Source organism: Micromonospora sp. BRA006-A (assembly GCF_033433935.1).
Taxonomy (GTDB): domain Bacteria; phylum Actinomycetota; class Actinomycetes; order Mycobacteriales; family Micromonosporaceae; genus Micromonospora; species Micromonospora aurantiaca.
Map to the genome: position 1 here is coordinate 1,160,563 of NZ_JANCLW010000001.1, position 55,238 is coordinate 1,215,800.

The 55,238-nt window shown below is 72.9% G+C and carries 55 protein-coding genes, 1 tRNA gene and 1 other RNA gene; 37 read left to right on the top strand and 20 right to left on the bottom strand.

All coding sequences use genetic code 11. The annotated features are described in order from the left end of the window. Positions 1-250: 250 nt before the first annotated feature. Both NMK34_RS05720 and NMK34_RS05725 read right to left on the bottom strand, forming a co-directional pair. Entirely contained in the window at positions 251-829 is a 579-nt protein-coding gene (locus tag NMK34_RS05720) for an Rv3235 family protein (protein WP_318332509.1), read from the bottom strand. A 95-nt stretch (positions 830-924) separates the two neighbouring features. Next, positions 925-1,152: a helix-turn-helix domain-containing protein gene (locus NMK34_RS05725; RefSeq protein ID WP_013474124.1), complete on the bottom strand. Its 228-nt coding sequence runs from the start codon at positions 1,150-1,152 to the stop codon at positions 925-927. A 197-nt stretch (positions 1,153-1,349) separates the two neighbouring features. On the opposite strand from NMK34_RS05725, the gene NMK34_RS05730 reads away from it, so the two are divergent. Then, positions 1,350-1,859 carry a DUF6912 family protein gene (locus tag NMK34_RS05730; RefSeq protein ID WP_318332510.1) on the top strand — a complete coding sequence of 170 codons (510 nt, stop codon included), beginning with the start codon at positions 1,350-1,352 and terminating at the stop codon, positions 1,857-1,859. Between the two features lie 10 nt (positions 1,860-1,869). On the opposite strand, the gene NMK34_RS05735 is transcribed toward NMK34_RS05730, so the two are convergent. After that, a complete protein-coding gene (locus NMK34_RS05735) occupies positions 1,870-3,030 on the bottom strand; it encodes a hypothetical protein (protein ID WP_318336281.1) in 1,161 nt (386 codons plus the stop codon). A 993-nt stretch (positions 3,031-4,023) separates the two neighbouring features. Between NMK34_RS05735 and pruA the strand changes: the two genes are divergently transcribed. From pruA to NMK34_RS05780, 9 genes are all read left to right on the top strand, one after another. Beyond that, a complete protein-coding gene (gene pruA / locus NMK34_RS05740; RefSeq protein ID WP_318332511.1) occupies positions 4,024-5,652 on the top strand; it encodes an L-glutamate gamma-semialdehyde dehydrogenase in 1,629 nt (542 codons plus the stop codon). A 135-nt stretch (positions 5,653-5,787) separates the two neighbouring features. Next, a complete protein-coding gene (locus tag NMK34_RS05745; protein WP_013284223.1) occupies positions 5,788-6,303 on the top strand; it encodes a PadR family transcriptional regulator in 516 nt (171 codons plus the stop codon). Between the two features lie 45 nt (positions 6,304-6,348). Beyond that, positions 6,349-7,470 carry a peptide chain release factor 2 gene (prfB, locus tag NMK34_RS05750; RefSeq protein ID WP_013284224.1) on the top strand — a complete coding sequence of 374 codons (1,122 nt, stop codon included), beginning with the start codon at positions 6,349-6,351 and terminating at the stop codon, positions 7,468-7,470. Between the two features lie 118 nt (positions 7,471-7,588). Further along, positions 7,589-8,269: a cell division ATP-binding protein FtsE gene (gene ftsE, locus NMK34_RS05755; RefSeq protein WP_013284225.1), complete on the top strand. Its 681-nt coding sequence runs from the start codon at positions 7,589-7,591 to the stop codon at positions 8,267-8,269. Positions 8,270-8,334: 65 nt separating this feature from the next. Further along, on the top strand, positions 8,335-9,210 hold the full coding sequence (gene ftsX, locus NMK34_RS05760; RefSeq protein ID WP_318332512.1) for a permease-like cell division protein FtsX: 876 nt from the start codon (positions 8,335-8,337) through the stop codon (positions 9,208-9,210). 133 nt (positions 9,211-9,343) lie between these two features. Next, positions 9,344-9,823 carry an SsrA-binding protein SmpB gene (smpB, locus tag NMK34_RS05765; RefSeq protein WP_116511188.1) on the top strand — a complete coding sequence of 160 codons (480 nt, stop codon included), beginning with the start codon at positions 9,344-9,346 and terminating at the stop codon, positions 9,821-9,823. A 103-nt stretch (positions 9,824-9,926) separates the two neighbouring features. After that, positions 9,927-10,302: a transfer-messenger RNA gene (ssrA, locus tag NMK34_RS05770) on the top strand. Positions 10,303-10,495: 193 nt separating this feature from the next. Beyond that, on the top strand, positions 10,496-10,924 hold the full coding sequence (locus NMK34_RS05775; protein ID WP_318332513.1) for a hypothetical protein: 429 nt from the start codon (positions 10,496-10,498) through the stop codon (positions 10,922-10,924). A 40-nt stretch (positions 10,925-10,964) separates the two neighbouring features. Beyond that, on the top strand, positions 10,965-11,909 hold the full coding sequence (locus tag NMK34_RS05780) for a hypothetical protein (RefSeq protein WP_318332514.1): 945 nt from the start codon (positions 10,965-10,967) through the stop codon (positions 11,907-11,909). Between the two features lie 3 nt (positions 11,910-11,912). Here the strand turns inward: NMK34_RS05780 and mdlC are convergent, their stop codons facing one another. After that, on the bottom strand, positions 11,913-13,505 hold the full coding sequence (gene mdlC, locus NMK34_RS05785) for a benzoylformate decarboxylase (RefSeq protein ID WP_318332515.1): 1,593 nt from the start codon (positions 13,503-13,505) through the stop codon (positions 11,913-11,915). Positions 13,506-13,614: 109 nt separating this feature from the next. Next, positions 13,615-14,415 carry an S-methyl-5'-thioadenosine phosphorylase gene (locus NMK34_RS05790; RefSeq protein WP_318332516.1) on the bottom strand — a complete coding sequence of 267 codons (801 nt, stop codon included), beginning with the start codon at positions 14,413-14,415 and terminating at the stop codon, positions 13,615-13,617. Between the two features lie 148 nt (positions 14,416-14,563). On the opposite strand from NMK34_RS05790, the gene NMK34_RS05795 reads away from it, so the two are divergent. After that, positions 14,564-15,154: a YqgE/AlgH family protein gene (locus tag NMK34_RS05795; RefSeq protein ID WP_135243469.1), complete on the top strand. Its 591-nt coding sequence runs from the start codon at positions 14,564-14,566 to the stop codon at positions 15,152-15,154. Between the two features lie 89 nt (positions 15,155-15,243). Beyond that, positions 15,244-15,316, top strand: a tRNA-Ala gene (locus tag NMK34_RS05800). Between the two features lie 96 nt (positions 15,317-15,412). On the opposite strand, the gene NMK34_RS05805 is transcribed toward NMK34_RS05800, so the two are convergent. Both NMK34_RS05805 and NMK34_RS05810 read right to left on the bottom strand, forming a co-directional pair. Beyond that, positions 15,413-15,544 (bottom strand): hypothetical protein, encoded by a 132-nt coding sequence (locus NMK34_RS05805; protein ID WP_047893726.1) that lies wholly within the window; start codon positions 15,542-15,544, stop codon positions 15,413-15,415. 74 nt (positions 15,545-15,618) lie between these two features. Beyond that, on the bottom strand, positions 15,619-16,233 hold the full coding sequence (locus NMK34_RS05810) for a TetR family transcriptional regulator (RefSeq protein WP_047893725.1): 615 nt from the start codon (positions 16,231-16,233) through the stop codon (positions 15,619-15,621). Between the two features lie 73 nt (positions 16,234-16,306). Between NMK34_RS05810 and NMK34_RS05815 the strand changes: the two genes are divergently transcribed. Further along, positions 16,307-16,705: a VOC family protein gene (locus NMK34_RS05815; protein ID WP_013284234.1), complete on the top strand. Its 399-nt coding sequence runs from the start codon at positions 16,307-16,309 to the stop codon at positions 16,703-16,705. Between the two features lie 21 nt (positions 16,706-16,726). Here the strand turns inward: NMK34_RS05815 and NMK34_RS05820 are convergent, their stop codons facing one another. Further along, on the bottom strand, positions 16,727-17,212 hold the full coding sequence (locus NMK34_RS05820) for a DUF1772 domain-containing protein (protein ID WP_318332517.1): 486 nt from the start codon (positions 17,210-17,212) through the stop codon (positions 16,727-16,729). A gap of 70 nt (positions 17,213-17,282) precedes the next feature. On the opposite strand from NMK34_RS05820, the gene NMK34_RS05825 reads away from it, so the two are divergent. After that, positions 17,283-18,227, top strand: coding sequence for an AraC family transcriptional regulator (locus tag NMK34_RS05825; RefSeq protein WP_318332518.1), 945 nt, complete (start codon positions 17,283-17,285; stop codon positions 18,225-18,227). Next, on the top strand, positions 18,224-18,565 hold the full coding sequence (locus NMK34_RS05830; RefSeq protein WP_282312906.1) for a VOC family protein: 342 nt from the start codon (positions 18,224-18,226) through the stop codon (positions 18,563-18,565). The genes NMK34_RS05825 and NMK34_RS05830 overlap by 4 nt, the downstream gene beginning before the upstream one ends. An 18-nt stretch (positions 18,566-18,583) precedes the next feature. On the opposite strand, the gene NMK34_RS05835 is transcribed toward NMK34_RS05830, so the two are convergent. Further along, positions 18,584-19,651, bottom strand: coding sequence for a glycerophosphodiester phosphodiesterase family protein (locus NMK34_RS05835; RefSeq protein WP_013284238.1), 1,068 nt, complete (start codon positions 19,649-19,651; stop codon positions 18,584-18,586). 153 nt (positions 19,652-19,804) lie between these two features. Then, entirely contained in the window at positions 19,805-22,105 is a 2,301-nt protein-coding gene (locus NMK34_RS05840) for a DUF4173 domain-containing protein (RefSeq protein ID WP_318332519.1), read from the bottom strand. Between the two features lie 155 nt (positions 22,106-22,260). Between NMK34_RS05840 and NMK34_RS05845 the strand changes: the two genes are divergently transcribed. Continuing rightward, entirely contained in the window at positions 22,261-23,157 is an 897-nt protein-coding gene (locus NMK34_RS05845) for a lytic polysaccharide monooxygenase (protein WP_318332520.1), read from the top strand. Position 23,158: 1 nt separating this feature from the next. Here NMK34_RS05845 and mgrA read toward each other — a convergent pair whose 3' ends face one another. After that, positions 23,159-24,148 (bottom strand): L-glyceraldehyde 3-phosphate reductase, encoded by a 990-nt coding sequence (gene mgrA, locus NMK34_RS05850; protein WP_318332521.1) that lies wholly within the window; start codon positions 24,146-24,148, stop codon positions 23,159-23,161. Between the two features lie 57 nt (positions 24,149-24,205). Here mgrA and NMK34_RS05855 point away from each other — a divergent pair, with 57 nt between their 5' ends. From NMK34_RS05855 to NMK34_RS05880, 6 genes are all read left to right on the top strand, one after another. Further along, entirely contained in the window at positions 24,206-25,174 is a 969-nt protein-coding gene (locus NMK34_RS05855) for an aldo/keto reductase (RefSeq protein ID WP_047894557.1), read from the top strand. A gap of 58 nt (positions 25,175-25,232) precedes the next feature. Further along, positions 25,233-26,723: a magnesium chelatase gene (locus tag NMK34_RS05860; RefSeq protein WP_318332522.1), complete on the top strand. Its 1,491-nt coding sequence runs from the start codon at positions 25,233-25,235 to the stop codon at positions 26,721-26,723. A 2-nt stretch (positions 26,724-26,725) separates the two neighbouring features. Beyond that, positions 26,726-28,681, top strand: a complete 1,956-nt coding sequence (locus tag NMK34_RS05865) for a VWA domain-containing protein (RefSeq protein ID WP_318332523.1) — start codon at positions 26,726-26,728, stop codon at positions 28,679-28,681. Between the two features lie 255 nt (positions 28,682-28,936). Further along, positions 28,937-29,311: a hypothetical protein gene (locus NMK34_RS05870; protein WP_318332524.1), complete on the top strand. Its 375-nt coding sequence runs from the start codon at positions 28,937-28,939 to the stop codon at positions 29,309-29,311. Positions 29,312-29,509: 198 nt separating this feature from the next. Next, positions 29,510-30,085 (top strand): hypothetical protein, encoded by a 576-nt coding sequence (locus NMK34_RS05875; RefSeq protein WP_013475362.1) that lies wholly within the window; start codon positions 29,510-29,512, stop codon positions 30,083-30,085. Positions 30,086-30,204: 119 nt separating this feature from the next. Next, positions 30,205-30,699: a hypothetical protein gene (locus NMK34_RS05880; RefSeq protein WP_013284249.1), complete on the top strand. Its 495-nt coding sequence runs from the start codon at positions 30,205-30,207 to the stop codon at positions 30,697-30,699. 15 nt (positions 30,700-30,714) lie between these two features. On the opposite strand, the gene NMK34_RS05885 is transcribed toward NMK34_RS05880, so the two are convergent. Further along, complete coding sequence (locus tag NMK34_RS05885) at positions 30,715-31,836, bottom strand: GlxA family transcriptional regulator (RefSeq protein ID WP_318332525.1); 1,122 nt, start codon at positions 31,834-31,836, stop codon at positions 30,715-30,717. 70 nt (positions 31,837-31,906) lie between these two features. Here NMK34_RS05885 and NMK34_RS05890 point away from each other — a divergent pair, with 70 nt between their 5' ends. Further along, on the top strand, positions 31,907-33,205 hold the full coding sequence (locus NMK34_RS05890) for an MFS transporter (RefSeq protein WP_318332526.1): 1,299 nt from the start codon (positions 31,907-31,909) through the stop codon (positions 33,203-33,205). Positions 33,206-33,277: 72 nt separating this feature from the next. On the opposite strand, the gene NMK34_RS05895 is transcribed toward NMK34_RS05890, so the two are convergent. Genes NMK34_RS05895 through NMK34_RS05905 form a run of 3 tightly spaced genes read right to left on the bottom strand, consistent with a single transcriptional unit; the run spans position 33,278 to position 34,863 of the window. After that, positions 33,278-34,009, bottom strand: a complete 732-nt coding sequence (locus tag NMK34_RS05895) for an RICIN domain-containing protein (RefSeq protein ID WP_318332527.1) — start codon at positions 34,007-34,009, stop codon at positions 33,278-33,280. A gap of 58 nt (positions 34,010-34,067) precedes the next feature. Then, positions 34,068-34,352, bottom strand: coding sequence for a DUF427 domain-containing protein (locus NMK34_RS05900; protein ID WP_318332528.1), 285 nt, complete (start codon positions 34,350-34,352; stop codon positions 34,068-34,070). A gap of 40 nt (positions 34,353-34,392) precedes the next feature. Continuing rightward, complete coding sequence (locus NMK34_RS05905; protein ID WP_318332529.1) at positions 34,393-34,863, bottom strand: YbaK/EbsC family protein; 471 nt, start codon at positions 34,861-34,863, stop codon at positions 34,393-34,395. Between the two features lie 93 nt (positions 34,864-34,956). Between NMK34_RS05905 and NMK34_RS05910 the strand changes: the two genes are divergently transcribed. The 7 genes from NMK34_RS05910 to NMK34_RS05940 all read left to right on the top strand — a co-directional run bounded on the left by NMK34_RS05910 (position 34,957) and on the right by NMK34_RS05940 (position 42,298). Further along, a complete protein-coding gene (locus NMK34_RS05910) occupies positions 34,957-36,342 on the top strand; it encodes an FAD-binding oxidoreductase (protein WP_318332530.1) in 1,386 nt (461 codons plus the stop codon). Next, positions 36,339-37,682, top strand: a complete 1,344-nt coding sequence (locus tag NMK34_RS05915) for a class I SAM-dependent methyltransferase (RefSeq protein ID WP_318332531.1) — start codon at positions 36,339-36,341, stop codon at positions 37,680-37,682. The genes NMK34_RS05910 and NMK34_RS05915 overlap by 4 nt, the downstream gene beginning before the upstream one ends. Before the next feature lie 91 nt (positions 37,683-37,773). After that, entirely contained in the window at positions 37,774-38,334 is a 561-nt protein-coding gene (locus NMK34_RS05920) for a helix-turn-helix domain-containing protein (RefSeq protein WP_318332532.1), read from the top strand. Further along, the gene (locus NMK34_RS05925) at positions 38,327-39,154 is read left to right on the top strand and encodes an SRPBCC family protein (RefSeq protein ID WP_318332533.1); all 828 of its coding nucleotides are present in this window, start codon (positions 38,327-38,329) and stop codon (positions 39,152-39,154) included. Before NMK34_RS05920 ends, NMK34_RS05925 begins: the two co-directional genes overlap by 8 nt. A gap of 78 nt (positions 39,155-39,232) precedes the next feature. Continuing rightward, complete coding sequence (locus NMK34_RS05930; protein ID WP_318332534.1) at positions 39,233-39,466, top strand: zinc-ribbon domain-containing protein; 234 nt, start codon at positions 39,233-39,235, stop codon at positions 39,464-39,466. Positions 39,467-39,725: 259 nt separating this feature from the next. Next, complete coding sequence (locus NMK34_RS05935) at positions 39,726-40,796, top strand: hypothetical protein (protein ID WP_318332535.1); 1,071 nt, start codon at positions 39,726-39,728, stop codon at positions 40,794-40,796. Next, positions 40,793-42,298, top strand: a complete 1,506-nt coding sequence (locus NMK34_RS05940; RefSeq protein ID WP_318332536.1) for a hypothetical protein — start codon at positions 40,793-40,795, stop codon at positions 42,296-42,298. Before NMK34_RS05935 ends, NMK34_RS05940 begins: the two co-directional genes overlap by 4 nt. A 10-nt stretch (positions 42,299-42,308) precedes the next feature. On the opposite strand, the gene NMK34_RS05945 is transcribed toward NMK34_RS05940, so the two are convergent. Beyond that, positions 42,309-43,262, bottom strand: a complete 954-nt coding sequence (locus NMK34_RS05945; RefSeq protein ID WP_318332537.1) for a S41 family peptidase — start codon at positions 43,260-43,262, stop codon at positions 42,309-42,311. A 77-nt stretch (positions 43,263-43,339) separates the two neighbouring features. On the opposite strand from NMK34_RS05945, the gene NMK34_RS05950 reads away from it, so the two are divergent. From NMK34_RS05950 to NMK34_RS05970, 5 genes are all read left to right on the top strand, one after another. Continuing rightward, positions 43,340-43,837: an ArsR/SmtB family transcription factor gene (locus NMK34_RS05950; RefSeq protein ID WP_318332538.1), complete on the top strand. Its 498-nt coding sequence runs from the start codon at positions 43,340-43,342 to the stop codon at positions 43,835-43,837. A gap of 129 nt (positions 43,838-43,966) precedes the next feature. Beyond that, entirely contained in the window at positions 43,967-46,246 is a 2,280-nt protein-coding gene (locus NMK34_RS05955) for a bifunctional diguanylate cyclase/phosphodiesterase (RefSeq protein WP_318332539.1), read from the top strand. 133 nt (positions 46,247-46,379) lie between these two features. Further along, entirely contained in the window at positions 46,380-47,012 is a 633-nt protein-coding gene (locus tag NMK34_RS05960) for a hypothetical protein (RefSeq protein ID WP_318332540.1), read from the top strand. Between the two features lie 109 nt (positions 47,013-47,121). Continuing rightward, positions 47,122-47,880 carry a MerR family transcriptional regulator gene (locus NMK34_RS05965; protein ID WP_318332541.1) on the top strand — a complete coding sequence of 253 codons (759 nt, stop codon included), beginning with the start codon at positions 47,122-47,124 and terminating at the stop codon, positions 47,878-47,880. A 27-nt stretch (positions 47,881-47,907) separates the two neighbouring features. Then, complete coding sequence (locus NMK34_RS05970) at positions 47,908-48,192, top strand: antibiotic biosynthesis monooxygenase family protein (protein ID WP_318332542.1); 285 nt, start codon at positions 47,908-47,910, stop codon at positions 48,190-48,192. Between the two features lie 7 nt (positions 48,193-48,199). Here the strand turns inward: NMK34_RS05970 and NMK34_RS05975 are convergent, their stop codons facing one another. Further along, positions 48,200-49,711 carry an SLC13 family permease gene (locus tag NMK34_RS05975; protein WP_318332543.1) on the bottom strand — a complete coding sequence of 504 codons (1,512 nt, stop codon included), beginning with the start codon at positions 49,709-49,711 and terminating at the stop codon, positions 48,200-48,202. A gap of 22 nt (positions 49,712-49,733) precedes the next feature. Beyond that, on the bottom strand, positions 49,734-51,275 hold the full coding sequence (locus NMK34_RS05980) for a gluconokinase (RefSeq protein WP_318332544.1): 1,542 nt from the start codon (positions 51,273-51,275) through the stop codon (positions 49,734-49,736). A gap of 266 nt (positions 51,276-51,541) precedes the next feature. On the opposite strand from NMK34_RS05980, the gene NMK34_RS05985 reads away from it, so the two are divergent. Continuing rightward, positions 51,542-52,696, top strand: coding sequence for a hypothetical protein (locus NMK34_RS05985; RefSeq protein WP_318332545.1), 1,155 nt, complete (start codon positions 51,542-51,544; stop codon positions 52,694-52,696). 6 nt (positions 52,697-52,702) lie between these two features. Here the strand turns inward: NMK34_RS05985 and NMK34_RS05990 are convergent, their stop codons facing one another. After that, positions 52,703-52,933 (bottom strand): hypothetical protein, encoded by a 231-nt coding sequence (locus tag NMK34_RS05990; RefSeq protein ID WP_318332546.1) that lies wholly within the window; start codon positions 52,931-52,933, stop codon positions 52,703-52,705. A 164-nt stretch (positions 52,934-53,097) separates the two neighbouring features. Here NMK34_RS05990 and NMK34_RS05995 point away from each other — a divergent pair, with 164 nt between their 5' ends. Next, positions 53,098-54,297, top strand: coding sequence for an aminoglycoside phosphotransferase family protein (locus tag NMK34_RS05995; protein ID WP_318332547.1), 1,200 nt, complete (start codon positions 53,098-53,100; stop codon positions 54,295-54,297). On the opposite strand, the gene NMK34_RS06000 is transcribed toward NMK34_RS05995, so the two are convergent. Next, on the bottom strand, positions 54,294-55,154 hold the full coding sequence (locus NMK34_RS06000) for an AraC family transcriptional regulator (RefSeq protein WP_318332548.1): 861 nt from the start codon (positions 55,152-55,154) through the stop codon (positions 54,294-54,296). The genes NMK34_RS05995 and NMK34_RS06000 overlap by 4 nt on opposite strands. Between the last annotated feature and the right edge of the window lie 84 nt (positions 55,155-55,238).

Here is a 55,238-nt window from a genome sequence, read left to right on the forward strand (position 1 = left end):
CCCCACCCCCACGATCCACAACCCCTGACACATCTATCGGGACTTCCCGTTGACACATGTCCCGGGACATGACACCCCCATGGGGGCCGTTTCGTACCAAGATCTCGCCGGGAGCCGGGAGCCGGGAGCCGGGAGCCGGGAGCCGGGAGCCGGGAGCCGGGAGCCGGGAGCCGGGAGCCCGCTCACGGATCGGCGCGGGTGACCGCGGCGCGTCGACGTCGAGCCAGGTCGGGGGGGGCGACGACCGGGCTCAGAGGACGTCGAGGACGAGGCACAGCCAGGTGCCTCGGCGGCGTTCCAGGCGTATCGCCACCGCCCAGCTCGCGCCTCCGGCGCCCGCGAACACGGCAGTGGCCTCGACCGCGCCCGCACGCGGCTCGCACACCCGCAGGCGCCGCAGCAGCAGCGCCGGCCGGGCGGTACGGCGGCGGACCGGTGTCACCCGGCGGGCCGCGCGGGTCAGCTCGGCGGCCACCGGGCCGGCCGACTCGGGCAGGCAGAGCGGCCGGAGCTGGCCGGGCGGCCGGAAGCCGTTGACGATCTCCAGGAAGGTGCGCACGAACAAATGCGCGGCCCGCGCCCCCTCGGGTGTGGCGGAGGCGAGGGCTGACGCCTGCGCACCGGACCAGCGGGGCCAGGCGGGTGCCGGGTCGGGGGCGCGGCCGGCGGGGCGTGGGGCGGCACGGCGGCGCGGGTCGGCCAGGTCGAGCGTGAGCTGACCGACGGGACTCCAGAGCGGTTCCTCGTCGGTGCACGGCGGGTCGAGCGGCGGGGCGGGCCGGAGACGGACCGGCGGGCGGGGTGCGCGGGGACGGCGGGTGTCGACCATCTCGAATCCTTGCGTTTGCCTTCGTTTGCCTCCGACAGGCTCTCATCTTCCCGGATGCGGACGACCGTCGTCAATGGCAGGCGGTCCCCGGCCGGTCACTCCTCGTCGCGCTCGCCGAGCGGGTTGCCGCGCACCCATTCGGCCGTCTCGGCGTACTTGCGCTCGATGTATTCCTCCAGCCGGGCGCGCTCGACCCGCCACTGACCCCGGCCACCGATCTTGATCGCGGGCAGTTCGCCGCTGCGGACCATGTGGTAGACCTGCGAGTCCGACACGTTCAGCTCGGCGGCGACGTCGGACAGCAGCAGGAACCTCGACTCCACGGTGTGACTCCCGGGGTTGGTTGCGTTTGCTTCAGTTTGCCATCAGCAGGTGACATCGCTACGCGCCCGTTCGGGAGACACACCGGCGGGAGACTTCACCCGCGCGGGTGCCGGGTGTATGACGGTCTCGGCGTACGGCATGATCGGCGCCCGGAGTCGGCGTCCGCCGGCGATCGGCCTGAGTGTGGGAGTGACCGGTGACCGACGAGCTTGTCCGGGTGTACCTGCCGGCGACCGTTCCCATGCTCGCCCGGCTGCGCGAGGAGGGGCTGAGCGCCGAGGCGGCGCACGCCGTGACCCCGGAACTGCGTGAGTGGTACGCCGAGGGCGACGAGGAGGAGCTGGAGTACGTGGCCTTCACCCGGGCCGCCCAGGACGCGCTGCTCCTGCTCCGGCACGATCCCGCCGCGCCCCGGCGACGGGTGGTGGTCTCGGCCGACCTGCCGGCCCGTGCGGTCGAGCGGGTCGGCGGCGAGCTGGGGTCGAGCGTGGTCCGGCCGGCCGGGCCGGTGCCGGTGAAGTCGGTCGCCGCGCTGCACGTGGACGGCGCGGACGCGGTCGAGGACGTGGCCGCCGCCGTCGACGTGGTGGTGGAGGCCCAGGCCGGCGACCCGGACGCCCAGTTCACCGTCGACGGCGCAGAGGACCACGAACTGGAGTGGTACGACGTGACCGAGCTGGACCTGCTGCTGCGCGAGGCGGGCTGACCGGGCCGCTTCAGGCCGCCGGCTCGTCCTCGTCGTCGTCCACCGGACGCGGCCCGAGCGTGCGCCCGAAGACGATGAGCGTGGTCAGCGCGCCCACGAAGAGCACCCAGATCCCGTTGTCGACCCGCGAGGTGCCCAGCGCGGTCTGTGCCACCTCGTCGGCCTCGCTGAGCGCGGCGGCCAGGTCGAGCAGCCCACGGCCGCCGATCCGGATGATCACCTCGGTGAGTAGCAGGAGCAGGCCGGCGCCCGCCCCGGCGACCAGGTAGGCCGGCCAGCGCAGCGGCGACGCGGCGCCGTCGCGGCGCTCCGCCCGGCGCCGGGACCAGGTCAGATAGAGGTACGCGGCCAGTCCGGCGAGCAGCCCGGCGAGCAGCGACTCGGTACGCGAGACCCACTTCGCGGCGTCGAGCACCGACTGCTGGGTCTCCCCGGCACCGAACAGGTCGGAGAGCGGGTCGCGGGCGCGGCTGAACAGCACCACGAAGATCTGCGCGGTGAGCGTGGCGAGCGTGATCGCCCCCACCACCCGGGCCTGGCGCGCGCCGGCCATCGCCCCGCCGATGATCGCTGCCGCCGCCGCGGTTCCGGCGATGGTGTTCGTGGTGGCGTTGTCCGCGTACGTCAGGTTGATCGCCACCGCGGTGACGAGCCCGACCAGGAGGCCGGTGCCCACGGTGGCCAGGAAGCGCAGCGTGGCGCGGCCCAGCCGGTTGGTCGCGAGCAGGGCCATTGTGGCGCCGGTGACCAGCGCGGCGGTGATGACGCCTGGTAGCGCGTACGCGGAGAGGCTGATCGCGGTGACGCCGGCCGCCGTGGAGTGGATCGCCTCGCGGGTGGACCAGAGCATGGCGGCCAGCCACCCGACCGAGAGCAGTGCGAGCACGATCGCGCCCGGCGCGAACTCCGGCCGCCCGCCGGTGACAGTGCCCTCGTCCCCATGCGCGGGGCCGACTGCGTCCTCGCCCGTCGGAGCCTCGCTCGCCGGTGCCTCGCCCGACGCTGCTTCGGCCGACGGTGTCTCTCCCGCCGGTGCCTCGGCCAACGGTGCCTCTCCGGAGGACGCCTTGACGGAGGACGTCTCGACGGTGGCCCCGTCGCCCGTGGTCGGCCCGACGGCCTCGGGCTGATCCGTCTCCGCGGCCGTGGAGCTGCCGGGCTGGTTGCTCATCGTCTTCCCTTCGACGGTCACCGGATGTCCCCGCGCCGGGCCGGGCAGGTCACCGGTCATCCAGCGTACGCGGCGCATCACCACTCCTCGGGCGGGCCGTGTGCCGTCTGCGCCTTGATCGACTGCAGTACGCCGATGTGGTGGCATCCGGAGGGCTCGGATACCGCCGTTTCCCCGAGGTGGAGTGGATCAGTGTCCGATAACCGCGAGGCGCGGTGCCCGGGAACCTGAGGCGGGGCTGGGTGGAAGGTCAGGCGGCGCGGCCTGCGGATGGTTGCCTTCCTGCTCCATCGGCGGCACGGGGTCGTGTGGCGGGCACTGCTCGCGCGGTCGTTTTGTGGGTGCCGCTCGCACGGCTGTTCCTGCCGATCTTCGGGGCGGTCAATTGTGCGGTCGCCGTTCGGGTGGGCTGGCGCTGACCGATCCTCGGGCTGGTCCTGTGCGCCCGCTGTTCGAGCGGGCAGGTGCCGGCCGATCCTTGGACGGTCCTGTGCAGGCGCGGCTCGGCAGGCTGGCTACCGGCCGATCCTCGGGCAGGCTGGCATCGGCCGATGCGCAGGCGAGGTGCGCTTACCCTCGTCCGCCTACCGCGCACAGATGGCCGCCTCGGCAGCCTGCTGGGCGGCGATCGCGCTCCCGACGTGTCGCCCGAGCGTTGATCGACTGCAGTACGCCGATGTGGTGGTATCCCGTGGGCTCGGATACGGCCGCTTCCCCGAGATGGAGTGGATCGACGGTTGAGTAAGCGCCGAAGAATCGTCGACGAGCGGGGTGGCGATCCGACGTTTCGTCGGATGTGGGTGAGTTGAGCCGACGGTCCCGAGATGATCTGGCTGTCCGGTGTAGCGGGGAGGCGCGGTCCGCGGGGGCGTCTCGTGACAGAATCGGGCCAGGTCCCGCCGCCGCTGACCCCGCGGTGTCCGGCGTCCGGCCGCCGGCCGGCGCCCGCGGGTCCGGTTTCGCCGTCGCCGTCGAGATCGCCAGGAGCCTGTGATGGACGCCGTGTTCTCCGTACCCGAGCCGCTCAACGAGCCGGTACACACCTACGAGCCCGGCAGCGCCGACCGGGAACGGCTCCAGCGGCGGCTGGCCGAACTGGCCGCCGAGCGGATCGAGCTGCCGATGACCATCGCCGGCGAGCGCCGGATGGCCGGCGGCGCGTCGATCGACGTGGTGCAGCCGCACAAGCACGCGCACGTCCTCGGCGTCACCGGGCACGCCACCCACGACGACGCCCGCGCCGCGGTGAAGGCCGCCAAGGACGCCGCTCCGATGTGGCGGGCGCTGCCGTTCGAGGAGCGGGCCGCGATCTTCCTGCGCGCCGCCGACCTGCTCGCCGGCCCCTGGCGGGACACGCTCAACGCGGCCACCATGCTCGGCCAGTCCAAGACCGCCGTCCAGGCCGAGATCGACTCGGCCTGCGAGCTGATCGACTTCCTCCGGTTCAACGTGCACTTCGCCCGGCGGCTCCTGGCCGAGCAGCCGCTGTCCTCGCCCGGGGTCTGGAACCGCCTCGACCACCGGCCGCTGGAGGGGTTCGTCTACGCGATCACCCCGTTCAACTTCACCGCGATCGCCGGCAACCTGCCGTCCGCGCCGGCCATGCTCGGCAACACGGTGGTCTGGAAGCCGTCCCCGACGCAGCAGTTCGCGGCGCACTTCACCATGCGCCTGTTCGAGGCCGCCGGCCTGCCGCCCGGTGTGATCAACATGGTCACCGGGCGCGGCGAGGAGGTCTCCGAGGTGGCGCTGGCCGACCCGGACCTCGCCGGCATCCACTTCACCGGCTCGACGAAGGTGTTCCAGCACCTGTGGAAGACCGTCGGCGACAACATCGCCCGCTACCGGGGCTACCCCCGGCTGGTCGGCGAGACCGGCGGCAAGGACTTCGTGGTCGCGCACTCCAGCGCCGACGTGGACGCGCTGCACACCGCGCTGATCCGGGGCGCCTACGAGTACCAGGGCCAGAAGTGCTCGGCCGCCTCGCGGGCGTACGTCCCGCGGTCGATCTGGGAGGGTGGGCTGCGCGACCGGCTCGCCGCCACCGCCGACTCGCTGACCTACGGCGACGTGACCGACTTCAGCAACTTCGGCGGCGCGGTGATCGACGACAAGGCGTTCGGTCGGCACACCGCCGCGCTGGAGCTGATCAAGGGCGACGACTCCTGCCGGATCCTGGCCGGCGGCACCGCCGACGACTCGGTCGGCTACTTCGTCCGGCCGACGCTGTTCGAGTGCTCCGATGCCGCGCACGAGACGTTCACCACCGAGTACTTCGGGCCGATCCTCGGCGTGCACGTCTTCGACGACGCCCGCTTCGACGAGGTGGTCACCCAGGCCGAGTCGATCGCGCCGTACGCGCTGACCGGGTCGATCTTCGCGACCGACCGCCGGGTGGTCGACCAGGTGGCGGAGAAGATGCGGTACGCCGCCGGCAACTTCTACATCAACGACAAGCCGACCGGCGCGGTGGTCGGGCAGCAGCCGTTCGGCGGCGCCCGGGCCAGCGGCACCAACGACAAGGCGGGCTCCTGGCACAACCTGGTCCGCTGGATGTCGCCGCGGACGATCAAGGAGACCTTCGTCCCGCCGACCGATCACGCCTACCCGCACATGGGCTGAGACGCTCGCCGGAGGGCCCGTCCCGGCCGGGGCGGGCCCTCTTCCTCATCCGACAGTGCACATCGGACCCGTCATCGGGTGCCGAAATGAGCAAATCCTGGACGCCAGAGCCGACAAAGTGGCAGCTTAGAGGGCATGGCGGAATCCGGAGTCAACCCGACGGCAGCAGCTCTGCTCGGTCTGCTGCACGACGGCCCGATGACTGGCGGCCAGTTGATGGCCGCCGCTGAGCGCCGGCTGGCGCCGTACTGGTCGATGACCCGCAGTCAGGTCTACCGGGAGCTGCCGGTCCTGGCCGAGAAGGGTCTGGTGCGTCTCGGCAAGCCCGGGCCGCGGATGAGCCAGCCGTATGCGCTGACGGCGGCCGGGAAACGGACATTCTCCCGCTGGCTTGCGGAGAATCCCGGCAAGGACACCATCCGTAACCCGATAGCGCTACGGATCGCGTTCGGTGACCTGCACTCGTCGAGCCAGCTCAAGAACCTGTACGCCACGGCGAACGAGTACCACACCGAGGCCCTGGCGGCGGTGCGGGAGCAGGTCAAGAACGCCAAGAAGGAAGGCGACAGCTACGACGCCAGCGCGCTGGAGTTCGCCGTCGCCTACCACAAGGCGGCGCTGTCCTGGCTGAAGACCGCGCCCGTCGGCTGACCACCTGCGTCGACCAGGCCAGGATAGGCAGTAGTCTTGTCTGTCGTGACCGCTGCCGATTACGCCGAACAGCTCAAGGACCTCGACGCCACGCTGCGCAACATCGAGGCTGTGCTCGACCTCGACAAGCTGCGCGAGCAGAAGGCCCGGCTGGAGCAGGAGGCCTCCGCGCCCGACCTCTGGGACGACCAGGCCAAGGCGCAGCAGGTGACGTCGCAGCTGTCGTACGTCAACGGCGAGATCACCAAGCTCGGTGACCTGCGCTCCCGGCTCGACGACGCCGGGGTGCTGCTGGAACTCGCCCAGGCCGAGGACGACCCGGGCGCGCTGACCGAGGTCGAGTCGGAGATCACCGGGCTGACCAAGGCCATCCAGGAGATGGAGGTCCGCACGCTGCTCTCCGGCGAGTACGACTCGCGGGAGGCGCTCGTCGCGATCCGGGCCGGCGCCGGTGGCGTGGACGCCGCCGACTTCGCCGAGATGCTGCTGCGGATGTACCTGCGCTGGGCCGAGCGGCACGGCTACCCGACCGAGGTCTACGAGACCTCGTACGCCGAGGAGGCGGGCCTGAAGTCGGCCACCTTCACGGTGAAGGTGCCGTACGCCTACGGCACGCTCAGCGTGGAGTCCGGCACGCACCGGCTGGTGCGGATCAGCCCGTTCGACAACCAGGGCCGCCGGCAGACCAGCTTCGCCGGGGTCGAGGTGCTGCCGGTCACCGAGCAGACCGACCACATCGACATCCCGGAGAACGAGGTCCGGGTGGACGTCTACCGGTCGTCCGGGCCGGGCGGGCAGAGCGTCAACACCACCGACTCGGCGGTGCGGCTGACCCACATCCCCACCGGCATCGTGGTGACTTGCCAGAACGAGAAGTCCCAGCTGCAGAACAAGGCCTCCGCGATGCGGGTGCTCCAGGCCCGGCTGCTGGAGCGCAAGCGGCAGGAGGAGGAGGAGAAGCTGGCCGGCCTGAAGACCGGCAGCACCAGCTCCTGGGGCGACCAGATGCGGTCGTACGTCCTGCACCCGTATCAAATGGTGAAGGATCTGCGTACCGAACAGGAGACGGGCAATCCGTCCTCGGTCTTCGACGGTGACCTGGACAGCTTCATCGAGGCGGGAATCCGCTGGCGGAAGCAGCAGCAGCTCAGCGCTGACAGTGCGTGATCACGGTTGGACGCAGCGCGTCATCGATCTCGGTCTGACCGGGTAAATCGATGACGCGCACCGCTTCGGCGGGGCGTGGGGCTTGGCTCTGCGGTTACACCGCGTAGACTACCGACCCGTGATTCAGCTTGAGCAAGTGACGAAGACGTACCCGAAGGCGTCCCGGCCTTCGCTCGACAACGTGTCCGTCTCGATCGAGAAGGGCGAGTTCGTCTTCTTCATCGGTCCATCCGGCTCCGGCAAGTCCACCATCATCAAGTTGCTGCTGCACGAGGTCACGCCCAACAAGGGCCGGGTCGTCGTCAACGGCAAGGACGTCACGTCGATGCGTTCCTGGAAGCGACCCCACTTCCGGCGTTCCATCGGCTGCGTCTTCCAGGACTTCCGGTTGCTGCCGAACCGCACCGCGTACGAGAACGTGGCGTTCGCGCTGGAGGTGATCGGTAAGACGAAGGCGGTCGCCCGCCGGGTCGTGCCGGAGGTGCTGGAGCTGGTCGGTCTCGGCGGCAAGGAGCACCGCTACCCGCACGAGCTCTCCGGTGGTGAGCAGCAGCGTGTCGCGGTGGCCCGGGCGTTCGTCAACCGGCCGCTGATCCTGCTGGCCGACGAGCCGACCGGAAACCTGGACCCGGACACCTCGATCGAGATCATGCGCCTGCTGGACCGGATCAACCGCACCGGTACGACCGTCGTGATGGTCACGCACGACTCCAACATCGTGAACCAGATGCGGCGCCGGGTCATCGAGATCGAGAGCGGCCGCATCGTGCGCGACCAGGCCCGGGGCGTCTACGGCTGAGCCGGGCGACGTTCCGTAGACCCTGACGACGAAACCTCACGCCGGAGAGCCGGAGGAATATCCCGATGCGGATGAAGTACGTCCTGTCCGAAGTACTGGTCGGGCTGTGGCGCAACGTCACCATGACCATCGCCATGATCATCACAATGGCGGTGTCGCTGTTCATGCTGGGCGGCAGCGGCCTTCTCTACCAGAAGGTCGGCGACATGAAGGACCTCTACTACGAGAACGTCGAGGTCTCGATCTTCCTGAAGACCGATGCCACCAAGGAACAGGTCGACGCGCTGGGCCAGCAGCTCGACCAGGACCCCCTGGTCAAGGACTCGACGTACGTCAACAAGGAGCAGGCGTACGAGCGCTTCCAGCAGATGTACGCCGACGCCCCGGACCTGGTCAGCGCCGTCAAGCCGGACCAGCTTCCCGAGTCGTACCGGGTGAAGCTGAACGACCCGGAGCAGTACAAGGCGATCTACGACAAGTACAAGGCCACCGAGGGCATCGACACGATCGTCGACCAGAGCAAGCTGCTCGACAAGGTCTTCGGCGTGCTGAGCGGCTTCCAGAACGGAGCGCTCGCGATCGCCACCGTGATGGCCATCGCCGCCCTGCTGCTCGTCGCGAACACCATCCAGGTCGCCGCGTACAGCAAGCGGCGTGAGGTGGCGGTCATGAAGCTCGTCGGCGCGTCGAACTGGTTCATCCAGGCGCCGTTCGTGCTGGAGGCGGTGGTGGCCGGTCTGTTCGGCTCCATCCTGGGCCTGCTCGCGTTGGTCGCGGTGAAGCTGCTGTCGGCCGGCAGCTCGATGGCGGCCCTGGAGGGCCTCATCACCCCGATCTCCTGGTCCGAGATCTTCCTGACCTTCCCGCTGATGGCCGCCGTCGGTGGCGTGGTCAGCGCGGTCACCGCCTGGGTCACGCTCCGCTTCTACCTGCGGGTCTAGTCACCTCGTACGGCTCACCGAGGGCCCTTCCGCGCCGGAATAAACGGCGCGGGAGGGCCCTTGTGGTTCCGGTAGCATGATCTCCGCTCGCCGGCCGGTGGCCGGCGAGTCGATCAGGAAGGGGGTGGCGCCGATGCCACGGGAGAAGGGTCGCAAGGTGGTCGCCTCCAACAAGAAGGCACGCCACGACTACGCCATCCTCGACACGTACGAGGCGGGCATGGCTCTCACAGGCACCGAGGTCAAGTCGCTGCGGGCCGGGCGGGCGTCGCTCGTGGACGCGTTCGCCCAGGAGCGTGACGGCGAGATCTACCTGCACGCCATGCACATCCCGGAGTACGCCCAGGGCACCTGGACGAACCACGAGCCCCGGCGTACCCGGAAGCTGCTGCTGAACCGGCTGGAGATCGACCGGCTGCTGGGCAAGCTCAAGGAGAGCGGCCTGACGCTGGTGCCGTTGCAGGTCTACTTCTCCGACGGCTGGGCCAAGGTGGAGATCGGCCTGGCGCGGGGTAAGAAGTCGTACGACAAGCGCCAGGACCTCGCCAAGCGGGACGCCGCCAAGGAGATCGCCCGGGCGGTCGGCCGGCGCGGCAAGGGCATGGCTGAGTGATTCGTCCGGTTCGTCCGGTGGCCCGCGTCGGGCGGGCCTCGGGATGAAACCGGTTGCGCCAGGCGTTAGGCTTGGTGTGCTGCCGACAGGGGCAGCGCTTCGAGGGGGTGACTGGTTTCGACTTCGTACGCAGCGACAGGGGAAGCGAGCCGAGGAAGCCGACGTCGTCTCGAGAATCGGTCGTCGGAAACCAATAAGCGCCAAGAACAATCGCGCTGACTTCGCTCTCGCCGCCTGAGGCGAGTAGCAAGTCTGTCGGCCTGGGAGCGCCTTCGACCCAGTTAGCCGGCATCAGCTAGAAGGCTGGCCAATCGGACCCGGTCGCGGGGTCCGTGCGGCGAGATCAATCAGCGACTGGGCCCGTCACACCAACTTGCTCGCGTGAGCGGTGGGGCCGAGTAGAGGCATAGCGAGCTGCGCTCGGAGAAGCCCTGACAAACCGGCGAAGGACCCGGGTTCGATTCCCGGCACCTCCACCACACAGACTGTGCGCCCCGTCCACCCGGACCGGGGCGCACAGTCGTCTCAGGGGCCACCGTCTCTGGGGCCTGCGGGGCGGCTGGGGCCGGTGATGCCCGAGAGGCAGATGAGGCGACGCTGACCGCTGGACAGCGCCCGCAACCGGGTCCACCATCGCCATACGGGTTCGCACCCAGCAGCGGGAGGTGTCCCATGGTCACCAGTCCGATCCAGCAGCCGACCGCCGTGCTCCCGAGCGCCTCCGGTGACCTGCGCGCCCTCGGGCGGGCGCTGGCCGCCGCCGGGCCGCGCTGGCGGGAGCGCCTTCTCACCGATCTGGACCCCGTCCGGCGGGGTTTCACCGAGCACGTCCGCGTCACCGAGGGAACGGGCGGGCACTACGCCGACCTGGTGCGCGCCGCACCCCGGCTGGACCGGGGCGTACGCCTGCTGGTCGGCGAGCACGCCGCGATCAGCGCGGCGCTCGCGGCGCTCCAGCACTCCGTACGCCTGACGGGGGTGTCCGCCGCGGAGGTGCGGGCGCGCACCCGCGACCTGTTGCGCGCGCTCGACCGGCACCGGCGGCACGGCGCCGACCTGCTCTGGGAGGCGTACCAGACCGACCTCGGCGGCGAGGACTGAGCCCGGGAACCGGCCGGGACGGGCACGCGTCCAACCCCGTATGCGTCGCGTGCTCGCCCTGCTCGGGATCCCGTTGCTGGCCCTCTCCGCCTGCGCCACGCCCGGCGCCGATCCGGGGGTGGCCCCGCCCGCCGGCCCGGACCAGCGGCCCGCGTTCACCGAGCGGGCCGAGGAGGTGGCAGCGGGCTGGCAGCCCGGGCCGGGCTGGCGCGACGGGTACGTGCCGCTCCAGGATCCGACGGTGCTCACCGGCGACCCGGGCTTCACCGAGGAGACGAAGACGGCGTTCGGCGCCGGCTGGTACCGGGACCAGATCCCGATCCCGGCCGACGTGCCGAAGGACGGCACGATCCGGTTCCCCGACGGCACGCTGCGGGTGCCGCTGGTCAGCGCCGCCGACGCGTACGCCGAACTCCACCAGGGCGACCCGCCGCCCTGCGACGGGCGTCCGGCCGCACCGGACCCGGCACCGACCGGGCGGCCCGGCCCGAACCACCCGGTGTCGACCTCGGCGCCGGGCGCGTGCGTGGCGCTCACCGTGACCGGGGTACGGCTGGGCACCGCGCCGGTGCTGACCAGCCGAGGGCGTGCCGAGGTGCCCGCCTGGCTGTTCACCGTGGACGAGCTGGCCGTACCGGTGGCGCGGATCGCCGTCGCGCCGCGCGTGACCGGCCGGGCTCCCGGCGGTGCGGTGCCCGCCCGGCCGCTCCCGGCGGGCCTGGTGTCCGCGCAGCAGTTGCGGGCGGTCGAGGGCGACCGCATCGACTACCTGCTGGGTGTCGGCGCCTGCGACGGCCCGCCCACGCCGCTGGTGCTGGAACGGCCGGACGTGGTGGTGATCGGCGGCGCCGTGGTCTCGCCCACCGGCCCCTGCACCGCCCAGCTCGTGATGAAGCCGGTGAGCGTCACGCTCAGCGCGCCGCTCGGCGGCCGGGCCGTGCTGGATGCCGCCAGCGGCGCGCCGCTGACCGTCCGGCCCGGCTGAAGCTCACAGGATCCGCGGCACGTCGGTGCTGATCGGCACCGGCAGCACCGTCGGCCGGTCCGCGTCGAGCGCTGTGGTCAGCGCCGCGCCGAGCCCGTCCAGCGTGGTCACCGCACCGGCGCAGCCGTAGCCGTGCGCCACCGCCGTCACGTCCAACCCGGGCAGGTCCAGCGCGGGCACACCAGGGGTGTGCTTCAGCTCGGCGAACGCCTTCAGGATCGCGTACTGCTGATTCACCGGGACCACGACGGCGAGCGGCAGGCGCAGCCGCGCCGCCGTCCACAACGCCTGGACCGAGTAGTGGAACGAGCCGTCGCCGACCACCGCGACGACCGGGCGGCCACGCCCGGTGTCGCGTTCGGCGAGCGCCATGCCGACCGCCGCCGGCAGCCCGAAGCCGAGGCCGCCGCTGGCCATCGTCAGGTACGAGCGCGGCCGCTCGATCGGCAGCCGGCGGCGCAGCGCGGCCAGGTTGGACGGCGACTCCTGCACCAGCACCCCGTCCGCCGGCCACGCGTCCGCCAGCGCGGCGAACAGCGCGTCGGCGCTCGGCGGGTCGGCCGGCTCGGGCGGGGCCGGCTGCGGGCGCGGTGACGGCGCCGCCCGATCGGTCGGCGGCAGCAGCTCACACAGCGCGGCCATGGTCAGCCCGGCATCACCGAGCAGGCTCTCCCCGACCGGAGCGCGGGCCGCCTCGTCCGGGTCGTCGGTGACGTGCAGCAGCCGCGCGTCACCGGGCAGGTAGTCACCGGGCACGTGTGGGTAGTAGCGGAACACCGGCGCGCCCACCACCAGCACCACGTCGTGGCCGCGCAGCGCCTCCGACAACGGCCCGATCGCGTACGGCAGCACGCCCCGGAAGTGCGGGTGGCGCTCCGGGAACACGGCGCGCTCCGGCGCCGGGGCGGCCCAGACCGGGGCGGCCAGGCGTTCGGCCAGCGCCACCGCGTCCGCCCAGGCGTCCGACCGGTCCACCGCCGCGCCGAGCACCAGTGCCGGGGCGCGGGCGGCGGCCAGCGCGCCGGCGAAGCCCCGCAGCCGGTCCGGGTCCGGCGCGATCCGGGTGGCGACGGTACGCACCTGCGGCGGCGGGTCGGCCGGACGGTCCCAGTCGTCCATCGGCAGGGAGAGGAAGACCGGTCCGGCGGGGGGCTGCACCGCCGAGGCGTACGCCCGCATGAAGGCCGCCGGGATGTCCTGCGCGCGGGCCGGCTCGTGGGCCCACTTGACGTACGGCTGGGCCAGCTCGACCGCCCGGGGGCTGGCCAGGCGCGGCTCGATCAGCAGCATCTCGCGGGTCTGCTGGCCGGCGCTGACGATCAGCGGGGTCCGGTTGTGCCAGGCGGTGACCAGGTTGCCCATGCCGTTGCCGGTGCCCGGCGCGGTGTGCAGGTTGACGTGCGCGGGCCGGCCGGTGCCCTGGGCGTAGCCGTCGGCCATCGCGACCGCCGACGCCTCCTGGAGCGCGTGCACGTAGTGGAAGTCGTCCGGGAAGTGCTGGAGGAACGGCTCCTCGGTCGAGCCCGGGTTGCCGAAGACGGTGGTCAGGCCGAGCGCGCGCAGCAGGTCGTAGGTCGCCTCCCGCACCGTCGCCATCGCCGGCTGCCTCCGTTCCGCACGCGGATGCCGGAGCCGGCCCGGTGCCCAGTCTCCCGACCAGCCGAATCTATCGGGCCGAAGGCGACTTTTCGGGCACTTCCCGCGCTCAGGGCAGCGGGAACGGCAGCTTGATCCCGTCCAGGGCACTCCCGCACTCGCACTCCCGCTCGGCGGGCAGCGCCGCCACGGCGTCCAGCAGCAGCCCGCGCAGCCGGTCGGTGTTCTCCGCGAAGACCCGGAACACCTCCTCGTGGGTGACCGACTCGCCCGCCTCCACGCCCGCGTCCAGGTCCGTGACCAGCGCGATCGACGTGTAACAGAGGGCCAGCTCACGGGCCAGCACCGCCTCCGGGTGGCCGGTCATGTTGACGATCGTGCCGCCCATCGAGGCGAACCAGCGCGACTCCGCCCGGGTCGAAAAGCGCGGACCCTCGACCACGACCACAGTCCCGCCGTCCACCGCCGGCACGCCACGCCCCGCCGCCGTGTCCAGCAGCGTGCGCCGCCCGGCCGGGCAGTACGGGTCGGCGAACGACACGTGCACCGCGCCCTTGTCGTAGTACGTCTGCGTGCGCCCGCTCGTGCGGTCGATCAACTGATCCGGCACCACGAACGTCCCCGGGCCCAGCTCCGGTCGCAGGCCACCCACCGCGCACGGCGCCAGCACCTGGCGTACGCCCAGCGACCGCAGCGCCCACAGGTTCGCCCGGTACGGGATCAGGTGCGGCGGATAGCGGTGATCGCGCCCGTGGCGGGGCAGGAACGCCACCCGGCGACCGCCCACCTCGGCGACGGTGATCGGGCCCGACGGCTCGCCGTACGGGGTGTCCACCACGTGCTCCACCCCGTCGAGCAGGGCGTAGAGCCCCGACCCGCCGATCACCGCCAGTTCGGCCTGCGCCGCCATCCGGCCCTCCCTCGATCCGTCGCGATCACCCGCCGTCAGACCTTAACCAGCGGGCCGGGTGCAGGCTATGGTGCGTGACATGGCGTTGACAGGGTGGACGGTCGACGGCCTCGGGCCCGTACGGGCGCACGGCTGACGGGTGTCGGACATGCAGGGTGAGGGGCAGGCGATCGGTGGCCGAGCCATGGAGTCGATGACCGGACGACTGCTGGTCGCGACACCGGGGCTCAAGGATCCGAACTTCGACCGTACGGTCGTGCTGCTCGTCGCCCACGAACCCGGCGGCGCCCTCGGGGTGGTGCTGAACCGGGCCACCGAGGTCTCGGTGGCCGACGTGCTCGGCGACTGGAGCGACCTGGCCCGCGACCCGGCGGTGCTGTTCGAGGGCGGCCCGGTGCAGCCCGACTCCGCCATCTGCCTGGCCCGGATGCGGCACCCCGTCCGGCCGGTCAAGGGCTTCCACCGCGTCTCCGGTGCGGTCGGCACCATCGACCTCTCGGTCGACCCGGAGAAGCTGCGCGAGGCGGTCGGCGGGATCCGGGTGTTCGCCGGCTACTCCGGCTGGGGTGCAGGGCAGGTCGAGCGCGAGATCGAGGAGGGCTCCTGGTTCGTGTTCGACGCGCTGCCCGGTGACGCCTTCGTCGACCGGCCGGATGATCTGTGGCCGATGGTGCTGCGCCGGCAGGGCGGCATGATGGCGGCGGTGGCCCACTTCCCGCCGGACGTGGCGCTGAACTGAGCCGGGTGCGGGGGACCCCCGCGAGATGACCATGCCGGGCGGCGTGTGTATAGTTCTCTCCGTGCCCGGGCGACCGGGGACGACCGCAAGGGGCCGTGGCGCAGCTGGTAGCGCACCACACTGGCAGTGTGGGGGTCAGGGGTTCGAGTCCCCTCGGCTCCACCCAAGCGAAAAGCCCTGGTGAGAGACAATGCCTCCCACCAGGGCTTTTGTCATTCGTCGATCTCTCGGGTCGCAATGTGCCAGACCCGTGCCAGATCAGGCGCTGAGCTTGCCTCGCGCCTCTTCGATCAGGGCGTCCAACGCGGCGGCGATGGCGTGATCGCGGTCACGGGTCGCGTGCTGGTAGATCATCGCTGCCCGGGTGCTCGAATGGCCGATGCGCGCCATCAGTTCTTTGAGCGTCGCGCCGCTCTGTGCTGACCATGTGCTGCCGGTGTCACCTTCGAAGGCCGCACCACCAGCTAACCGTGCCGGACGGGTGCGGTGCGCGGCCCGCGGAGACCCTGAAGCAGGCGCAGCAGATCGGGCCACGTCTCGACCAATGCGGCGTCCCGGTCCGGGGCTTCGGCGATCCGTAGCACTGCCTCGTTCATCGCGCCGGAGAGCAAGGTGGCAGTTGCCTCGGGCGAGTTGACCTCAAGGTGCCCGGCTGCTGCCAGCGTGGCCACCGCCTCGGCCAGGTGGTGCCCGGAAGCGGCCGCGTCCTGGCTGCGCCACGTGCGCCAACCCATCACCGCGGGCGCGTCGACCAGCAGGATCCGCCGGTGTGTGTCGTCGACACTGGCGGTGAGGAACGCCCGGCAGCCGGCGACCAGGCCGTCCCATGGATCGGCGACCGCTTCGGCAGCGCTGGCGACCGCAGCGGCGACCCGCTGTTGCGCGGCGGCTGCGACGGCTTCGAACAGGTGCTGCTTGTTGCGGTAGTGATGGTAGACCGCACCCCTGGTGACCTGGGCTGCGGCGGCCACCTCCTCCAGGCGGACGGCCGTGTAGCCGCGTTCGGCGAACAGGGCAGTCGCGACGTCCCGGATGCGCCGGCCGGTGATCTCGCTCTGCTCCTTGGTGGCTCGCGCCATGCCGCACTCTTCCTTTACATGCTCCGTGTATGTATATTCCTTTACCTGCACAGTGTATGTAAAGGAGTTCGCCATGACACTCGCCAGCTCGTACCCGGTCCTCATGACGACCGACGTGACCTCGGCTGCGGCCTTCTACCGCGAGCACTTCGGGTTCCAGCCGACCTTCGAGACGGAGTGGTACGTGAGCCTGCGCCGCGACAACTGGGAACTGGCGGTGCTGGACAGCAGCCACGAGACGATCCCGGCGGCCTACCGCGGGCCGGTCGCCAGCGGGATGCTGCTCAACCTGGAGGTGGACGATGTCGACGCCGAGTGGGAGCGCCTGCGGCACCTGGAGGTCGTGCTTCCCGTGCGGACCGAAGAGTTCGGACAGCGGCACTTCATCCTCGCCGGCCCGGACGGTGTCCTGATCGACGTCATCACCAACGTGGAACCTGCGGAGGAGTACGCGGACAGGTTCATCTCCTAGCATCTCGCAGGCAAACGGCGCTCAAGCGGCGCGGCCCGCGAGCACCAGCGCCCAGCACAGCGCGCCGAACCCGGCCGTGCTCACCAGCGTCCGGACCACGTTCCAGGTGACCCAGGCGGACTCGAAGCGCTCCCGAGCCGCAGCGAGATCGGCGGAACCAGCCGCCGCGAGCGCGTCGTTCAGCGGCACGTTCACCGCCACGGTGACGACGAACATCACCAGGTACAGGGCGAGCCCGGCGACGATCCACGGCAGCGCCGGCCGGGTGGTCCCGCGCCAGGCCAGCACCGCCGCGAGCGCGGCCAGCACCGGCGTACCCAGGAACGCCAGCAGGAACCAGCCGTTGACGATGGTGACGTTGATGCGCTGCATCGCGTCCACGAACGTGCGGTCCTCAGCGCCGCGCAGCGCCGGCATCACGGCGTACGCGAACGCGGCGAACAGGCCCGCCATCAGACCGGCCCCGACTGTGGCGCCGACCAGCGTCAGTTGTTGTACGAGTCGCATGTCCTCATCGAACCGCCGCGCGGTGAGACGGCCCATGGTCAGGACGCGCGATCCTGTGTTCAATCGTCTCGTGGACGCCGTCTCCGGCCTGCTCGACGGTCCCCGGGCGCGGGGCGCCTTCCTGCTGCGCTCGATCCTCACCCCGCCCTGGTCGATGCTGATCCGGGACGAGGCGCCGCTCACGCTCGTCGCCGTGGTGCGGGGCGACGGCTGGATCGTGCCGGAAGAGGGCGGGGCCGCGCGGCTGACCGGCGGTGACGTGGCGATCGTGCGCGGGCCGGCCCCGTACACGGTGGCGGACGACCCGGCCACGGCGCCGCAGGTGGTCGTGCACCCGGGCCAACGCTGCACCACACCCGACGGGCGCGAGCTGTTCGCGATGACGCGGTGGGGCGTACGCACCTGGGGCAACGGGCCGGACGGCCGGACCGTGCTGCTCACCGGCACGTACCCGGTGCGGGGCACGGTCGGACGGCGGCTGCTGGACGCGCTGCCGCCGCTCGCGGTGGTGCGCCGCGAGTCCTGGGACACGCCGCTCGTACCGCTGCTGGCCGCCGAGATCGTCAAGGACGACCCCGGCCAGGAGGCGGTGCTCGACCGCCTGCTCGACCTGCTGCTCATCGCCGCGCTGCGGGAGTGGTTCGCCCGGCCGGGTGCCGCCGCGCCCGCCTGGTACCGGGCGTACGCCGATCCGGTGGTCGGCCGCGCGCTGCGGATGCTGCACCACGACCCGGCCCGGCCGTGGACGGTGGCGTCGCTCGCCGCCGAGGTGGGGATGTCCCGGGCGGCGCTGGCGCGGCGCTTCACCGCGCTGGTCGGTGAGCCGCCCATGGCGTACCTGACGGGCTGGCGGCTGGCGCTCGCGGCCGACCTGCTCCGCGAGCCCGGCGCCACCGTCGGCGCGGTCGCCCGCCGGGTCGGCTACGGCAGCTCGTTCGCCCTGAGTGCGGCGTTCAAACGCCGGTACGGCGTGAGCCCGCGCGGCCACGTCGACCCGGATAGATTGGCCGGATGACTGTCGACCTGTTCGCCGGCGTCCCGGTGCGCGATCTCGCGGTGGCGACGGACTGGTACGAGCGGCTGCTCGGCGCACCGCCGCAGTTCCGGCCCGACGACAGCGAGGCGGTGTGGGAGCTGGCCGAGCACCGTTACCTCTACGTCGATGTGCGGCCCGAGCACGCCGGTCACGCCATGCAGACGGTCTTCGTCGACGACCTCGACTCCCGCGTCGCGGCGATCGCCGCCCGTGGTCTGACGCCGACAGCGCAGGAGACCTACGACAACGGGGTCCGGAAGGTGATCTTCCACGACCCGGACGGCAACGAGATCGGCTTCGGCGGCGGCCCGGCCTGACCGGGCCGCCGCCGGACCTCAGCGCGCCCGGTACGCCTTCGGCAACCGCATCCCGCGCTCGGCCATGAGCTGCCGCACCCGGTTCGGGTAGTCGGTGATGATCCCGTCGACGCCCATGTCCATGAGCGCCGCCACTGTGGGCATGTCGTCGCAGGTCCAGGGGATGACCTTGAGCCCTCGCGCGTGCGCGTCGGCGATCATCCGGCGGTCCGGGTAGAAGCGGAAGTTCGGGTCGGCGATCGTGCCGTTCTGCGGGAACCCGTAGTTCGGGGACAGTGCGGTCACGCCGGGGGTCGCGGCGGCGGCCCGGACGAAGTCGCCACCGAAGTCGTCCACGTCCAGCCCGCCCAGCCACGGCGACGCGCCCGGCTTGCCGACCTGGAGGAAGTCGTAGTTCGTCAGCGCCACGAGCGGCCAGCGCGGCGCGAGCCGGTGCATCTCCCGCAGCGCGCCCCAGTCGAAGGACTGGATGGTGACCTGCCGCTCGATGCCCGAGCGCCGGATCTCCTCGAAGACCCGCCTGACGAACAGCTCACGCGGCGCGGTCTGCTCGGGCGCGCCCGCCTCCACCTTGGTCTCGATGTTGAGCGTGATCCCGTGCGCGCGGTAGCGCTTCACCAGGTCGAGCACGTCGCGCAGCTCGGCCATCCGGACACCGGCGATCTGCTCCTGCTCGGGGAAGCCGGGCAACTGCTGGTAGCCGCAGTCCATGGTCTTGATCTGCGCGAGCGTGAGGTCCTTGATGTACTTCCCGACGTACGGGTAGGCCGGGTCGCCGGGCCGCACCGGGGCGGTGTCGCGGCACTTCTGCGCGCTGACCTGCCGGTCGTGCGTGACTACCACCTTCTCGTCCCGGGTGACCTGGGTGTCCAGCTCCAACGTGGTGACGCCGAGGCGCATCGCCTTGGCGAACCCGGCGAGCGTCTCCTCGGTGGTCATCCCGATGCCGCCGCGGTGGGCCTGAAGGTCGAAGTGGGTCCGCTGCGGCGGTACGCCGGGACGGTCGGCCGGACCCGCGTGGGCGACGCCCGGCACGGCGAGCACCGCGCCGGCGACGAGTGCCGTCACGAGCTGACGGGTGGACATGGAGAAACCTCCGCTACCTCGGTTGTCGTTCGCGCAGCCGAAGCTAGGTGCGGAGTCGGTGCCCGCCGTGGCATCGAGGTGAGGAGCGGATGAACGGTCGCCGGACGGCTGCCGGTGGCCGGGCCGCGGTGGTCCGCGGCCCGGCCTGCGACATCAGCGGGGACGCCGCGTCTTCGGCAGGTCGAACTGGTCAGCCCGTCGGCAGTCCTTCGGACCGCCGATCGCCTGCGGGCCGACCTCGTCGAGGGCCTTACGGGCGCGCTGGCGGCCCAGGTTCCAGGCGTACCAGGGGTCGGGCTCGGCGAGGTCGTCGGCGATCCAGCTCAGCGTGCACCGGCGTACCGGGTCGGGGAGCTTGGCGAGCGCCGGGGTGGCGTCGGCGGACAGCGCCCGCAGGTACCAGGCGTCGATCTTGCCGGTCTGCTCGTACCGCAGCGTGTTGCGGCGGGCGACGTAGTCCTCCGGGTTGAGCACGGCCAGGCCGAGCAGCATCGCCACGGCCAGCGCGAGCGTGGTGCCGGGAATCCACCGGCCCCGCCACTTGACACCGGCCGCGATGATCATCAGGAAGACCGTGCCGAGCAGCATCTCGAACGCCATCACGAAGATTCGCTCGCCGGTGAAGCTGTAGACCTTCTGGTACGTCCACATCCGGGACAGCGCCGACGCCACGATCACCACGCTCAGCGCGCTGATCAGCCCGAGCAGCACGCGCAGCATGATCCGCTCGACCGGCCGCTCCCGGCGTGCCCAGCGGCTCACCCCGCCGAGCACCGCCACGGTCAGCAGCGTGACGAAGAGCAGCTGCCAGAAGCCGCTGCGCGCGTACTCGGCGTAGCTGAGCCCGGCGACCCGCTGCACGTGCTGCTGCCCGCCGAAGAGCGTGGTGAACTGCACCACCACGAACCCGGCGAACAGCAGCGTGAGCGCGCCGATGGCCGGGGCCCACTCCAGCAGGCCGAGACGGCGCTCACCCTCGCGATCCACTGTGGACAGGTCGGGCGGCGCGGCGAGCGTGTAGAGCGCGGCGACAGCGATCAGCCCGCCCACCACTGCGAGGAACAGCCAGCCGAACACCGTACCGAGGTTAATCTCGGGGACGAGCGAGCCGAGCGCCTCGGAGAACGCCGCGTCGGCCGACGCGAGCAGGCTGCCGAAGACCACGAGCACCACGACCGTGGCGACCACCGAGACGGTCACCTTTCGCACCGTCGCCTCCTGCGGCGAGGCGGTGATGTGCCGGCGTACCCACGACAGGCCGCGCAACGCCGCGAACGGCGTCGCCACCAGGCCGAACAGGACCGAGCGCACCAGCCGCCCGCCCATGATCGCGAGGGTGGCGCAGCCGAGCGCGCCGAGCACGCAGAACGTCACGAGCCACCAGGCGTTGCGGAACGCCGGCACGGCGATCAGGGCCAGCGCGGCCGCCGCCCACCCGGCCCGGATGAACTTGTCGGCGCGCGGCAGCTCCGCGGTCTTCGACCGGACCGCCAGCACCACCGCGAGCGTGAGCGTGAGCCACCCCAGGAACCAGCCGACGCCGACGCGGCCCAGCGGCACGAAGACCGCGCTGCCGACCGCAGCGGCCAGCACCGCGAGCGGCACGGCCCGCCCGGTCGCCGCCTTCGGGCCGGGCCACCGCGCACCGAGGAACGAGGTCCGCGGCACCTGAGGTCGCGGCGCCCACGTCGGCGCCTGCGGGTGCCCGCTCCACCCCATTCCGGGGTACGGCGGCGCGGGCACCGGCCCACCGCCGTGCGGAGGCGGCGTGCCCGGAGCACGTTGCGCACCCGGCGCGGGCGGCGGCCCGGAGGCCGGCTGCGTGCCCGGCGCTGCCCATGACCCGGAGGCCGGCTGCGGGCCCGCGGGAGCGGCAGACGTCTGCGAGGCCCCCGCCGGGTCTGAGGTCGCGGAAGTGGCCGTCTGCGGAGCGCCGTCGCCGGGACGCGCGCCGGCCTCACCGGAGCCGGCCGTGGCCGCCCCCGCTGCGTCGGCGCTCGCGACGGACGGCTTCGAGCCGGCCGCCTGGGTGGTGGCCGAAGCCGCCGGGGCGGCGACAGCCTCTCCGCCCGTCGGCCGGTCGGCCGGTGCGGCGGCGGGCTTTCCCCTACCTGTCGCTGCCGTCGTAGCGCCCTCCTGCGGGGAGCGCTCGGCGGCGGGCGCTGTGGCCTGGGCGGGCACCGCCGCCGCAGGCTGGCCGGTCGCCGTCTGCTGGCCGGTCGCCGGGACCAGCGGGAGGAACAACGCGTACCCCTGGGTGCCGGGTGGCACGGTGACCGGAATCGCCCAGCCGGGCTGCCCCTCGGCGCCCGGCCAGGGCACCGGCGCGGGAGCGCCCTCCATCGTGGGCAGGACCAGCAGGTACGGCTGTGCGGGGGCGGGGACGTCGCCCGGCGCGGGCCCGGCCGCGGGGGCGGCGCGGGACGGCTCGGGGGACGGGGCCGGCTCGGACAAGGGACGCTCCTCGATCACAGGGTTTCGTCACTGTAGGGCCCATCAGGTGTCCGTCGCCGCCCCGGTTGTCCGTTCGGTCATGCCGCCCCGGCCGATCGGCGCGGATCGAACCTTTGGCGGCTCGCGGCCGTACCAGTGCGCGGGAGGTCGATCACATGGCCGCACGTCGCGCGCTCGCCGCGCTCGCCGCCGTCGCCGCGACGGTGCCGCTGACCGCCGCGCCGGCCGCGGCGCACGGTGCGCCGACCAGCCCGCTGAGCCGGGCCGCCGCGTGCGGGCCCGAGGGTGGCCGGGCGCAGACGCCCGCCTGCCGGGCCGCGGTCGCCGCCGGAGCGGCGGTACGCGAGTGGGACAACATCCGGGTGGCGCGGATCGACGGGCGGGACCGGGAACGCATCCCGGACGGGGAGCTGTGCAGCGGCGGGCTGTCCGCGTACCGGGGACTGGACCTGGCGCGCGCCGACTGGCCCGCCACCACGCTCACGGCCGGTGCCCGGCACACGTTCCGCTACCGCACCACCATTCCGCACCGGGGCACGTTCCGGTACTACGTCACCACCGGCTCGTACTCGCCTCGACGCTCGCTGACCTGGGCGGATCTGGAGGAGAAGCCGTTCCTTCAGGTCACCGACCCGCCGATCCGCGCGGGCGCGTACGAGATGCGGGGGCGGCTGCCGGCCGACCGTAGCGGCCGGCACATCGTCTATGTGATCTGGCAGAACTCGGACACCCAGGACACGTACTACTCCTGCTCGGACGTGATCTTCCGGGCGGTACGCGGTGCGTCGGACCCGCCGTCGGCAGCGCCGAAGGCGAGCGCGTCGCCTCCGCGTACCCTCGCCGTTCCGGCGGCCGACGACGAGTCGGCGGTGCCGGTCGCGACGGTGACCGACGGCGGACCGCTGTCCCGGCCGCTCGTGGTCGGCGCGGCGGCGCTCGTCGTCGCGCTGCTCGCGGCGGCGGTGGTCGGACTGCGACGGACCGGCGGGCCGCCGCCCGGGCGGCCGTGCGGTGTCCGCAACCACCGCGCCGGGCGGCGCCGCATCTGGTGACTCAGCCGAGCAGGCGCTCGATCTCGGCCAGGTCGTCCCCGGCGAGGTCGAGGTTGTTCAACGCGGCCACGTTGCCCTCCAGTTGCCCGACGCTGCTCGCGCCGATGATGAGGCTGGTCATGCGCGGGTCGCGCAGCGCCCACGCCAGGGCGAGCTGGGCCAGGGTCTGCCCGCGCCGCTGCGCCACCGCGGCGAGCCCCCGGACCGTCGCCATCGTCTCCTCGTCGAGGTCGCTCTCGTTCAGGAAGACGCTCGTGCGTACCCGGGAGTCGGCCGGGATGCCCTTCAGGTAACGGTCGGTGAGCAGGCCCTGGGCGAGCGGGCTGTACGCGATGCAGCCGGCGCCGACGCGCTCCAGCGTGTCCAGCAGGCCGTCGCTCTCCGTCCAGCGGTTCATCATCGAGTACGACGGCTGGTTGATCAGCAGCGGCGTACCCAGGTCGCGCAGGATCGCGGCGGCCCGCTCGGTCTGCTCCGAGTCGTAGTTGGAGATGCCCACGTAGAGCGCCTTACCGGAGCGGACGATCGCGTCGAGCGCGCCCATCGTCTCCTCCAGCGGGGTCTCCGGGTCGAACCGGTGCGAGTAGAAGATGTCGACGTAGTCCAGCCCGAGGCGGCGCAGCGACTGGTCCAGCGACGAGATCAGGTACTTGCGCGAGCCCCACTCGCCGTACGGGCCGGGCCACATCAGGTAGCCGGCCTTGCTGGAGATCACCAGCTCGTCCCGGTACGGCTTCAGGTCGGTGGCGTGCAGCCGGCCGAAGTTCTCCTCCGCCGAGCCGGGTGGCGGGCCGTAGTTGTTCGCGAGGTCGAAGTGGGTGATGCCGAGGTCGAAGGCGCGGCGGACGATGTCGCGCTGCCGCTCGAAGGGGCGGTCCGGTCCGAAGTTGTGCCACAGGCCGAGGGAGATGACTGGCAGCTTCAGTCCGCTGCGGCCACTGCGCCGGTAGATCATCTCGTGGTAACGGTCGTCGCTGGCGAGGTAGGTCACCAGGCCATTCTGTCCGGACCGGAGTGCGCACGCAGCAGCCCGGGTACGTTCGGCCTCATGCGTTACGTGCGGCTCGACACCCCCAAGCCCATCTCCAAGATCGGCCTCGGCACCTGGCAGTTCGGCTCCAAGGAGTGGGGCTACGGCCCCGAGTACGAGCGCCGCGCCGCCGAGATCGTCCGGCGGGCGCTCGACCTGGGCGTCACCCTGTTCGACACCGCCGAGCTGTACGGCTTCGGCCGCAGCGAGCGCATCCTCGGCGCGGCCCTGGGCGACGACCGGGCCAAGGTCGTGGTCGCCACCAAGATCTTCCCGTTGCTGCCGGTCGCCCCGGTGGTGCAGCAGCGCGCGGTCGCCTCCGCCGCCCGGCTCGGCGTCGACGGCATCGACCTCTACCAGGTGCACCAGGCCAACCCGGTGGTAGCCGACACCACCACCATGCGCGGCATGCGCTCGTTGCAGGACGTCGGGCTGGTCGGCGAGGTCGGCGTCAGCAACTACGGCCTGCGCCGGTGGCGGTTCGCCGAGGCCGCGCTGGGCCGTCGGGTGCTGAGCAACCAGGTCCGCTACAGCATGATCGACCGCGGCCCCGAAGAAGACCTCATCCCGTACGCGGAGCAGGCCGGCCGGATCGTCATCGCGTACTCCCCGCTGGCGCAGGGTTTCCTCTCCGGCCGCTACGACGCCACGAACCCGCCCGCCGGGGCGGTACGCCGGGCCAACCCGTACTTCCTGCCGGAGAACCTGGAACGCGGCACCGCGCTGATCGCCACGCTGCGCGAGGTCGCCGACGCGCACGACGCGACGCCGAGCCAGATCGCGCTCGCGTACGTGCTGCGGCACCCGAACGTGGTGGCCATCCCCGGTGCCTCCGGGGTCGAGCAGATGGAACGCAACGCCGCCGCCGCCGAGATCGACCTCGCCGACGACGAGTACGCCGCACTGGTCGCCGCCGCGCACGCCTTCCGCCCGGTCACCGGGCTGGCCGCCGTACCCCGGATGGTCCGCGCCCGGCTCGGGAAGTGAGCGGCGCTCCGGCGGCGTCAGTGACGACGGGCGCCGCCGGTCATCGGACCGCGCTAGCGTGGGTCGGGTGACCGCTCCCAACCAGGTTTCCCCGGTCCCGCCCGCCGACCTGCCGAGCACGCTCGGCGAGCTGCGCGCGACCGGCCACCGCTACCGCACGGTCAAACAGGAACTCCGAGACAACCTCCTCGCCCGGATGGGCTCCGGCGAGGACCGCTTCCCCGGCATCGTGGGCTACGAGGACACGGTGCTGCCCGAGGTCGAGCGCGCGCTGCTCGCCGGGCACGACATGGTGCTGCTCGGCGAGCGCGGGCAGGGCAAGACCCGGCTGATCCGCTCACTCGGTGCGCTGCTGGACGAGTGGACCCCGGTGATCCCCGGCTCGGTACTCAACGAGCACCCGATGCACCCGCTCACCCCGGCCTCCCGGGCGCTCGTCGGCTCGGCCGGCGACGACCTGGCGATCGGCTGGCTGCACCGCTCGATGCGGTACGGCGAGAAGCTCGCCACGCCGGACACCAGCGTCGGTGACCTGATCGGCGACGTCGACCCGATCCGCCTCGCCCAGGGGCGCACGCTCGGCGACCCGGAGACCATCCACTTCGGGCTCGTACCGCGCACCAACCGGGGCGTCTTCGCCGTCAACGAGCTGCCCGACCTGGCCGAACGCATCCAGGTGGCGCTGCTCAACGTGCTGGAGGAGCGCGACATCCAGGTCCGCGGCTACCAGTTGCGGCTGCCGCTGGACCTGCTGCTCGTGGCCAGCGCCAACCCGGAGGACTACACCAACCGGGGCCGGATCATCACGCCCCTGAAGGACCGGTTCGGCGCGGAGATCCGTACCCACTACCCGCTCGACCTGGACCTGGAGCTGGCGCTGATCCGGCAGGAGGCCGACCTGGTCGCCGTCGTACCGGAGCACGTGCTGGAGGTGCTGGCCCGCTTCGCCCGCGACGTGCGGGAGTCGCCGTCGGTGGACCCGCGCTCCGGCGTGTCCGCCCGGTTCGCCATCGCCGCCGCGGAGACGGTCGCCGCCGCCGCGTTGCGTCGTTCGGGTCTGCTGGCAGGTGCCGCTGCCGGTGCCTCGGGTGGCGGCGCTGCGTCTGCGTCTGCCTCTCGTCCGGAGGCGCCGGTGGCCCGGATCGGGGACACCGTGTCGGTGACCTCCACCCTGCGCGGCAAGGTCGAGTTCGAGAGCGGCGAGGAGGGACGCGAGATCGAGGTGCTCGCGCACCTGCTGCGTACCGCCACCGCCGAGACGTTCCGCGCCCGCCTCGCCGGGCTCGACCTGTCCGGCTTCACCGCGATCGTGGCCGAGGGCGGCGCCGTCGAGACCGGCGAGCTGGTCTCCTCGTCGGAGCTGTTGCGCCAGGTCGGGACCGTGCCGGGGCTGGCCAAGGTGCTCGACCGGCTCGGGCTCGGCGACGCGCCCAGCCCGGAGGAGGCGGCAGCCGGCATCGAGTTCGTGCTGGAAGGGCTGCATCTGACCCGCCGGCTCGGCAAGGACGTCACCGACTCCGGGCGCACCGTCTACGGGGACCGGGACTGACAGTGGCCGGCGGCAACCGCTTCCGGTACGGGCAGTGGCGCGGCGGACCCGACCCGCTCGCCCCGCCGTACGACGTGCGCGCCGCGGTGGACGCGGTCGGCTCCGACGTGCTCGCCGGCGGCAGCCTGCGCGAATCCCTGCGCGAGCTGCTACGGCGCGGCCCGCAGGGGCGCGGCGGGCTCGACGACCTGGCCGCCCGCGCCCGCCGCCTGCGCCGGGAGGCGCTGCGCCGCGGCGACCTCGACGGGGCCGTCACCCGGGCCCGGGCACTGCTCGACCAGGCGCTCGCAGCCGAACGCGACGAGCTGCGCGGCCGCGACGGCGACGACGCCCGGTTCGCCGAGGCCGTGCTCGACAACCTGCCCCGCTCCACCGCCCGCGCGGTGTCGGAGCTCTCCGGGTACGACTGGGCGAGCGCCGAGGCGCGGCAGACGTACCAGCGGATCCTCGACGGGCTGCGCGGCGACGTGCTGGAGCAGCGGTTCGCCGGGCTGCGCGACGCGGCCCGGGCCACCGCCGACCCGGCCGTCCAGCGGCAGCTCGCCGAGATGATGCGCGACCTCAACGACCTGCTCGCCCGGCACGCCCGCTCCGAGGACACCACCGACGCGTTCGCCGAGTTCATGCGCCGCCACGGCGAGTTCTTCCCGGAACGCCCCACCGACGTCGACGAGCTGATCGACGTACTGGCCCGGCGGGCCGCCGCCGGTGAGCGCCTCATGCGGTCGCTGTCGGACCGGCAACGTGAGGAACTCGCCGGGCTGATGCGCCAGTCGCTCGGCGACCGGCTCTCTGGTGAACTGTCCCAGCTCGACGCGCACCTGCGGTCGCTGCGGCCGGACCTGAACTGGCAGCGCGGCGAGCGGGTCCGCGGCGACCAGCCGCTCGGCTACGGCGAGGCCACCGGCGCGCTGGACGAGATCGCCGAACTCGACGAGCTGCTGGACTCCCTCGACCAGGACCAGCCCGGCGCCACACTCGACGACGTCGACGTGGAGGCCGTCGCCCGGACGCTGGGCCGGGACGCCGCCGACGACGTACGCCGGTTGCAGGAACTGGAACGCGAGCTGCGCCGCCAGGGCTGGGTCACCCGCGACGCGGACGGGCTGACGCTCAGCCCCAAGGCGCTGCGCCGGCTCGCGAGCACTGCGCTGCGGCGCGTCTTCTCCGACCTGACCGCCGGCCCGCGCGGCCAGCACGACCTGCGCACGGCGGGCGCCGCAGGCGAGGTGAGCGGGGCGTCACGCCCCTGGGAGTACGGCGACGAACAGCCGCTTGACGTGGTGCGCACGCTCACCCGGGCGGTGCGACGGGCCGGTCCCGGAGTGCCGGTGCCGCTCGCGGTCGAGGACTTCGAGGTGGTGGAGACCGAACGGCGGGCGTCGGCGGCGGTGGTGCTGTGCGTCGACCTGTCGTACTCGATGATCTCGCAGGGCCGGTGGGGTTCGATGAAGCAGACCGCGCTGGCCCTGTCGCACCTGATGGCGACCCGGTTCCCGCAGGACGCGCTGCAGATCGTCGGCTTCGGCCGGGAGGCGATGCCGCTGACCCAGCAGGAGCTGGCGGCGGTGGAGCCGGACATGCAGCAGGGCACCAACCTCCAGCACGCGCTGCGGATCGCCGGGCGGCACCTGCGCCGCCACCCGGGTGCCGAGCCGGTGGTGCTGGTGGTCACCGACGGCGAGCCGACAGCGCACCTGGACCCGGAGGACGGTGAGGCGTACTTCCACTGGCCGCCGCTGCCGGAGACGATCTCGGCGACGATCCGGGAGGTGGACCGGCTGACCCGGTACGGCGCGACGCTCAACCTGTTCATGCTGGGCGACGATCCAGGGCTGCGCCGGTTCGTGGATGCGGTGGCGCGGCGTTCGGGTGGCCGGATGTTCACCCCGGACCTGGACGACCTGGGCGAGTACGTCGTCTCCGACTACCTACGCGCCCGCCACGGCCGCCGCTGAGCTTGCGCCCGCGCGCTCGCTCTCGCGCTCTCGCCCGCGCGCTCTCGCCCGCGCTCTCGCTCTCGCGCTCTCGTCGATCTTGGAGTTGTGGTGCCCATGATGCCCGGTTTGCGGCTTTCGCGAGGTGCCGCAACTCCAAGATCGGCGGCCTCTCCTGGAGCCTTGGCGAGTCCTCGTCAGCTCGGGCACAAGAGCCGCCCGGGATCCCCTGGGGCATCCGCGATCTTGCACTTTCGTACCCTGCAAACCGCGCGAATGGGGCACCTGAAGGTCTCGAACCGCAAGATCGAGCAGGTGACCCGGGGTGCCGTCCGCTCGCCCGGGTCAGCCCGGCCTGGCTCGGGGTCGATCATGAACTTGGCGGTGTTTGGTGTCCGTTTTGTCGCCGTCAACTTCATGATCGACGGCGCGGGGCGGGTGCGTGTGGTGCGGTCCGTGCCGGTGTGGGCGGTGGTGTTCGGTTCGGGGGTGGTGGGTGGCACTCGGGGGGTGGAATCGCGGGCGGGTGGGTGGCGTTGTAACCGGGTGAACGACCGAGCGTCGGCGGCGCGCCCTGCGAGCGGGGTGGCATCCGCCAGCCCGGGAATCATCCTGGCCGGCTGGTCGTTGAACACGGTTCCGACGACGTGAACCCCCGCCGCTTTCTGGTGGCGTGTGGCGCCCCCGGGAATGGTGGCGGGTGGCGGGTCGTTGAACAGTGTTCCGGCGCCGCGACGAGGCCCCCCTGCCCTCGCGAGCAGCCGATCCCCCCAATCTTTTGAGCGCCTGACGGTGCCCACGCATCCCCGTTCCCCCGCGGGGTGTGTCGACCCCCGAATGGAGCCCTCCATGAATACGATTCTGCGGAAGAGCATTCTGGGTGTTGCTGGTCTGGCTTTCACCGGTGGCGTGTTCGCCGGTCCGGTGGCTGCGCACGCGGCGGAGACCACGCACGTGGCGAAGCCGGTGAGTGTGAGCGTGCAGGGTGACAAGCTGATCCCGCACGGTGTGCAGGGTGAGCAGTCGCGTATCGACCTGAACGACGAGCAGACCGCGAATGTGAAGGCGATCATTGCGGCGACGAAGAAGGCCGGCATGGACGAGCGTGCCGCGGTCGTGTCGATCGCTACGGCGTTGCAGGAGTCGAAGCTGGAGAACCTCGGCCACCTCGGTGACCGTAACGACCATGACTCGCAGGGCCTGTTCCAGCAGCGCCCGTCCAGTGGTTGGGGCACGGTGGAGCAGATCACCGACCCGGAGTACTCCACGACGGCGTTCCTGAAGGGTCTGAAGCAGGTCGACGGCTGGCAGGACATGCCGCTGACCAAGGCCGCCCAGACCGTCCAGGTGTCGGCCTACCCGGACCACTACGCCCAGTGGGAGCAGCAGGCCGCCGACCTCGTCGCCCAGCACTGGAACAGCTAAGACGAACAAGTGAGACCAAGCTGAAGGCCGGCACCCCGAACCAACGGGGTGCCGGCCTTCACGCGTCTGGGTGAACCGGGCACGGTAGCCGGGGTGCCCGCAGCGGCTGCGAGGGTTGGATGCGGGGCATGGACGAGGTGGACGCCCCGGCACTGCGGCAGGCGTACGAGGAGTTGTTCGCGGAGATCGACGCGGGCGGGTTCGGGCCGCCGCCCGAAGGTCAGCTGAGCGCCGAGCAGATCGTCGCGCACCTCGCCGCCAACGACGAGCTGATGAGCGAGGCGACCGAGGCGGTGCTGGCCGGCTCGCCGTTCGCGTACTACGACCTGGACACCATCCACCGGCCGCAACTGGACGCGCTCGTCTCCGAGTGCGGCGGGCTGGACGGCCTGGCCGCGCTGTTCCGGGCCACCAGCCAGAAGTTGTGCGCGTTGGCGGAGCGGCTCGGCCCGGCGGCGGAGACGCCGGTGGACACCGTGCTGCGCGAGGGCTTCGACCTGGACGTGGACGACTCGCTGCCCTGGGGCAGGGCGCTGGACCTGCACATCCGCGTGCACCTGCCGCTGCACCTGGCCCAGCTCCGCGCCCTGCGCCGCCAGCCCCACCTCGCCTGACCGGCAGACAACCGATCATGGAGTTGTGGCAGTGGACAACTCCGACATGCCTGGCCTTCCAGGCGCCACAACTCCAAGATCGACGGAAGCGGGCGCGGACGGGACGGCGGGCGCGGGCGGGACAGCGGGTGCGGGCGGGGCGGAACGCGGGGCGGGGGACGTCGCAGGGGGCGGGTGGCGGAACGTGCGGCGGTAGGCGGTGGGGGATACGCCTACCCGCGCGTGGAAGTGCTGTCGCAGTGCGGCGGTGGTGCCGAAACCCGCGTCCCGGGCGATCCGGTCGACGCTCAGATCCGTCGTCTCCAGCAGCACCCGGGCGTGCTCGGTGCGCTGCTGGAGCAGCCACTGCGCCGGGCTGAGCCCGGTCTCGGACCGGAAGTGCCTGGTGAACGTACGGACGCTCATCCGCGCGTGCGCCGCCATCTCGCGCAGCGCCACCGGCTCGTGCAGCCGCTGCCGCGCCCACTCGCGGGTGGCCGCTGTGCCGTTGTCAGCGCCGCGGGGTACCGGCCGCTCGATGTACTGGGCCTGCCCACCGTCGCGCCACGGCGGCACCACGCAGCGCCGGGCGGCCCGGTTGGCCACCGCGCTGCCGTGGTCCGTGCGGACGACGTGCAGGCACAGGTCGATTCCGGCGGCCACCCCGGCCGAGGTGAGCACGCGGCCGTCGTCGACGAAGAGCACGTCGGGGTCGAGCCGTACGCCGGGGTGCAGGCGGCGGAAGCGCGACGCGTACGCCCAGTGCGTGGTGGCCGGGCGGCCGTCGAGCAGGCCGGCGGCGGCGAGCACGAACGCGCCGGTGCAGATGGACATGACGCGGGCGCCCCGGTCGTACGCGGCCCGCAGCGCCTGGGCCACTTCGGCGGCCACCGTGCCGTCGTTTAGCGGCGAGCCCGAGTGGATGCCGGGGACGATCACGGTGTCGGCGCGCTCCAGCAGTTCCAGCCCGTGGTCGGGGAGGACCTGGAAGCCGGCGCTGCTGCGTATCGGCAGGCCGCCGGGGGTGCAGGTCGCCACCGTGTACAGCGGGGTGCTGTCGTCGGCGCGGGCGGCGCCGAGGACCTGGGCGGGGGTGCCGAGGTCGAGCGCCACCACGCCGTCGAGGGCGAGGACGGCGACCCGGTGCGGTACGGACATGGCCCGATTATTGCGCACGATGGCTTTCCGGCCACTCGTCGCGGGCACCGCCCGGCCCGAGACTCGGTAGGTGACCCGATCCCGCCTGCACCCGGCCTGGCTCGTCGCCGCCGTCGCCTTCGTCGCGCTCGTCGGCGCCGCCGGTTTCCGCGCCACCCCGGCCGTGCTGCTGCACCCGCTGCACGCCGGGTTCGGCTGGCCGCTGGCGACCATCTCCGCCGCCGTCTCGGTCAACCTGCTGCTGTACGGCCTCACCGCGCCGTTCGCCGCCGCGCTGATGGACCGGTTCGGCATCCGCCGGGTGGTGGCCGGCGCGCTGGTGCTGGTGGCCGCCGGCAGCGGTCTGACCGTGGGGATGACGGAGAGCTGGCAGCTCATCCTGTGCTGGGGCGTCCTCGTCGGGCTGGGCACCGGCTCGATGGCGCTGGCGTTCGTGGCGACGGTGACGGGGCGCTGGTTCGTCAAGCGGCGGGGCCTGGTGACGGGTGTGCTCACCGCCGGGGGCGCGGCCGGGCAGCTCGTCTTCCTTCCGCTGCTCGCGGTGCTGGTGCGCGACCACGGCTGGCGCACGGCGGCACTCGTCGTCGCCGGGGCTGCGCTGGCGGTCGTACCCCTTGTGGTGTGGTTGTTGCGGGAGCATCCGGCGGACCTGGGGCGGCCCGCCTACGGCGCGACCGAGGTCGTGCCGCCGGCCCGGCCGGAGGGCGGCGCCGCGGCGCGGGCGGTCGGCGCGCTCGCCGCCGCCGCGCGGACGCGGCCGTTCTGGCTGCTCGCCGGTGGTTTCGCGATCTGCGGCGCGACCACGAACGGCCTGGTCGGTACGCACTTCGTGCCCGCGGCGCACGACCACGGCATGCCGGAGACCACAGCCGCCGGACTGCTCGCCGTGGTCGGGCTCTTCGACATCGCCGGCTCGATCGCGTCCGGCTGGCTCACCGACCGGGTGGACGCCCGGCTGCTGCTCGGCGCCTACTACGCGTTGCGCGGGGCGTCGCTGCTGGTGCTGCCGAGCCTGTTCGCCGGTACTGCGGAACCGAGCATGCTCGTCTTCATCGTCTTCTACGGGCTGGACTGGGTGGCCACGGTCCCGCCGACTGTGGCGTTGTGCCGGGAGTGGTTCGGCGCGTCCGGCGCCGTGGTGTTCGGCTGGGTGTTCGCCGCACACCAGTTCGGCGCCGCGCTCGCGGCCACCGGCGCCGGTCTGGTCCGGGACCGGCTCGGCGACTACGCGCTGGCCTGGTACGTGGCGGGTGCGTTGTCGGTCGGTGCGGCCGGGCTGTCGCTGCTGCTGCGGCGCCGTCCCGCCGACGAGCCCGCGTTCGCGCTGCCGGCGGTCGCGGGCCGGCGGGCCTGGAGCTACCGGGGCTGACGGGCCGGCGCCACCGGGGCCGGCCGGTCAGCGTCACCGATCCGGCCGGTCAGCGCTACCGGGGCCGGCCGGTCAGCCGGCCGCCCACTGCTGCTCGGGAGCGCCGCTGCACGGCGCCTGCTCCAACTCACGGCCGGGCTCGGTGCCCGCGTCGTCGACCTGCGCGCACTTGCCGCTGTGCACCGCCACGAGCAGCGCCGCGCCGTCACCGGCCTGCTGGAACCGCCACTGCTGGTTGGCCTGCCCGTTGCAGGACCACTGCTGCACGTCCGCGCCGTCGTCGGTCTTCGCCTCGTTGACGTCCAGGCACTTGCTGCTCGCCGCGTTGACGAGCAGGTAGGTGTCGTTCGTGACCGGCGTGACCACCCACTGCTGCTCCGGCCCGCCGGTGCAGTCGGCCAGCGCCGCCTGGGCGCCCTCGGCCTCGTCACCGGTCACGCCGAGGCAGCGCCCGGACGGCACGCCCCGGATCACCTTCGGCGTGGCCACCGGCGCGGCGGGGGTGCTCGGCGCCGCGCTCGGCGAGGGCGACGCCGACGGCGTGGGCTCCGCTGTCGGTTCCGTGCTCGGCTCGCTCGGCGCCGCGGTGGGCACCGCCGCCGCCGGCACCACCGGCCGGTCGGTACCGCCGCCGAGCACGCCGGTGGCGAAGAACGCCCCGAGGAGTACGCCCGCCACGCCGACGCCCAGCGCGACCCGCATCAGCGGGTCCTGGGGCAGCCGGACGCCTCGGACGCCTCGGACGCCACGGGCGCGGCGGGCGCCGTAGACGGTGCCGGACGGGTCGGAGTGCGGGTCGGCCATGGGGGCATAGTGACCCACCGGGGCCACCGGGTGCCAGTCGCCCCGGCGGCACGGTGACTCAGTCGACGACCCGGACGTCCTTCCAGAACGCCACCCGGTCGCGGACCATCTCCGCCTCCGGCTTGGGCTCGGGGTAGTACCAGACGGCGTCCGGGCTGGTGGCGCCGCCGTGTTCGAGCGTGTAGTAGGAGGCCGTGCCCTTCCACGGGCAGACCGTGTGGGTGTCGGACTCCCGGATCAGGTCGTCGCGCAGCGCGGCACGGGGGAAGTAGTGGTTGCCCTCGACCACCACTGTGTCGTCGCTCTCGGCGACGACGAGGTCGTTCCAGACGGCTTTCGGCATGTCCTCCACGCTATGCCGGTGGGCGCGTGCCGGCCACCGCTCAGCGCGTCGGCTCCTCGTCCGTCACGTCGGCCACCGTCGCGCCGAGCGCGGCCAGCGCGGTGTCCGCGTCGACGGCGACGGCGAGGCCGTGCTCGCCCGCGCCGAGCGTGATCTCCCGGCCGCGCAGCCGCTCGTCGGCGACCACCGGCCAGGCGGTGGTGGAGCCGAACGGCGTGATGGTGCCGCGCGCGTACCCGGTGGCGGCCTTCGCCGCCTCGGCATCGGGCATCGAGAGCCGGCTCACCCCGAGCAGGGCGCGCAGCTTCGGCCAGGAGATCACCCGGCCGCCGGGCGTGAGCACGAACAGCAGGTCGCCCTCGCCGCGGCGGACCACGATCGTCTTGACCACGTCGGGCACCTCGACGCCGCGCGCCGCGGCCGCCTCGGCGAGGCTCGCGACCGGACCGTGGCGGATCATCCGGTACGGCAGGCCGGCGTCGTCGAGAGCGGTCAGCGCGGGATTCGCCATGGCGGTCACGGTAACGCGCGCGTCGTCGGCGAGTCGCCGAAAGGCCACCGTGGACATCCCACGAATTGTCGTACCCGAGCGTAAGGTGATCTCATGCACGCTGTCCGTGATCATGAACGGGCGGTGGACACGCTGCGGCGCTCCTACGCCGCGGTGCCCGCCGGGGAACCCGTACGGCTGGCCAAGCAGACCTCGAACCTGTTCCGGCCCCGCTCCGCGCCGCGTACGCCCGGCCTGGACGTGAGCGGCCTGACCGGGGTGCTCGCCGTGGACCCGGCGGCCCGCACCGCCGACGTGCAGGGCATGTGCACGTACGAGGATCTGGTCGACGCGACGCTGCCGCACGGCCTGATGCCGCTCGTCGTGCCGCAGTTGCGCACCATCACGCTGGGCGGGGCGGTGACCGGCCTGGGCATCGAGTCCACCTCCTTCCGCAACGGCCTGCCGCACGAGTCGGTGCGGGAGATGGACGTCCTCACCGGCACGGGCGAGATCGTCACGACCCGGCCGCAGGGCGAGCACGCCGACCTGCACCGCGCCTTCCCGAACTCGCTGGGCAGCCTCGGCTACGCGACCCGGCTGCGCATCGAGCTGCAACCGGTCCGCCGGTACGTGTCGCTGCGCAACATCCGGTTCACCCGGCTGGAGGAACTGGTCGACGCGGTCGGCGAGGTGGTCGCCAAGGGCGCCTGGGGCGGCGAGCCGGTCGACGCCATGGACGGGGTGATGTTCAGCCCCGGCGAGGCCTACCTCGTGCTCGGTGCGTTCACCGACGAGGCCGACGACGGCCCGTCCGACTACACCGGCCAGGAGATCTACTACCGCTCGCTGCGCCGGCGCACCCGGGACACGCTCACCGCGTACGACTATCTCTGGCGCTGGGACACCGACTGGTTCTGGTGTTCGGCGGCGTTCGGGGTGCAGCACCCGGTGGTGCGGCGGCTGTGGCCGCGGCGCTACCGGCGCAGCGACGTCTACCACCGGATCGTGCGGCTGGAGCACCGGCACCAGGTGGCCGCCCGGGTCGACAGGTGGCGGGGCCGCCCGGCCCGCGAACGGGTGGTGCAGGACGTGGAGGTCCCGCTGGACCGCACGCCCGAGTTCCTGCGCTGGTTCGCCGCGAACGTGGGCATGACGCCGGTGTGGCTGTGCCCGCTGCGGCTGCGGGAGCCGTCCGGTCCCGGGTCGGCGAAGGCGTGGCCGCTATATCCGCTCCAACCGGGCGAAACGTATGTGAACATCGGCTTCTGGGGAAGCGTGCCCATCGCGGCGGGTGCCGCCGACGGCGACGTCAACCGCCAGATCGAGCGCATGGTGTCGGAGGTGGGCGGCCACAAGTCGCTCTACTCCGACGCGTACTACGACCGGGGCGAGTTCGACCGCCTCTACGGCGGGGACACCTGGCGTGCCGTGAAGGACCGCTACGACCCGGACCACCGACTCACCGGACTGTACGAGAAGGCGGTATCCCGAGCATGAGTCTGACCGACCGAACACCGGGGGCGGCGAGCGCCCCGGCCGGCCCGCCGGCGGGCGGGCGGCGTACCGGACCCACAGTCGCGGACGTGGTCCGCGCGGTCACCACCGGCGACCTGCCCGTCCGGGTCACCGGCTACGACGGCAGCACGCTGGGCCCGGCCGACGCCGGGATCACCCTGGCGATCCGCACCGAGCGGGGCCTGTCCTACCTGCTCACCGCGCCGGGCGACCTGGGCATGGCCCGGGCCTACGTCAGCGGTGACCTGGGGCTGGAGGGCGTGCACCCGGGCGACCCGTACGAGGCGCTGCGGGTCATCAAGGACGAGGTACCGCTGCGGATCCCGGCGATGAGCGAGGCGCTCGCGCTGGTCCGGGGCCTGGGCTGGGAACGGCTGCGCCCGCCGCCGCCCCCGCCGCAGGAGGCGGCCCCGCGCTGGCGGCGGCTGATGACCGGGCTGCGTCACTCGCGTACCCGGGACAGCAGCGCGATCTCGCACCACTACGACGTGTCGAACGCCTTCTACGAGAAGGTGCTCGGGCCGTCCATGACGTACACCTGCGCGGTCTTCCGCAGCCCCGGCGACACCCTGGAGGAGGCGCAGCGCAACAAGTACGACCTGGTCGCCGGCAAGCTGGCGCTCAAGCCGGGGATGCGGCTGCTGGACGTCGGCTGCGGCTGGGGCGGCATGGTCCGGCACGCGGCCCGCGAGTACGGCGTCAAGGCGCTCGGTGTGACGCTGTCGAAGGCGCAGGCCGAGTGGGCGCAGGCGGCGATCGAGCGGGAGGGGCTGAGCGAGCTGGCCGAGGTGCGTCACCTGGACTACCGGGACGCGCCGCGCGAGCAGTTCGACGCGATCTCCTCGATCGGGCTGACCGAGCACATCGGCGTGCGCAACTACCCGGCCTACTTCGGCGCGCTGCGTTCCCGGCTCAAGCCCGGCGGGCGGCTGCTCAACCACTGCATCACCCGGGCCGACAACCGGGCGCCGCACCGCTCCGGCGCGTTCATCGACAGGTACGTCTTCCCGGACGGCGAGCTGGCCGGTCCGGGCCGGCTGATCAGCGAGATCCACGACGCCGGGTTCGAGGTGCACCACGAGGAGAACCTGCGCCGGCACTACGCGCTGACGCTCGCCGGCTGGTGCCGCAACCTGGTCGAGCACTGGGACTTCTGCGTCGGCGAGGTCGGGCCGGGCACCGCGAAGGTGTGGGGCCTCTACATGGCCGGCTCCCGGCTGGCGTTCGAGCGCAATGGCATCCAGTTGCACCACGTGCTCGCCACGCACAACGGCCCGGAAGGGGTGAACGGGTACCCGCTGCGTCCGGACTGGACGCCCTGACCGGTCGTACCGACGAAAGGCCGCGCGGACCGCGCGGCCTTTCGTCGAAGCCATTGACAAAGAAGTTTTGTACGTACAAACTGATTTTGCCATGAGAGACGTCCTGTACCTGGAACAGCGCGAGCAGGCCGAAGCCCTGCTCAAGCCGCAGCGCATCGAGGTGCTGCGGCAACTGGCCGAGCCCCGCACCTGCACCGAGGTCGCGGCCCGGCTGGAGCAGACGCCGCAGCGCGTCTACTACCACGTCAAGCAGCTCGTCGCGGCCGGGCTGGCCGAGCAGGTGGCGCAGCGGCAGGTGCGAGGCATCACCGAGGGCATCTACCAGGCCGTCGCCCGGTCGTACTGGCTCTCGCCCCGCCTGGTCGGCCGCATCGGCGGCACCCGCCGGGCCCGCGACGAGCTGAGCCTGGGCTACCTCCTCGACCTCATGGAAGAGGTCCAGGCCGACATCGCCGCGCTCGACCGCACCGCCCCCGAACTGCCGTCCATCGGCGTCTCCGGCGAGATCCGGGTGCCCGCCGAGCGACGGCAGGAGTTCCTGCACGACCTGCAGGCGACGCTGCAGGACCTGTTCACGCGCTACGGCGGCGCCGAGGGAGACGCCTTCAAGCTCGCCGTGGCCTGCTACCCGAAAGGCGACACGCATGACTGAGCCGATGACGATCCGCGCCCGCCTCGCCGCGCCGGTGGCGACCGTCCGCCGGGCCCTGACCGACCCCGCCGAGCTGCGCGTCTGGCTGGCCGAGCACGTCGAGGTCGAGCTGCCCCGGCGGTACGAGTTCTGGGGCCGCTACACGCCCGAAGGTGACGCGCCACACCAGCGGCTGCTGCACGCCGACGACCGGACGCTGCGCTTCGCGTGGACGCTCGACGGGGTGGAGACCACCACCGAGTTCGAGCTGGAGCCCGACGGCGACGGCACGATACTCACGCTGCGGCAGAGCCACTTCGACCAGGAGGAGGCGATGAGCGGCAGCAGCATCCGGGGCGTGCTCCAGACGTACTGGGCGCTGGCGATCGCCCACCTCAACGACCACCTGGACGGCCGGCCGCTGCTGCCGCGTACCGACTTCACCTCCGCCGACATGCGCGCTGAGATGGTCATCGACGCGCCGGTGGACAAGGTGTGGACCTCGCTCACCGACTCCGAGCAGGCCAGCGCGTGGTTCGGATACCCGATCGGCATCGAGCCCTGGGAGGGGGGCCGGTACGCGATGGGCGGCTTCGAGACCGGCTTCGCCGCGAAGGTGCTCGACGTGACGCCGGGGCATGCGATGTCCGTGGACTGGGGACCGGTCGGCGTGACCTCCTGGGAGCTGGAGGAGTCCGACGGCAGGACGAAGCTGACGTTCGTGCAGTCCGGCTTCGACGAGGGCAACCCGCCGTACGCGGCATGGAGCGGGAACGTGGCCGGGTGGGCCGAGCTGCGGCGCTTCCACGAGGTGCCCGACTGGAAGCCCATCTGGCTGTAAGGAAGGGCCCCCTCTTAACGCCTTCGGTAGAGGAGGGGGCCCCTTTTAACACGGGCGCCGGGTGGGTAATGCCGGGCGATGTTCTTCATCTTCGGGCTGCGGACCAAGGTCGTCCGGTCCGGCGTCGTCACCGCTGTCTGCCGCAGCTGCGGCAACCAGGCCGCCCAGGTGATCACCCGCCGGGTCACCAAGTTCAGCCTCTTCTTCATCCCGCTGATCCCGCTGCGCACCCGGTACGCGCAGCAGTGCACCTTCTGCGGCGCCGAGTACGACATCTCCCGCGCCGAGGCCGAGCGCCTCCCGGTCGGCTGACAGTGACCCGTTTCCTCTACTGGCTGATCGGCCGGCAGCCCGCCGCCCCGATCGCCCCGCCGGTGCACACCGCCGCTCGTCCACCCTGCACGCCCGGGCGCCGGCACCGCCGCCGGCGTCGCCCGGTTGCGGGCGCGCAGTCGCCCCGCTCGCCCTGGAACCGTTCCGCCGGCCGCTGACGGGCTGGCCCGCCGCGTTAAGAAGGGGCCCTTCCTCTACCGGAGGCGTTAACAAGGGGCCCTTCCTTACACTTCATCGGGTGGAAGATCGGCTGGCACGGATCAGGGGTGGTGGGCCGCCCCGGCGGCACAACGCCCGTACCATCGCCGCGCTGACCGGCAACCCCGGCTGCACCCGCCGCGCCGTACTGGACAGCGCCGGCGCGGACAAGCCGGCGCTCGCCGAGCGGCTCGGCTTCCCGGCGAGGTTCGGCCAGTCCCGTTTCGCGATCACCCGGGGCAACGCCTTCGAGGCCCAGGTCAAGGCCGACGGCGGGAAGGAACTGCTGCGCCTGGTGGCGGAGCGGCTCGGCGTACCGGTCCCGGCCTGTGCCACCTGGACCGACCTCGGCGCCGACGACGACCGCCCGGAACGGTCGCGGGTGGCGCTGACCGCGAGCGGCGACGGCCCGGCGCTGTTCGACCATCCGCTGCTCGGCCTGGACGTGGCGGGTACCCGGGTGCACCTGGAACCGGACCTGGTGGCCGCCCGGCTGGCCGGCCGGTTCCACGTCGTGGAGATCAAGTCGTTCCCGGTGATCGACGGGCAGGCCGACCCGGGCAAGGTGGCAGCCGCCGCGATCCAGTCCGCCGTCTACGTACTGGCGCTGCGCGAGCTGCTCGCCGCCGAGGGACGCGACCCGGAGCTGGTGTCGCACGAGGTGGTGCTGGTCTGTCCGCGTGACTTCGCCAACCAGCCGGTGGCGAGCCTGCTGGACGTGCGCCGGCAGCTGCTGGTGCTGCGCCGTCAACTGGCCCGGATGGCCCGGGTCGAGGAGCTGCTCGCCGCCGTACCGGCCGGGTTCACCGTCGACCCGGCGGCCGATCCGGCCACGCTCGCCGCCGCGCTGCACCGGGTGCCCGCCCGTTACGCGCCTGATTGCCTGGCCGCCTGCGAGCTGGCGTACTTCTGCCGGCACGAGGCGCGTGGGCAGACCGGCGCGCTGGGCCGGCCGGTCCGCGAGGCGCTGGGCGGCGTGGAGGAGGTCGCCGACGTGCTGGCGCTCGCCGAGGGCACGGCCGCTCCCGAGCCGGAGCAGGCGGAGGCGGCCGCGCTGCTGCGGGCCGCCGCGCGCCTGCGCGCCGACGCTCTCGAAGGACAAACCGCGTGAGTACCCTGCGCGCGCTCGCCCGGGCGCAGGCGGTCGCCACCGGGCGGGCCCAGCCGGTGGCCACTGTCCGCCACCTGCACCTGTCCGAGCGGCCGCTGGTGCTGGTGCCGCTCGCGCTCGCAGGTGAGGCGAACGCCCCGCTGGCCGCGATGGTCGGCGCCGCGCCCGACGAGGCCCGGCTGCTGGTGGTGCCGCAGCCGCGCAACCGGGACCAGCGGTTCGCGTTCGCCGCCGAGCTGGCCGCGATCGTGCTGCCGTACCTGGACGAGTTCCGTGACCTGACCGAGGCGGTGCCGGTGGACCGGGGCCGCGACGTCCGCCACCGGTACGTGGACGCGCCGCAACTGCTGGTGCCGAACCCGGCCGGGATCACGTTCCTGCGGCTGTTCGGCCGTTCCACCCGGTTCCGCCGTACCGACGGCGACTATCCGGTGCATCAGTCGGTGCCGCTGCTCGGCCGCTGGCTGACGTTCTTCGCCGAGCGTGCCGAGCAGCCCGGCTCGTCGGCTCTGCTGGCGCTGACCGAGGCGCTGACGTTGCACTGGGCGACCGGGCAGAGCGTGGTGGAGGATCTGCACCTGCCGGCGGTGCTGGGCTGGCTGGACCCGCCGGCCGGGCTGACCGGCGCCGAGGCGGCGGCCCGTGCCGAGGACCCGAAGAACTGTCCGCCGGCCGGGCCGGCCACCGACCCGGACTTCGACAACCGCCGGCTCGCCCCGGCGATCGAGGCGTACACCCGGGCCGAGGACGATCCGGCGGCGCGCGCGGCCGCGTACGACGAGCTCGCCGGCCTGCTGCGCGACCTGCTCGCGCCCACCTGGGAGCTGATGTGGCGCGGCGTCGGGCTGTTGCGGACGCTGCCGGCCGGCGCGCGGGTGACCGGCCGGTGGGCCGGTGACCGGGACGCGTTCACCGCGTACGCCGAGCACGTCGACGCCGGGGGCGGCCCGCAGCCTCGGCGTGACGGCGCGGTGGCGGCGGCGCTGCGGTTGCAGCGGCTGGAACGGGCGTCGGCGGCGTGGGCGGTGCAGCGCGCCTACGACGATCCGCTGGTGATGGCCGAGCACCGGCTGTCCGGTGAGGCGTTCGTCGGCGAGGTGACGCTGGCCGATCCGGCGCGGGTGGACGACTCCGGCAGGCGGCCGGTGCTGCGCCCGCGCATCCAGGTGGTCACCACCGAGCCGGTGCCGATGCCGGTGGGCGCGACGCTGTACTCGCCGGCCCGCCCGGGGCAGAAGGCGAAGGTCGTGTTCGTGACGCCCGGCGGCGACGGCAAGACCGAGGTGGTGCTGGAGCTGTCCGGTGGGATGGGCCGGGGGCTTTCCGCGCCGCCTGGCAGCGTGCCCGAGGTGGGCGAGCGGATCTGCCTGACCAGCCTGTCCGACGGTTTCCTGCCGGGCGGCGCGTTCCCCGCGCCGGAGGAGACGCCGTGGACGCACGGCGGACCGCCGGGCACGGCCGCCGCGCCGCCGGATCCGGCCCAGGCGGAGGACTGGTCCTGACCCGCGTGGCTCAGCCCAGGGCGGCGAGGGCCGCCCGTGCCTCGGCCGCCGTCGGCCGGTCCGGGTCCGCCGCCAGCAGCGCCTCCAGGCTCCGGCGGTACGCGACGTCGCGCGCCGCGTCGGCCGGGCTCGCCAGGTCCGGGGTGACGCCGCGGCCCTCCCAGTTGGTGCCGCTCGCCGCGTGCACGGGCCTGGCCACCGGCACCGTGAGTTCCAGGTGCGGGTGCAGCCGGTGCCCGACGCGGGGATGCGCGCCGCCCCGGGTGGGCTCACCGACCACTGTGGCCCGGCCGAACTGCTGAAGGTCGTACGCTAGTTCCTCGCCGCCGGAGAACGTCGCCGGACCGGTGAGCACGTGGACCGGCTTCTCCGGCGCGTAGCGGGGGACCGGCAGCCAGGCGGCGCTCCAGAACTGCCGGATGGCGCCGGAGCGCTCGTGCATGGTGTGCAGGTGCGTCGGCTCGGCGAAGAACCAGCCGCAGAGCAGCGCCACCCCGTCCGGGCTGCCGCCCTCGGTGCCGCGCAGGTCGAGCAGGAGCGCGTCGGTGCCGGCGAGCAGCCGCAGCGCGGCGGTCAGCGCGTCGCCGGCCAGGTCGGGCGGGAACACGTACGGCTGGATCTCCAGCAGCCCGACGTTTCCCGGTAGCCGTTGCACCCGGGTCACGCCGCCCATGCCGAGCGCGGCGAGGCGCGCGAAGTGCTCCCCGGTCGGGTCGTCGGCCTCGTCGGACAGCGGCTGCTCGTGGTGCTTGAGCCGCAGGTGCAGGTCGCGGTTCGCCGATTGGAGGTCGGCGGTGACGAGCGCGCCGAGCGTGGCGGCGTCGCCCGCCTCGGCGTACGCCCCGGCGTGCAGGCGCTCGCGCAGCCGGCCGGCGATCCGGTCGGCGACGTCGGGCAGGACGTACTCGTCGGCGACCAGGGCGGCGGCCCGTTCGACGACGGCGGTGATCTGGTCCGGATCCATCGAGTCCCCGTTCTCGTGGTGGGGGAGAAGTAGAGCAGCCGGTTGACAAAGCGTCAAGAGAACTAGACGCTTTCGCGGTGACCGACGATCCGCTGGAGATCCGCGACCCGGCCCAGTTCAAGGCGCTGGCCCACCCGTTCCGGCACCGGCTGCTGTTCGCGCTCGGAGCCGGTCCCGCCACGCTCAGCCGGCTCGCCGCCCGTCTCGGCGCGGCGAAGGGCACTGTGGCCCACCACCTGGCGGTGCTGACCGAGGCCGGCATGGTCCGCCCGGCACACAGCCGTCAGGTCCGGGGCGGCACCGAGCGCTACCACGAACGCACGTTCCGCCGCCTCGTCGGCGCCGACACCGACGCGAGTGCCACCGCCGCGCTGCTCGGGGCGTACGCCGAGGAACTCGCCGGTGATCCCGACCCGCTCGTGCACCTGCGGCACCTGCGGCTCACGCCCGCCCAGGCCCGGCACCTGCGGTCCACGCTGGACGAACTGGTCGGCGAGGCGGAGGAGGCGCCGCCGGGGCAGCCGCGCTACGGCGTGCTGGTCTCCCTCTACCGGCACCCGCCTGCGGTCCGCTGACCGACAGTCGTCGGCTCTGGCGGCAGTCCCCGGCGCTGGCTAGGCTTGCGCCGTCCGTCGTCCGGTCCTCGTCGTCGAGGGTGCACGTCTGGAAGAGAGCCGGAGCGCATCGTTGTATCCCAGCACGACGTGAGCCTCGCCGCGGCGGCGCCGGCCCGTCATCCGCTCGTCGGCCGTGTCGGACTCGTCGCGGCCGCCGTCGTCGTACTCGGGGAGATGGCCTGGCTGGCCGCCCGGCTGCCGGGCGCGGCGCTGGTGAGCGACGTCGGCGCGATGGCGGTGTCGAGCTGGGCGGCGGTGCTCTGCGTCGGCGCGGCGCGACGGCAGCCGGCCACGTTGCGCCGGTTCTGGGAACTGCTCGCCGCCACCATGATGCTCGCCGCGCTCGGCCGCGCGGTGTGGACCGTGGAACGGCTCGGCGGGCTCGGCCTGCCCCACACCCCACTGGTGGCGGGCCTGTTCGCCACCGGCATCGTCACCGGCACCGGTGCGCTGCTGTGCTCCCGCACCGGCCCGCGCAGCGTGATCGGCCGGGCCCGCACCCTGCTCGACGGGGTGATCGTCGGGCTGGCCCTCATCCCGATCGGCTGGGTGGTGGTGTTCCACCGGATCACCGACGCCGAGCTGGCCGATCCGATGCGGACGTTCGGGCTGCTCTACCCGATGTTCGACCTGATGCAGCTCACCATCCTGGTGGCGGTGGCCGGTCCGGGCCGGCCGATGTGGCGGGCGCTCACAGTGATCGGGGCGGGTCTGGCGATTCGGTCCGGCGCGGACGCCGTCTACGTCTCGCTGGTCGCACGCGGCGACTACACGCCCGGGCACCCGGTCGACGTCTGCTGGCCGCTGAGCTACCTGCTGGTCGGCCTAGCCACCCGCTATCCGCCTCCGTCCGACGGGGACGGCGAGGACGACGTGGTCGATTCGCCGCTGCCACCGTGGTGGCGGGTCGCGTTGCCGTACCTGCCGGTGGGCGGCGCGATCGTCGCGGTCCTGCTGTCCCGGCAGCCCAGCGGGCAGACCCCGCAGGTGGTCTTCGTCGGCATGATGGGCCTGCTCGGGGTGCTGGCGCTGCGCCAGGGGCTGGCCGCGAACGAGAACCTGCGGCTGGTCGGCCGGCTGCGCCGGCTCGCGTACTCCGACCAGCTCACCGGCCTGCCGAACCGCCTGACGTTCGTCCGGCGGTTGCGCCGGGCGTTGCGCGCCGGTGGCCCGGTCGCCGTGGTGCTGCTCGACCTGGACGGCTTCAAGCAGGTGAACGACAGGTTCGGGCACGCCGCCGGGGACCGGCTGCTCACCGCCACCGCGGAGCGCATGCGGGACGCGGTCGGCCCGGACGGGATGATCGCCCGGCTCGGCGGCGACGAGTTCGCCGTGCTGGTCGCCGGGGAACGTCAGGTGTCCCCCGAGCGACTCGCGGTCCGGCTGCTGGCCGCGCTGGAACCGCTGCCGGGCGAGGAGGACCTCGGCGTCCACCCGTCGGCGAGCATCGGCATCGCGGAGTACGGGCCGCAGCACGCCTCGCACACCGACCTGCTCCGCGACGCCGACATCGCCATGTACGCGGCGAAGGCCGCCGGCAAGGCCGCCTACCGCACGTGCACGCCGGAGCTGCGCGAGTCGGCGGTCAGCCGGGCCGAACTGATCGCCGACCTGCGCCGCGCTGTCGACGAGGGCCAGTTGCTGATGGAGTTTCAGCCGATCGTCGACCTGGACACCGGCACGGTACGCAGCGCGGAGGCGCTGGTGCGCTGGCGGCATCCCCGGCTGGGTGTGCTGACCCCGGCGCGGTTCCTGCCGCTGGCCGAGGAGACCGGGCTCATCGTGGCCATCGACAGGTGGGTCATCCACGAGGCGTGCCGGGCGGCGGCCACCTGGCGCCAGCACGCGCCGGACGTGACTGTGGCGGTGAACATCGCCGCCGCCCACCTGTGCCGGCCGGACCTGATCGCCACCGTCACGGGCGCGGTCGGCGCGGCCGGTCTGCCGCCCCGCGCACTCACCCTGGAACTCACCGAGTCGGCGCTGATCGAGGGCAGCGAGTCGGTGCTCGACCGGCTGTCACAGCTGCGCGACCTCGGCATCCGCATCGCCATCGACGACTTCGGCACCGGGTACTCCTCGCTGAGCTACCTGCACCGCATCCCGGCCACCGAGCTGAAGATCGACAGATCGTTCGTGTCCCGGCTGGACGCCGGTGACGCCCGCGCGTACGCCACCGTCGAGATGGTGAACCGGCTGGCCGGCGCGTTCGACCTGGCCGTGGTGGCCGAGGGTGTGGAGACCGTCGCGCAGCACGCGGCGGTCACCGCGATCGGTTGCCGGCAGGGCCAGGGCTGGCGGTACGGCCGTCCGGCCGCCCTGCCCGATCTGCTTCCCGCGTTGTCCGGGGCCGGCGCCGAGCGCTGACCGGCCCGGGTCCACGGGGGCCGAAGGTCCCGGACGGGACAGGGGATTCGACCCTGCTCACCGGCGGTGCGGCACCGCAGGATGGTTCTCGTCAACAAGTCACGGAAACACATCCTCCACACGGGAGCTTGATATGAAGCGACGGACGCTCGATCTGCTGTTCAGCATCGGTGGGCTGGGCCTGGCGGTCCTGCTGCTCGTCGTCGGCGTCGTCCTGACGACGAACGCCAACTTCGCCAACGACTACGTACGCGACCAGCTCGGCGCGCAGCACATCACCTTCACCCCGGCGGACAAGCTGTCGGACGAGGAGAAGAAGTCGGACTGCCTGCGCGAGTACGCCGGCCAGAAGATGACCACCGGCAAGCAGGCCGAGTGCTACGCCAACGAGTACATCGGCCTGCACCTGAAGAACATGGCCGGCGGCAAGACCTACGCCGACCTGGGCGAGCCGCAGAGCGCGCTGCGCGAGCAGGTGGCCCAGGCCGAGCAGAGCAACGCCGCCAACCTGGCCGACCTGCAGAAGCAGCTCGCCGAGGTGACCGCCCAGCGGGAGACCGTGTTCAAGGGCGAGACGCTGCGCGGCCTGCTGCTCACCTCGTACGGCTTCAGCGAGTTCGGCCGCAAGGCCGAGCAGGGCGCCCTGGCCATGTACCTCGGCGCGGGCCTGCTCCTGCTGCTCTCGATCGCCGGTCTGGTGCACGCCTTCCGGACTCCCGCAAACGCGACCTTCGCCGCCCCGGAGAAGGAGAAGGTCACCAACTGACCGCACCGGCGACGCCCCCGGCCGATCATGGTCGGGGGCGTCGTCGTGTTTCCGGCTTGACCCTCACGCAGCGGGAGGCGGGAGTCTTTGTGGCGGAAGGGAGGGAACCATGCCGTACACGGTGGGACAGGTGGCGCGGGCGGCCCGGGTGACGGTCCGGACGCTGCACCACTACGACGAGATCGGGCTGCTGCGGCCCAGCGGGCGCACGCCGGCGGGATACCGCCGCTACGACGAGGCCGACCTGGACCGGTTGCAGCTCATCCGGTACTACCGCGAGCTGGGGTTCCCGCTGGAGGAGATCGCCGCGATCCTGGACGATCCGGACGCCGACCCGGCGGCGCACCTGCGCCGGCAGCACGCGCTGCTGTCCGGGCGGATCGGGAAGCTCCAGGAGATGGTCGCGGCGATCGAACACGCGATGGAGGCGAGGACGTTGGGGATCCAGTTGACGCCGGAGGAGCGGTTCGAGGTGTTCGGTGACTTCGACCCGGACGAGCACGCAGAGGAAGCGGAGCAGCGCTGGGGCGGCACCGAGGCGTACCGGCAGTCGCAGGAGCGCGCGGGCCGCTACTCGAAGGAGGACTGGCTGCGCAACAAGGCGGAGAACGAGGACTGGGGGCGACGGTTCGCCGCGCTGATGGACTCGGGCGCGCCGGCTGACGGCCCGGAGGCGATGGCGCTGGCCGAGGAGCACCGGCAGCTCATCACCAAGTGGTGGTACGACTGCTCGTACGAGATCCACACCGGCCTGGCGGACATGTACGTGGCGGACCCGCGGTTCACCGCGTACTTCGAGAAGCTGCGGCCGGGGATGGCCGCGTACCTGAACGAGGCGATCCACGCCAACGCGATCACCCGGTCCTGACCGGGCGCGGGTGGCAGGATGGCCGGCATGCTCATCGTCGCCGGCACCCTCTACGTCGATCCGGCCCGGCGGGACGCCTACCTGGCGTCCTGCGAGGCCGCCGTCCGCGCGGCCCGGGACGCGCCCGGCTGCGTCGACTTCGCGGTCAGCGCCGACATGGTCGAGCCGGGCCGGATCAACGTCTACGAGCGGTGGGAGTCCGACGAGCAGTTGCTGGCGTTCCGGGGCTCCGGCCCGGAGGCCGAGCAGGTGACGGAGATCCTCGGCGCCGAGGTGCACAAGTTCCGCATCTCCGGCGTCGAGGCTCCCTGACCCGTCGCTAGATGAAGACGTCGAGCAGCAGGACGCCGAGGAAACCGACCACCGAGATGATGGTCTCCATCACCGACCAGCTCTTGATGGTCTGCCCGACGGTCAGCCCGAAGTACTCCTTCACCAGCCAGAAGCCGGCGTCGTTGACGTGGGAGAAGAACAGCGACCCGCAGCCGATGGCCAGCGCCAGCAGCGCCACCTCGGGGCCGGCGAGCGTGTCGGCCAGCGGCGCGACGATGCCTGCGGCGGTGATGGTGGCGACGGTGGCCGAGCCGGTGGCGACCCGGATGCCGACCGCTACCAGCCAGCCGAGCAGCAGCGGCGAGAGGTTCGCGCCGTCGGCGGCGTTCGCGACCAGGTCGCCCACGCCGGCGTCGACGAGCACCTGCTTGAAGCCGCCACCGGCGGCGACGATCAGCAGGATGCCGGCGATCGGCGGCAGCGAGCCGCCGAGGAAACCGGAGACCTGGGTACGGCTGAAGCCGGACCGGTAGCCCAGGAAGATCATGGCGAAGATGACGCCTGCCAGCAGGGCGATGATCGGGGTGCCGACGATGTCCAGCGCCTTGCGGGCGGCGGTGTCCTCGCCGAGCGTCAGCTCACCGATCGCCCGCAGCAGCATCAGCACCACAGGCAGCAGCACCGTCACCACCGCCGCCCAGAGTGCCGGGGACCGGCGCGAGCGCCGTCCGGCCGGTTCCTCGATCGCGGCGCCGGGCCGTCCGGTGCCGGGGTTGACCAGGTCGTCCTCGGTGACCAGGTCGCCGTCGGCGTCGAGCCGGCCGTCGCCGGGCCGGGTCGGGCTGCGGTCGACTGCCGCGTCGCGCCGGGTCGGCAGCAGCTCGGCCGGTGCGGTGGCCGGCACGTACCGGGCGATGAAGTTGCCGAAGACCGGACCGGCGATGATCACCGTGGGGATCGCCACCAGCAGGCCCAGGGCGAGCGTCTGACCGAGATTGGCGCCGAGCGCGTCGATCGCCACCAGCGGGCCGGGGTGCGGCGGCACCAGGCCGTGCAGCACCGACAGGCCGGCGAGCGCGGGAATGCCGATCTTCATCAGCGGCACGTTCACCCGCAGCGAGACGAGCAGCACGATCGGCACCAGCAGCACCACGCCGACCTCGAAGAACAGCGGCAGGCCGATGAGTGCGGCCACACCGGCCATCGCCCAGGGCAGCGCGGTCCCCGAGACCCGGCCGACCACCCGTTCCACGATGCCGTCCGCCCCGCCGGACTCGGCCAGCAGGCCGCCGATCATGGCGCCGAGTGCGATCAGCAGGCCCACGCCGCCGACGGTGGAGCCGACGCCGCCGCTGAACGACGTGACGATCTTGTCGACGGGTACGGCGGCGACCACGCCGAGGACCGCCGCGCCGAGGATCAGCGCGAGGAACGGGTGCACCTTGCCCCACGCGATGAGCAGCACCACCGCGGCGATGCCGAGCAGGGCCGCGAGAACGAGCTGGGTGTCATCGGCGTTCGTGAGCGGTTCCGCGGGTGCGGCGAGCAGTGTGACCACGGCTATCACGCCCTTCGGTCGGTCAGCGGGGTGGTGCGGTGGGTGGTGGTTCCGGCGGCAGGCTCGGTGCCATCCGCCGCAGGGACGCGAACGTGGGTACGAGGGCGTCGTACAGCTCGGAGAAGAGGGGGAGCAGCGCCGCGTACGTGGCGGCGGAGGCGGGGTCCGGGCGGACCGTCTCCTCGATCCGGACCAGGTCGGCGGCGACCTCGATCGATTCGATGAGGCCGAGCGCCTGCATGCCGAGCAGCGCCGCGCCGAAGCCGGACCCCTCGTGCCCGGCGGGGAACCGCACCGGCATGCCGAGCGCGTCGGCGAGGATCTGCCGCCACAGCGCGCTGCGGGCGAAGCCGCCGCTGGCACGGACCTCGCGTACCTCGTTCCCGGCGGCCCGGACCGAGGCGAGAACCAGGGCGAGCTGCTGGCAGACACCCTCCAGCGCGGCCCGGACCAGGTGCGGCCGGCCGTGGCCGTGGGTCAGCCCGACGTACGCGCCGCGCGGCAGCGCGCTCCAGTGCGGCGCCCGCTCGCTGAGCAGGTACGGCAGCATGATCAGCCCGCCGGAGCCGACCGGCGCGGTGGCGGCCAGGTCGAGCAGCTCCTCCTCGGCGTGCTCGCCCAGTTCGGGGGCGAGCGCGTCGTTCGCCCACTGGAGGACGATGCCGCCGTTGTTGATGGCGCCGCCGACCACCCAGCGGTCCTCGGTGAGGGCGTAGCAGAACACGCCGCCGAGCGGGTCCACGCCGGGGCGTTCCACCATCACCCGCATGGCGCCGCTGGTGCCGATCGAGCAGGCCACCACGCCGGGGCGGACCGCGCCGAGGCCGAGGTTCGCCAGTGGCCCGTCCCCGGCGCCCACCACCAGCGGGGTGTCCGCCGGCAGCCCGGTGGCTCGCGCCGCCTCGGCGGTGAGCCCGGGCAGCACGTGGGTAGTGGGTACGAGCTGGGGGAGCTGTTCCTCGGTGATGCCGGCGATGCGCAGAGCCTCGGTGTCCCAGGCCAGCCGGTGGATGTCCATCAGGCCGGTGGCGGACGCGACCGAGTGGTCGGTGACGAGCGCGTCGGCGAGCCGCCGCAGCACCAGATCCTTGATGCCGACCCAGTGCGCGACCCGCTCGTGCAGCTTCGGTTCCTGCTCGGCGAACCACACCAGCTTGGGCAGCGGCGCCATCGGGTGGACCGGGGTGCCGGTGCGCCGGTGCAGGGCGAGCCCGGACGGCGCGGCCCGCAGGCGTTCGGCCTGCGCGCTCGCGCGGGAGTCGGCCCAGGTGATGGACGGGGTCAGCGGGGTGCCGTCGGCATCCAGCCCGATCAGGCTGTGCATGGCGGTGCTGAACGACAGGCCGGCCACCGGTACGCGCAGCTCGTCCACGACCGCGCGGATCACGCCGAGCACGGCTTGATAGATGAGGTCCAGATCCTGCTCGGCCCAGCCCGGGTTCGGCTCCTCCAGCGGGTAGCCGATCGAGTGGCTGGCCAGTTGCCGGCCGGTGGTGTCGAACGCGACGGCCTTGGAACTGGTGGTGCCGATGTCCACTCCCACCACCACGGCCGGGTCGCCCACCGGTGCACCTCCTCGCCGCCCGGGGGTCGCGGTCCGGCCCACCGTTGCGGCTGACGTTACCGACGTGGCCACGCGCGCGCATGACGAAGCGGGACCGCCGGGAGCCGGTGGCACGGAACGTGAATCGACGCGGGGGTTTCCGCCGATTGTGTCAGTCAATCAGCCGATCGGTCTAATTGGCGACTTTCGCGTGTCTTGCTACCCATCCCGCGTCGTTGACATGAATGACACCCCGATTGGTGGGCTCGCGCGGCGGAGGAGTCGGCGTGGCGAAGACTGATTCGACGGGTTCCACATGGCGGTACCGGTGGGCGCACCGGCAGAACGAGCGGCGGCAGCGGGCCTTCCGTGCGGCCGACGAGGCGTGGCGACGCCGCGACGACGAGCTGCGCCGCCTGCGTACGCTCGCGGTGTCCTTCCACGGCTCGGCCCAGGCGGGCGTCGGCCTGCCGATGGAGCTGGCCCCCGGCGAGGTGGTCTTCTGGACGCTCCCGGCCGCGCAACTGGTCGAGGTCCGGCACACCGCGGTGCTGCCGGCCCCCGAACTGACAGTCGACCCCGACCCGCCCGCGCTGCGCCCCCGCCGCCCCGAGGGCGTCAAGGTGGTCGACGCCGGGCTCGCCGTGCTCACCAACCGGCGCCTGGTGCTGCTCGGCGGACGCGGCCGGCGCGACTGGGCGTACGGCCGGATGACCGGCCTGTCCCACGACCCCGGCGCGCCGGTCACCCTGATCCAGGTGCTGGACCGGCGGCGTACCTCCGGGTTGCTGCTGCCCACCGGCGCGGCGGCCGACTTCCGGTTCACGCTCACGCTGGCGTTCGCCGACGCGATCGAGCAGCGCGCGGCGGTGGTGGCCGAGCTGGACGAACTAATAGCGGAGCACACCGCGGCGCGGCCCGAACGCCCCGCCGTGCTCACCCCCGCCCAGGCCCGCGTCACCGCGCTGGTGCCCGGCGGCCGGCGGACCGTGGCGGTCGGCGCGGCGCTCGCGCTGATCGTGCCGGCGATGCTCATCGAGTCCAACCCGCCCACCCGGGCCGGTTCGGAACGCGCCGCCGCCGCGACCCCGGCGGCCACCGGCACGCCCGCGCCGCCGCACGTCGCGCCCGCCGTCCAGGTCCGGCCCAGCACGAGCCCCGAGCCGTCCCGCGCCCGTCCCGCGCCGCCGCGCGGCACGCCGCAGCCGCCGGTCGAGCGCCGCTGCGGCGCCCCGGCGAACCCCTTCGGGTACGACTTCTGCGGCGGCCAGCGGATCCGCCGGCCGGCTGCCAGGGTGTGCGACTGGTTCGAGTGCGTACCCGGGTTCTGGTCCGATCGGGGCTGGCTGGTGCAGTGCCGCGACGGCGCGGTCAGCCGCACCGGCGGGCAGCGCGACGTGTGCGCCGGCCACCAGGGGTTCCGCCGTACCGTCTGGCGCTGACGGCGGTCAGGCCACCGGGCGGGGCGTGACACGCAGCGGCAGTAGCCCGGCCAGCACCAGCGCGGCCCCGACGGGCAGCAGGTTCAGGTTCACCGCGATGGCCAGGAACCCGGCGAGCACCAGCGCCGGCGCCCACACCGGCAGCAGCCGGGCCGCCGCCGCCCGGTACAGCAGCACCAGCAGGCCCACCTCGAACAGCAGCGGCCCGCCGTACAGCACCAGGCCGGGCGTCGGCACCGCGTCGGCGAAGGCGCACCCACTGGTGCGGACGTGGGCGGGAAGCGATGAGGCTCATCGCCTCAGCGTTCCGCCCACCGGTGCGCGGGGCATCCGTCCGGTCCCGAGCCGGACCCGGACCAATCCGCTCGCCTCCCGTAGGGGTGCCCGGATACCGTCCGGCCGTGTCCCGCACCGTCTCGCTGGTCCTGCTCGACACCGCCGGCCGCCCGCTCGGCGCGTTGCCGTCGTTCGGCGTACCGGAGCCGTGGTGGCAGGAGGTGCACTCGATCGTCGACACGGTCCGGCGGCGCCACGGGCTGGAGGTCGCCGTGCTGCGGCTGCTCGACGCCGACCGTCCCGCGCCTCCCGGCGGCCACGTCCGCTACCTGGCGCAGGTAGTCGACGCACCGGCCGTACCCCTGGAACCGGCGACCGTGGACCTCGCGCCGCACCCGCTGCGCCAGCCGTGGGTGGAGGCCGGCGGTCCGGCTCGCAGCGTCGCGTGGGCGACCGGCGAGCTGCGCCGGCTCGGCCGCCCGGTGACGGCGGTGGCGCAGCAGCGCACCTGGAACCTCTCCGCCATCTGGCGCCTGGACACCGACCAGGGCCCGGCGTGGCTGAAGCAGCTACCGTCCTTCGCCCGCCACGAGGCCGAGGTCCTCGGCCGGCTCCCCTCGGTGGCCGGTCTTCCCGGTGACACGGACTCCCTGATCGGCGTGCCGGCGGTGCTCGCCGCCGACGGGGAGGGGCGGATGCTGCTGGACGACGTGCCGGGGGAGGACCGGTACGGGGCCGGAGAGGGGGAGCGGGCCGCCGTCGCGGCCGGACATCACCTGGTGCAGCGGCGGGCGTGCGGGGTCGTCGACGAACTGGTCGCGGCCGGGGTGCCCGACCTGCGCGGGGCGCGGCTCGCGGGCTGGATCCGCGAGCGGCTCGCCGGGCACGACGTGTCGGCCGTGAGCGCGCTGCTCGACGGCCTCGACCGGCGGCTGCGGCAGGTCGGCGACTGCGGCCTGCCCGACACGCTCGTGCACGGCGACCTGCACCCCGGCAACGTCCGCGGCGACGACCGGCGCCGGACGGTGATCGACTGGGCGGACTCGTTCGCCGGCCACCCCGCCTTCGACATCCTGCGCCTCACCGAGGACGTCGACGCGGACGCCGCCGCCCGGCTCGTCGACGCGTGGGCGCGGCGCTGGCGGACCGACGTGCCCGGCAGCGACCCGCACCGGGCCGTCGACCTGCTCCGGCCGGTCGCGCCGCTGCGGCTGGCCGCCGTGTACGCGATGTTCCTCGCCGCCATCGAGCCGGGCGAGCATCCGTACCACGTACACGACGTGCCGGCCGTGCTGGCGCGAGCGGCGGCGGTGGCGCGCCTCTAGACCCGGCGCACCGGGATCCACAGCTCCGCGTCGGCGGTGCCACCGTCCTCGGCGACCCGGACCCGGGAGATCTCCGGCCCCGGCCGGGTCTCGTACGGGTTGGACGGGAACCACGACGTGAACACGGCCCGCCACAGGTGCTGCACCGCCACGGGGAACGCCCCGGAACTGGAGAACACCGCCCAGTCGCCGGCCTCGACCGGCAGGCTGCGCAGGTCGTCCGGCACGTCCGCGCCGGTGACCGCCGCGTACCAGTAGTCCAGCTCGGCGCCCTCGTCCCGGGCACCGGCCAGCTCGGCGCTGACGTTGACGATCCCGTGCGGCTCCTGGTCGGACAGCGCCTCGATGCGGCGGACGGTGGCCGGGTCGATGCCCCTGACGAACGCCACGATGTGCGGGTTCATCCCCTCGTGTACGAGCGGCACCCGCGCCGTCAGCCCGGCGAGCCGGAAGGCGTCCTTGGTCACGATCCGGTAGTCCATACTGGTGTTCCCTTCGACGACGAGCCGGAAGGACATCCGGGGCTGGGACCGCAGCACCGCACCGGCCTGCCGGGCCTGCGTCGGCCCGACACCGTGCACGGCCCGGAACGCGCGGGCGAACGCCTCGTTCGAGCCGTACCCCCAGCGGACCGCCACGTCGAGCAGCGACTCCCGGCCGGCGAGCACGTCGGCCCCGGCCAGCGTCATCCGGCGACGGCGCACGTACTCCGACAGCGGCAGTCCGGCCAGCGCCGAGAACAGCCGGCCGAAGTGGTGCTCCGACACGCCGGCGATCCGGGCCAGCGCGGCCACGTCGAGCGGCTGGTCGAGCCGCTGTTCGAGGTGGTCCAGCGCGGCGTTGAGCCGATCCAGCACCCGGTCTTCCCTCCTGGTGACGCCTTCGACGCTAGGTTCCCGGCCGCCCACCGACCCGATCACACCGGACCCGGTCCGGTCGCC

Excerpts from the sequence above, each read along its gene's own strand:
- NMK34_RS05965 (WP_318332541.1), top strand. The coding sequence starts at position 47,122 with ATGCCGTACACGGTGGGACAGGTGGCGCGGGCGGCCCGGGTGACGGTC.
- NMK34_RS05900 (WP_318332528.1), bottom strand. The coding sequence starts at position 34,352 with ATGCCGAAAGCCGTCTGGAACGACCTCGTCGTCGCCGAGAGCGACGAC.
- NMK34_RS05835 (WP_013284238.1), bottom strand. The coding sequence starts at position 19,651 with ATGTCCACCCGTCAGCTCGTGACGGCACTCGTCGCCGGCGCGGTGCTC.
- mdlC (WP_318332515.1), bottom strand. The coding sequence starts at position 13,505 with ATGGCGACGGTGCGGGAGGCGACCTACGACCTGCTGCGCGCGCTCGGC.
- NMK34_RS05735 (WP_318336281.1), bottom strand. The coding sequence starts at position 3,030 with ATGAGCAACCAGCCCGGCAGCTCCACGGCCGCGGAGACGGATCAGCCC.
- pruA (WP_318332511.1), top strand. The coding sequence starts at position 4,024 with ATGGACGCCGTGTTCTCCGTACCCGAGCCGCTCAACGAGCCGGTACAC.
- NMK34_RS05870 (WP_318332524.1), top strand. The coding sequence starts at position 28,937 with ATGGGGCACCTGAAGGTCTCGAACCGCAAGATCGAGCAGGTGACCCGG.
- NMK34_RS05920 (WP_318332532.1), top strand. The coding sequence starts at position 37,774 with ATGAGAGACGTCCTGTACCTGGAACAGCGCGAGCAGGCCGAAGCCCTG.
- NMK34_RS05930 (WP_318332534.1), top strand. The coding sequence starts at position 39,233 with ATGTTCTTCATCTTCGGGCTGCGGACCAAGGTCGTCCGGTCCGGCGTC.
- NMK34_RS05915 (WP_318332531.1), top strand. The coding sequence starts at position 36,339 with ATGAGTCTGACCGACCGAACACCGGGGGCGGCGAGCGCCCCGGCCGGC.
- NMK34_RS05945 (WP_318332537.1), bottom strand. The coding sequence starts at position 43,262 with ATGGATCCGGACCAGATCACCGCCGTCGTCGAACGGGCCGCCGCCCTG.
- NMK34_RS05810 (WP_047893725.1), bottom strand. The coding sequence starts at position 16,233 with ATGGCGCGAGCCACCAAGGAGCAGAGCGAGATCACCGGCCGGCGCATC.
- NMK34_RS05795 (WP_135243469.1), top strand. The coding sequence starts at position 14,564 with ATGCAGGGTGAGGGGCAGGCGATCGGTGGCCGAGCCATGGAGTCGATG.
- NMK34_RS05885 (WP_318332525.1), bottom strand. The coding sequence starts at position 31,836 with ATGTCCGTACCGCACCGGGTCGCCGTCCTCGCCCTCGACGGCGTGGTG.
- NMK34_RS05820 (WP_318332517.1), bottom strand. The coding sequence starts at position 17,212 with ATGCGACTCGTACAACAACTGACGCTGGTCGGCGCCACAGTCGGGGCC.
- NMK34_RS05895 (WP_318332527.1), bottom strand. The coding sequence starts at position 34,009 with ATGGCCGACCCGCACTCCGACCCGTCCGGCACCGTCTACGGCGCCCGC.
- NMK34_RS05790 (WP_318332516.1), bottom strand. The coding sequence starts at position 14,415 with ATGGCGGCGCAGGCCGAACTGGCGGTGATCGGCGGGTCGGGGCTCTAC.
- NMK34_RS05875 (WP_013475362.1), top strand. The coding sequence starts at position 29,510 with ATGAATACGATTCTGCGGAAGAGCATTCTGGGTGTTGCTGGTCTGGCT.
- smpB (WP_116511188.1), top strand. The coding sequence starts at position 9,344 with ATGCCACGGGAGAAGGGTCGCAAGGTGGTCGCCTCCAACAAGAAGGCA.
- NMK34_RS05780 (WP_318332514.1), top strand. The coding sequence starts at position 10,965 with ATGCGTCGCGTGCTCGCCCTGCTCGGGATCCCGTTGCTGGCCCTCTCC.
- NMK34_RS05775 (WP_318332513.1), top strand. The coding sequence starts at position 10,496 with ATGGTCACCAGTCCGATCCAGCAGCCGACCGCCGTGCTCCCGAGCGCC.
- NMK34_RS05720 (WP_318332509.1), bottom strand. The coding sequence starts at position 829 with ATGGTCGACACCCGCCGTCCCCGCGCACCCCGCCCGCCGGTCCGTCTC.
- NMK34_RS05960 (WP_318332540.1), top strand. The coding sequence starts at position 46,380 with ATGAAGCGACGGACGCTCGATCTGCTGTTCAGCATCGGTGGGCTGGGC.
- NMK34_RS05805 (WP_047893726.1), bottom strand. The coding sequence starts at position 15,544 with ATGGCGCGCATCGGCCATTCGAGCACCCGGGCAGCGATGATCTACCAG.
- ftsX (WP_318332512.1), top strand. The coding sequence starts at position 8,335 with ATGCGGATGAAGTACGTCCTGTCCGAAGTACTGGTCGGGCTGTGGCGC.
- NMK34_RS05970 (WP_318332542.1), top strand. The coding sequence starts at position 47,908 with ATGCTCATCGTCGCCGGCACCCTCTACGTCGATCCGGCCCGGCGGGAC.
- NMK34_RS05845 (WP_318332520.1), top strand. The coding sequence starts at position 22,261 with ATGGCCGCACGTCGCGCGCTCGCCGCGCTCGCCGCCGTCGCCGCGACG.
- NMK34_RS05745 (WP_013284223.1), top strand. The coding sequence starts at position 5,788 with ATGGCGGAATCCGGAGTCAACCCGACGGCAGCAGCTCTGCTCGGTCTG.
- NMK34_RS05815 (WP_013284234.1), top strand. The coding sequence starts at position 16,307 with ATGACACTCGCCAGCTCGTACCCGGTCCTCATGACGACCGACGTGACC.
- NMK34_RS05830 (WP_282312906.1), top strand. The coding sequence starts at position 18,224 with ATGACTGTCGACCTGTTCGCCGGCGTCCCGGTGCGCGATCTCGCGGTG.
- NMK34_RS05855 (WP_047894557.1), top strand. The coding sequence starts at position 24,206 with ATGCGTTACGTGCGGCTCGACACCCCCAAGCCCATCTCCAAGATCGGC.
- NMK34_RS05910 (WP_318332530.1), top strand. The coding sequence starts at position 34,957 with ATGCACGCTGTCCGTGATCATGAACGGGCGGTGGACACGCTGCGGCGC.
- NMK34_RS05905 (WP_318332529.1), bottom strand. The coding sequence starts at position 34,863 with ATGGCGAATCCCGCGCTGACCGCTCTCGACGACGCCGGCCTGCCGTAC.
- NMK34_RS05925 (WP_318332533.1), top strand. The coding sequence starts at position 38,327 with ATGACTGAGCCGATGACGATCCGCGCCCGCCTCGCCGCGCCGGTGGCG.
- NMK34_RS05880 (WP_013284249.1), top strand. The coding sequence starts at position 30,205 with ATGCGGGGCATGGACGAGGTGGACGCCCCGGCACTGCGGCAGGCGTAC.